Source organism: Micromonospora sp. NPDC049891, from assembly GCF_040660295.1.
Classification (GTDB): domain Bacteria; phylum Actinomycetota; class Actinomycetes; order Mycobacteriales; family Micromonosporaceae; genus Micromonospora.
Genome location: NZ_JBFAML010000010.1, coordinates 1 through 56,517, shown reverse-complemented (window position 1 = coordinate 56,517; position 56,517 = coordinate 1). Strand labels below are relative to the sequence as shown.

53 protein-coding genes and 1 pseudogene (1 of these 54 only partly in view) are annotated in these 56,517 nt (G+C 71.3%); 36 read left to right on the top strand and 18 right to left on the bottom strand.

What is annotated here, in order from left to right:
• Nucleotides 1–1,525, top strand: partial view of an excinuclease ABC subunit UvrC gene (gene uvrC / locus AB0I71_RS15100; RefSeq protein ID WP_357584815.1) — the 3' portion only. The gene continues 554 nt to the left of window position 1, outside the view; only the last 1,525 of its 2,079 coding nucleotides appear in the window; the start codon falls outside the window, past its left edge; its stop codon occupies nucleotides 1,523–1,525.
• 199 nt (nucleotides 1,526–1,724) lie between these two features.
• Here uvrC and recQ read toward each other — a convergent pair whose 3' ends face one another.
• Both recQ and AB0I71_RS15090 read right to left on the bottom strand, forming a co-directional pair.
• Nucleotides 1,725–3,605: a DNA helicase RecQ gene (gene recQ / locus AB0I71_RS15095; protein WP_357584813.1), complete on the bottom strand. Its 1,881-nt coding sequence runs from the start codon at nucleotides 3,603–3,605 to the stop codon at nucleotides 1,725–1,727.
• A gap of 107 nt (nucleotides 3,606–3,712) precedes the next feature.
• Nucleotides 3,713–4,369, bottom strand: coding sequence for a hypothetical protein (locus tag AB0I71_RS15090; protein WP_357584811.1), 657 nt, complete (start codon nucleotides 4,367–4,369; stop codon nucleotides 3,713–3,715).
• Between the two features lie 267 nt (nucleotides 4,370–4,636).
• On the opposite strand from AB0I71_RS15090, the gene rapZ reads away from it, so the two are divergent.
• From rapZ to AB0I71_RS15050, 8 genes are all read left to right on the top strand, one after another.
• On the top strand, nucleotides 4,637–5,485 hold the full coding sequence (gene rapZ, locus AB0I71_RS15085; RefSeq protein ID WP_099851059.1) for an RNase adapter RapZ: 849 nt from the start codon (nucleotides 4,637–4,639) through the stop codon (nucleotides 5,483–5,485).
• Nucleotides 5,482–6,453: a uridine diphosphate-N-acetylglucosamine-binding protein YvcK gene (yvcK, locus tag AB0I71_RS15080; protein ID WP_357584809.1), complete on the top strand. Its 972-nt coding sequence runs from the start codon at nucleotides 5,482–5,484 to the stop codon at nucleotides 6,451–6,453. The genes rapZ and yvcK overlap by 4 nt, the downstream gene beginning before the upstream one ends.
• 54 nt (nucleotides 6,454–6,507) lie before the next feature.
• A complete protein-coding gene (whiA, locus tag AB0I71_RS15075; protein WP_093401454.1) occupies nucleotides 6,508–7,488 on the top strand; it encodes a DNA-binding protein WhiA in 981 nt (326 codons plus the stop codon).
• Nucleotides 7,489–7,736: 248 nt separating this feature from the next.
• Entirely contained in the window at nucleotides 7,737–8,741 is a 1,005-nt protein-coding gene (gene gap / locus AB0I71_RS15070; protein WP_281563824.1) for a type I glyceraldehyde-3-phosphate dehydrogenase, read from the top strand.
• Nucleotides 8,738–9,961, top strand: coding sequence for a phosphoglycerate kinase (locus tag AB0I71_RS15065; RefSeq protein ID WP_357584805.1), 1,224 nt, complete (start codon nucleotides 8,738–8,740; stop codon nucleotides 9,959–9,961). The genes gap and AB0I71_RS15065 overlap by 4 nt, the downstream gene beginning before the upstream one ends.
• A complete protein-coding gene (gene tpiA, locus AB0I71_RS15060; RefSeq protein WP_357584803.1) occupies nucleotides 9,961–10,752 on the top strand; it encodes a triose-phosphate isomerase in 792 nt (263 codons plus the stop codon). Before AB0I71_RS15065 ends, tpiA begins: the two co-directional genes overlap by 1 nt.
• A gap of 95 nt (nucleotides 10,753–10,847) precedes the next feature.
• A complete protein-coding gene (gene secG, locus AB0I71_RS15055) occupies nucleotides 10,848–11,108 on the top strand; it encodes a preprotein translocase subunit SecG (RefSeq protein WP_357584801.1) in 261 nt (86 codons plus the stop codon).
• A 138-nt stretch (nucleotides 11,109–11,246) separates the two neighbouring features.
• Nucleotides 11,247–11,594 (top strand): RNA polymerase-binding protein RbpA, encoded by a 348-nt coding sequence (locus AB0I71_RS15050; protein WP_357584799.1) that lies wholly within the window; start codon nucleotides 11,247–11,249, stop codon nucleotides 11,592–11,594.
• A 67-nt stretch (nucleotides 11,595–11,661) separates the two neighbouring features.
• On the opposite strand, the gene pgl is transcribed toward AB0I71_RS15050, so the two are convergent.
• From pgl to tkt, 6 genes and pseudogenes are all read right to left on the bottom strand, one after another.
• Entirely contained in the window at nucleotides 11,662–12,426 is a 765-nt protein-coding gene (gene pgl, locus AB0I71_RS15045) for a 6-phosphogluconolactonase (protein WP_357584796.1), read from the bottom strand.
• A 59-nt stretch (nucleotides 12,427–12,485) separates the two neighbouring features.
• Nucleotides 12,486–13,502 (bottom strand): glucose-6-phosphate dehydrogenase assembly protein OpcA, encoded by a 1,017-nt coding sequence (locus AB0I71_RS15040; protein WP_357584794.1) that lies wholly within the window; start codon nucleotides 13,500–13,502, stop codon nucleotides 12,486–12,488.
• Between the two features lie 55 nt (nucleotides 13,503–13,557).
• A complete protein-coding gene (gene zwf, locus AB0I71_RS15035; RefSeq protein ID WP_357584792.1) occupies nucleotides 13,558–15,072 on the bottom strand; it encodes a glucose-6-phosphate dehydrogenase in 1,515 nt (504 codons plus the stop codon).
• Nucleotides 15,069–15,337: pseudogene (locus tag AB0I71_RS15030) on the bottom strand (hypothetical protein); the annotation flags it as partial. The pseudogene AB0I71_RS15030 and the gene zwf, both read right to left, overlap by 4 nt.
• A 51-nt stretch (nucleotides 15,338–15,388) precedes the next feature.
• Nucleotides 15,389–16,570, bottom strand: a complete 1,182-nt coding sequence (tal, locus tag AB0I71_RS15025) for a transaldolase (protein ID WP_357584790.1) — start codon at nucleotides 16,568–16,570, stop codon at nucleotides 15,389–15,391.
• Between the two features lie 17 nt (nucleotides 16,571–16,587).
• A complete protein-coding gene (gene tkt / locus AB0I71_RS15020) occupies nucleotides 16,588–18,726 on the bottom strand; it encodes a transketolase (protein ID WP_357584787.1) in 2,139 nt (712 codons plus the stop codon).
• 287 nt (nucleotides 18,727–19,013) lie between these two features.
• Between tkt and AB0I71_RS15015 the strand changes: the two genes are divergently transcribed.
• From AB0I71_RS15015 to AB0I71_RS15005, 3 genes are all read left to right on the top strand, one after another.
• Nucleotides 19,014–19,970 carry a heme o synthase gene (locus AB0I71_RS15015; RefSeq protein WP_357584785.1) on the top strand — a complete coding sequence of 319 codons (957 nt, stop codon included), beginning with the start codon at nucleotides 19,014–19,016 and terminating at the stop codon, nucleotides 19,968–19,970.
• A 207-nt stretch (nucleotides 19,971–20,177) separates the two neighbouring features.
• A complete protein-coding gene (locus tag AB0I71_RS15010) occupies nucleotides 20,178–20,513 on the top strand; it encodes a hypothetical protein (protein WP_357584783.1) in 336 nt (111 codons plus the stop codon).
• Nucleotides 20,514–20,519: 6 nt separating this feature from the next.
• A complete protein-coding gene (locus tag AB0I71_RS15005) occupies nucleotides 20,520–21,443 on the top strand; it encodes a hypothetical protein (RefSeq protein ID WP_357584781.1) in 924 nt (307 codons plus the stop codon).
• Nucleotides 21,444–21,557: 114 nt separating this feature from the next.
• On the opposite strand, the gene AB0I71_RS15000 is transcribed toward AB0I71_RS15005, so the two are convergent.
• Nucleotides 21,558–22,517, bottom strand: coding sequence for a COX15/CtaA family protein (locus tag AB0I71_RS15000; RefSeq protein ID WP_357584779.1), 960 nt, complete (start codon nucleotides 22,515–22,517; stop codon nucleotides 21,558–21,560).
• A 178-nt stretch (nucleotides 22,518–22,695) separates the two neighbouring features.
• Here AB0I71_RS15000 and AB0I71_RS14995 point away from each other — a divergent pair, with 178 nt between their 5' ends.
• The 10 genes from AB0I71_RS14995 to AB0I71_RS14950 all read left to right on the top strand — a co-directional run bounded on the left by AB0I71_RS14995 (nucleotide 22,696) and on the right by AB0I71_RS14950 (nucleotide 31,398).
• Nucleotides 22,696–23,433 carry an HTH domain-containing protein gene (locus tag AB0I71_RS14995; RefSeq protein ID WP_357585247.1) on the top strand — a complete coding sequence of 246 codons (738 nt, stop codon included), beginning with the start codon at nucleotides 22,696–22,698 and terminating at the stop codon, nucleotides 23,431–23,433.
• Nucleotides 23,430–24,860, top strand: coding sequence for a Fe-S cluster assembly protein SufB (gene sufB / locus AB0I71_RS14990; protein WP_357584777.1), 1,431 nt, complete (start codon nucleotides 23,430–23,432; stop codon nucleotides 24,858–24,860). The genes AB0I71_RS14995 and sufB overlap by 4 nt, the downstream gene beginning before the upstream one ends.
• A 128-nt stretch (nucleotides 24,861–24,988) precedes the next feature.
• On the top strand, nucleotides 24,989–26,131 hold the full coding sequence (sufD, locus tag AB0I71_RS14985; RefSeq protein ID WP_357584775.1) for a Fe-S cluster assembly protein SufD: 1,143 nt from the start codon (nucleotides 24,989–24,991) through the stop codon (nucleotides 26,129–26,131).
• Nucleotides 26,131–26,457: a non-heme iron oxygenase ferredoxin subunit gene (locus tag AB0I71_RS14980; protein ID WP_210938462.1), complete on the top strand. Its 327-nt coding sequence runs from the start codon at nucleotides 26,131–26,133 to the stop codon at nucleotides 26,455–26,457. Before sufD ends, AB0I71_RS14980 begins: the two co-directional genes overlap by 1 nt.
• A complete protein-coding gene (sufC, locus tag AB0I71_RS14975; RefSeq protein ID WP_093401436.1) occupies nucleotides 26,457–27,230 on the top strand; it encodes a Fe-S cluster assembly ATPase SufC in 774 nt (257 codons plus the stop codon). Before AB0I71_RS14980 ends, sufC begins: the two co-directional genes overlap by 1 nt.
• Before the next feature lie 27 nt (nucleotides 27,231–27,257).
• Nucleotides 27,258–28,562 carry a cysteine desulfurase gene (locus tag AB0I71_RS14970; protein ID WP_357584772.1) on the top strand — a complete coding sequence of 435 codons (1,305 nt, stop codon included), beginning with the start codon at nucleotides 27,258–27,260 and terminating at the stop codon, nucleotides 28,560–28,562.
• The gene (sufU, locus tag AB0I71_RS14965) at nucleotides 28,562–29,038 is read left to right on the top strand and encodes a Fe-S cluster assembly sulfur transfer protein SufU (protein WP_357584770.1); all 477 of its coding nucleotides are present in this window, start codon (nucleotides 28,562–28,564) and stop codon (nucleotides 29,036–29,038) included. Before AB0I71_RS14970 ends, sufU begins: the two co-directional genes overlap by 1 nt.
• Nucleotides 29,035–29,472, top strand: a complete 438-nt coding sequence (locus tag AB0I71_RS14960; protein WP_357584768.1) for a metal-sulfur cluster assembly factor — start codon at nucleotides 29,035–29,037, stop codon at nucleotides 29,470–29,472. Before sufU ends, AB0I71_RS14960 begins: the two co-directional genes overlap by 4 nt.
• Before the next feature lie 516 nt (nucleotides 29,473–29,988).
• Nucleotides 29,989–30,705, top strand: coding sequence for a LysE family transporter (locus AB0I71_RS14955; protein ID WP_357584766.1), 717 nt, complete (start codon nucleotides 29,989–29,991; stop codon nucleotides 30,703–30,705).
• Nucleotides 30,706–30,735: 30 nt separating this feature from the next.
• The gene (locus AB0I71_RS14950; RefSeq protein WP_357584764.1) at nucleotides 30,736–31,398 is read left to right on the top strand and encodes an acVLRF1 family peptidyl-tRNA hydrolase; all 663 of its coding nucleotides are present in this window, start codon (nucleotides 30,736–30,738) and stop codon (nucleotides 31,396–31,398) included.
• 83 nt (nucleotides 31,399–31,481) lie between these two features.
• On the opposite strand, the gene AB0I71_RS14945 is transcribed toward AB0I71_RS14950, so the two are convergent.
• On the bottom strand, nucleotides 31,482–32,390 hold the full coding sequence (locus AB0I71_RS14945; RefSeq protein ID WP_357584762.1) for a neutral zinc metallopeptidase: 909 nt from the start codon (nucleotides 32,388–32,390) through the stop codon (nucleotides 31,482–31,484).
• Nucleotides 32,391–32,622: 232 nt separating this feature from the next.
• On the opposite strand from AB0I71_RS14945, the gene AB0I71_RS14940 reads away from it, so the two are divergent.
• From AB0I71_RS14940 to AB0I71_RS14925, 4 genes are all read left to right on the top strand, one after another.
• Nucleotides 32,623–34,227 carry an ABC-F family ATP-binding cassette domain-containing protein gene (locus tag AB0I71_RS14940; protein ID WP_357584760.1) on the top strand — a complete coding sequence of 535 codons (1,605 nt, stop codon included), beginning with the start codon at nucleotides 32,623–32,625 and terminating at the stop codon, nucleotides 34,225–34,227.
• A 146-nt stretch (nucleotides 34,228–34,373) separates the two neighbouring features.
• Complete coding sequence (locus AB0I71_RS14935; RefSeq protein ID WP_007072022.1) at nucleotides 34,374–34,601, top strand: helix-turn-helix domain-containing protein; 228 nt, start codon at nucleotides 34,374–34,376, stop codon at nucleotides 34,599–34,601.
• Between the two features lie 58 nt (nucleotides 34,602–34,659).
• Nucleotides 34,660–35,427, top strand: coding sequence for an enoyl-CoA hydratase/isomerase family protein (locus AB0I71_RS14930; protein WP_357584758.1), 768 nt, complete (start codon nucleotides 34,660–34,662; stop codon nucleotides 35,425–35,427).
• Between the two features lie 110 nt (nucleotides 35,428–35,537).
• Nucleotides 35,538–37,514, top strand: a complete 1,977-nt coding sequence (locus AB0I71_RS14925; RefSeq protein WP_357585245.1) for an ABC transporter ATP-binding protein — start codon at nucleotides 35,538–35,540, stop codon at nucleotides 37,512–37,514.
• A gap of 36 nt (nucleotides 37,515–37,550) precedes the next feature.
• Here the strand turns inward: AB0I71_RS14925 and mug are convergent, their stop codons facing one another.
• From mug to AB0I71_RS14895, 6 genes are all read right to left on the bottom strand, one after another.
• Complete coding sequence (gene mug / locus AB0I71_RS14920) at nucleotides 37,551–38,072, bottom strand: G/U mismatch-specific DNA glycosylase (RefSeq protein ID WP_357585243.1); 522 nt, start codon at nucleotides 38,070–38,072, stop codon at nucleotides 37,551–37,553.
• Between the two features lie 119 nt (nucleotides 38,073–38,191).
• The gene (locus AB0I71_RS14915) at nucleotides 38,192–38,953 is read right to left on the bottom strand and encodes an SDR family oxidoreductase (RefSeq protein ID WP_357584756.1); all 762 of its coding nucleotides are present in this window, start codon (nucleotides 38,951–38,953) and stop codon (nucleotides 38,192–38,194) included.
• Nucleotides 38,954–39,016: 63 nt separating this feature from the next.
• Complete coding sequence (locus AB0I71_RS14910) at nucleotides 39,017–39,430, bottom strand: hypothetical protein (protein ID WP_357585241.1); 414 nt, start codon at nucleotides 39,428–39,430, stop codon at nucleotides 39,017–39,019.
• A gap of 83 nt (nucleotides 39,431–39,513) precedes the next feature.
• Complete coding sequence (locus tag AB0I71_RS14905) at nucleotides 39,514–40,332, bottom strand: DUF692 domain-containing protein (protein WP_357584754.1); 819 nt, start codon at nucleotides 40,330–40,332, stop codon at nucleotides 39,514–39,516.
• Nucleotides 40,329–41,261: a TIGR04222 domain-containing membrane protein gene (locus AB0I71_RS14900; protein ID WP_357584752.1), complete on the bottom strand. Its 933-nt coding sequence runs from the start codon at nucleotides 41,259–41,261 to the stop codon at nucleotides 40,329–40,331. Before AB0I71_RS14900 ends, AB0I71_RS14905 begins: the two co-directional genes overlap by 4 nt.
• A gap of 103 nt (nucleotides 41,262–41,364) precedes the next feature.
• A complete protein-coding gene (locus AB0I71_RS14895; protein ID WP_357584750.1) occupies nucleotides 41,365–41,937 on the bottom strand; it encodes a helix-turn-helix domain-containing protein in 573 nt (190 codons plus the stop codon).
• Nucleotides 41,938–42,094: 157 nt separating this feature from the next.
• Here AB0I71_RS14895 and AB0I71_RS14890 point away from each other — a divergent pair, with 157 nt between their 5' ends.
• Together AB0I71_RS14890 and AB0I71_RS14885 are read left to right on the top strand one after the other, a co-directional pair.
• On the top strand, nucleotides 42,095–42,739 hold the full coding sequence (locus AB0I71_RS14890) for an HAD family hydrolase (RefSeq protein ID WP_357584748.1): 645 nt from the start codon (nucleotides 42,095–42,097) through the stop codon (nucleotides 42,737–42,739).
• 217 nt (nucleotides 42,740–42,956) lie between these two features.
• Nucleotides 42,957–43,889, top strand: a complete 933-nt coding sequence (locus tag AB0I71_RS14885) for an RIO1 family regulatory kinase/ATPase (protein ID WP_357584746.1) — start codon at nucleotides 42,957–42,959, stop codon at nucleotides 43,887–43,889.
• Between the two features lie 130 nt (nucleotides 43,890–44,019).
• On the opposite strand, the gene AB0I71_RS14880 is transcribed toward AB0I71_RS14885, so the two are convergent.
• On the bottom strand, nucleotides 44,020–44,268 hold the full coding sequence (locus tag AB0I71_RS14880; protein WP_357584744.1) for a DUF2630 family protein: 249 nt from the start codon (nucleotides 44,266–44,268) through the stop codon (nucleotides 44,020–44,022).
• Between the two features lie 500 nt (nucleotides 44,269–44,768).
• Between AB0I71_RS14880 and AB0I71_RS14875 the strand changes: the two genes are divergently transcribed.
• From AB0I71_RS14875 to AB0I71_RS14845, 7 genes are all read left to right on the top strand, one after another.
• On the top strand, nucleotides 44,769–46,136 hold the full coding sequence (locus AB0I71_RS14875) for a cytochrome P450 (protein WP_357584742.1): 1,368 nt from the start codon (nucleotides 44,769–44,771) through the stop codon (nucleotides 46,134–46,136).
• Nucleotides 46,137–46,177: 41 nt separating this feature from the next.
• Nucleotides 46,178–47,035 (top strand): terpene synthase family protein, encoded by an 858-nt coding sequence (locus tag AB0I71_RS14870; RefSeq protein ID WP_357585239.1) that lies wholly within the window; start codon nucleotides 46,178–46,180, stop codon nucleotides 47,033–47,035.
• Nucleotides 47,032–48,672 carry a prenyltransferase/squalene oxidase repeat-containing protein gene (locus tag AB0I71_RS14865; RefSeq protein ID WP_357584740.1) on the top strand — a complete coding sequence of 547 codons (1,641 nt, stop codon included), beginning with the start codon at nucleotides 47,032–47,034 and terminating at the stop codon, nucleotides 48,670–48,672. The genes AB0I71_RS14870 and AB0I71_RS14865 overlap by 4 nt, the downstream gene beginning before the upstream one ends.
• A gap of 93 nt (nucleotides 48,673–48,765) precedes the next feature.
• Complete coding sequence (locus AB0I71_RS14860) at nucleotides 48,766–51,369, top strand: nitrate- and nitrite sensing domain-containing protein (protein ID WP_357584738.1); 2,604 nt, start codon at nucleotides 48,766–48,768, stop codon at nucleotides 51,367–51,369.
• An 87-nt stretch (nucleotides 51,370–51,456) separates the two neighbouring features.
• Nucleotides 51,457–51,879, top strand: coding sequence for a roadblock/LC7 domain-containing protein (locus tag AB0I71_RS14855; protein WP_341716732.1), 423 nt, complete (start codon nucleotides 51,457–51,459; stop codon nucleotides 51,877–51,879).
• Between the two features lie 5 nt (nucleotides 51,880–51,884).
• The gene (locus AB0I71_RS14850) at nucleotides 51,885–52,271 is read left to right on the top strand and encodes a DUF742 domain-containing protein (protein WP_357584735.1); all 387 of its coding nucleotides are present in this window, start codon (nucleotides 51,885–51,887) and stop codon (nucleotides 52,269–52,271) included.
• On the top strand, nucleotides 52,252–52,851 hold the full coding sequence (locus AB0I71_RS14845; RefSeq protein WP_357584733.1) for an ATP/GTP-binding protein: 600 nt from the start codon (nucleotides 52,252–52,254) through the stop codon (nucleotides 52,849–52,851). Before AB0I71_RS14850 ends, AB0I71_RS14845 begins: the two co-directional genes overlap by 20 nt.
• Before the next feature lie 64 nt (nucleotides 52,852–52,915).
• Here the strand turns inward: AB0I71_RS14845 and AB0I71_RS14840 are convergent, their stop codons facing one another.
• On the bottom strand, nucleotides 52,916–55,771 hold the full coding sequence (locus AB0I71_RS14840; protein WP_357584731.1) for an aconitate hydratase: 2,856 nt from the start codon (nucleotides 55,769–55,771) through the stop codon (nucleotides 52,916–52,918).
• 157 nt (nucleotides 55,772–55,928) lie between these two features.
• Between AB0I71_RS14840 and AB0I71_RS14835 the strand changes: the two genes are divergently transcribed.
• On the top strand, nucleotides 55,929–56,288 hold the full coding sequence (locus AB0I71_RS14835) for a VOC family protein (protein ID WP_357584729.1): 360 nt from the start codon (nucleotides 55,929–55,931) through the stop codon (nucleotides 56,286–56,288).
• Nucleotides 56,289–56,517 lie beyond the last annotated feature (229 nt).

Here is a 56,517-nt window from a genome sequence, read left to right as displayed (position 1 = left end):
CAGCGTCTCCGCCGAGCGGCACCGCGAGATCGTCGACGACTTCTGCGACTTCATGGCCGGGCGCACCGACACCATGGTCCGCAAACTCGAACGCGAGATGGCCGAGGCCAGCGAGCAGTTGGAGTTCGAGCGGGCGGCCCGGCTGCGCGACGACGTCGCCGCGCTGCGCCGGGCGATGGAGAAGCAGACCGTGGTGCTCGGTGACGGCACCGACGCCGACGTGGTGGCCTTCGCCGACGACCCGCTCGAAGCCGCCGTGCAGGTCTTCCACGTCCGGGGCGGGCGGGTACGCGGCCAGCGGGGCTGGGTGGTGGAGAAGACCGAGGAGCTGACCACCGGTGACCTGGTGCACCACTTCTGCACCCAGGTCTACGGCGGCGAACACGGCGAGGCCGACGTGCCGCGTGAGCTGCTGGTGCCCGAGTTGCCCGCCGACGCCGACGCGCTTGCCGACTGGCTCTCCACCCACCGGGGCGGCCGGGTGACGCTGCGGGTGCCGCAGCGCGGCGACAAGCGGTCCCTGATGGAGACGGTGGAACGCAACGCGAAGGACGCCCTGGCCCGGCACAAGCTCAAGCGGGCCGGTGACCTCACCACCCGCAGCAAGGCCCTCGACGAGATCACCGAGGCGCTCGGTCTGCGGACGGCACCGCTGCGCATCGAGTGTTTCGACATCTCGCAGATCCAGGGCACCGACGTGGTGGCGAGCATGGTCGTCTTCGAGGACGGGCTGCCCCGCAAGAGCGAGTACCGCCGGTTCATCATCCGGGGTGCCACCGACGACCTCTCGGCGATGTCCGAGGTGCTGCGCCGCCGCTTCGCCCGCTACCTCGACGCCCGCGCCGAGACCGGTGAGGCCGGTGTCGAATCCGCCGACGACCTCGCCGTCGCCCCGGCCGCCGACCTCGCCGCCGTTGACGTTGCCGCCGGTGAGTCGTCTGCGGTCGCCGCCGACCTCGGCGGCGCGCCGGTCGACGTCAACGGTGGTGACGCAAGCGTCGTCGAGGGCAGCGACGAGCCGCGGATCGGGGCGCTTGTCGACCCGACCACGGGCCGGCCGCGCAGGTTCGCGTACCCACCGCAGCTGGTGGTGGTCGACGGCGGGGCGCCGCAGGTCGCCGCCGCCGCGCAGGCCCTCGCCGAGCTGGGCATCGACGACGTGGCGCTGTGCGGGCTGGCCAAGCGGCTGGAGGAGGTCTGGCTGCCCGACGACGACTTCCCGGTCATCCTGCCGCGCGCTTCCGAGGGGCTCTACCTGCTGCAACGGGTACGCGACGAGGCACACCGCTTCGCCATCACCTTCCACCGGCAGCGCCGCTCCAAGCGGATGACCACCTCGGCGTTGGACAACGTCCCCGGCCTGGGCGAGGTACGTCGCAAGGCACTGCTACGTCACTTCGGCTCGTTGAAACGCCTGGCGGCCGCCACCGTGGAGGAGATCACCGAGGTGCCCGGCGTCGGTCGGCGCACCGCCGAGGCGATCCTGGCCGCACTCGGTGCGGGCGGCGACCAGCAGCAGTCGTGAATCCGAACTGGCCGCTGCTGGCTGGTCTGGGTTGTCGCTCCTGTCGAGCTGATGGCACGAACGGATCGCCGGCGGCGATAGCGTGGACGGTTCAGCTCGACCGCATCCCACCCTGCACCCGTGACCTGCGAAAGCGTCGCCTCAACCGGTGATCGTGGCGCGCGTCGCGGCGACGACCGGCCGGCGCATCGAGCGGAACTCAGGCGGCCTCGGTGAGCACCCCGAGGAGCTGTTCGCCGTACTTGGCCAGCTTGTTCTCGCCGACGCCACTGATCCGGGACAGCTCGGCCAGCGAGGACGGCGCGTCGGCCGCGATCTGCCGCAGCGTGGCGTCGTGGAAGATGACGTACGCGGGTACGCCCTGCTCCTTCGCGGTGGCCGCCCGCCAGGCCCGCAGCCGCTCGAACGTGCCGGCCGCTTCCGCCGGCAGCTCGGCGACCACGGTGGCCGCGCCACGGGGCTTGGCCACCCGCGCCGGCCGCGCCACCTCCCGGCGCAGCATCACGGTGCGCCGCCGGCCGAGCACCTCGGCGCTGGCGTCGGTGAGTGCCAGCGTGCCGTAGTCGCCCTCCACGGCCAGCAGTCCTTCGGCGAGCAGCTGCCGGACCACGCCGCGCCACTCCGCCTCGCTCAGATCGCCGCCGATACCGAACACGGTGAGCGAGTCGTGCCCGTGTTGGGTGATCTTGTCGGTGGTGCGACCCAGCAGGATGTCGATGCAGTGCCCGGCGCCGAATCGCTGGTTGCGCTCACGGTCCAGCCGGAAGACGGTGGAGAGCAGCTTCTGCGCGGGCACCGTGCCGTCCCAGGACTCGGGCGGCTCCAGGCAGGTGTCGCAGTTGCCGCAGCCGCCGGTGGCCGGTTCGCCGAAGTACTCCAGCACTTGCGCCCGGCGGCAGCGGACCGTCTCGCAGAGCGCCAGCATCGCGTCGAGGTGGGCGGCGAGGTTGCGCCGGTGCGCCAGGTCGCCCTCGGAGGTGTCGATCATCTTTCGCTGCTGGACGACGTCCTGAAGCCCGTACGCCAGCCAGGCGGTCGACGGCAACCCGTCGCGGCCGGCGCGACCGGTCTCCTGGTAGTAGCCCTCGACCGACTTCGGCAGGTCGAGATGGGCGACGAACCGAACATCGGGCTTGTCGATGCCCATCCCGAAGGCGATCGTCGCCACCATCACCACGCCGTCGGCCCGCAGGAAGCGCTGCTGGTTGGCGGCGCGGGTGCCCGCGTCCAGACCGGCGTGGTAGGGCAGCGCGTCGATGCCGTTGGCGACCAGGAAGTCGGCGGTCTTCTCCACCGAGGCCCGCGACAGGCAGTAGACGATGCCGGAATCGCCGGGGTGCTCGTCGCGCAGCAGGGCGAGCAGCTGCTTGCGTGGCTCCCGCTTCGGCACGATCCGGTACTGGATGTTGGGTCGGTCGAAGCTGGCCACGAAGTGCCGCGCCTCGGTGAGGCTGAGGCGGGTGGCGATCTCGGTCCGGGTGGCGCTTGTCGCGGTGGCGGTCAGCGCGATGCGGGGTACGCCCGGCCAGCGTTCGTGCAGCATCGACAGGTTCAGGTAGTCCGGCCGGAAGTCGTGGCCCCACTGCGACACGCAGTGCGCCTCGTCGATGGCGAACAGGCTGATCCGCCCCCGGTCCAGCAGGCTCAGCGTGGCCCGGCTGGCCAGCGCCTCCGGCGCGAGGTAGAGCAGGTCGATCTCGCCGGCCACGAACTCCGCCTCGACCAGCCGGCGGGTGTCCAGGTCGAGGGTGGAGTTGAGGAACCCGGCCCGCACCCCGACCGCGGTGAGCGCGTCGACCTGGTCCTGCATCAACGCGATCAAGGGCGAGATCACCACGGCGACGCCGTCCCGGACCAGCGCGGGAATCTGGTAGCACAACGACTTGCCGCCACCGGTGGGCATCAGCACCAGCGCGTCGCCGCCGGCCACCACGTGGTCGATGACCTCCCGCTGAAAGCCCCGGAACGAGTCGTACCCGAAGACCCGCCGCAGCACCTCCAGCGTCGCTGTCACCTTCTCGGCGGTGGGCGCGTCGGAGGCGGCCAGGTCGGTGACGCTCACGTCGGCGGGGGAGACCATCCGGGAATTCTACGAGCGGCTGATCCCGGCGCTCGATCCGTGGCAGTTCCGGTGCTGTCGGGTCGGCGTGTCGACCACCTGCGCTGCCACAGTTCGTAGCGTGGGTGTCAGCGGGTGGGTGGGGGGACGGGGACCCGTTTGGCCCAGCGGACGTCGCCGTCGGGGCCGACGTGGCAGAAGGCCACGACCAGGCGTGCGGGGTCGGTCAACGGCAGGTCACCGGGCGCCAGCCGGAACACGGCGATCAGGCTGCCGTCGGCGGTCGCGCGGGTGCCCACCGCGCCGACGTTGCCCGGCGTGGTGATGGTGCCCTCGGGCTCTTCGCGGGTGGCGGTGTCGGCGAGCCAGGCGTACCGCTCGGCCAGCACGTCGTACGCTCCGGCCCAGTTGGAACCGGTGCCGCCGTCGGCGTCCCAGCCGGCGTAGGGCTGCACCACCCGGGCGGGTTCCACCCGGCCGTCGAGCAGGATGACCTGGTAGTAGCCCTTCCGGGGCGGCCCGGACCAGCGCAGCCGCAACACCACCGACTGCCTGTCGGGGTCACCTACCACGTTGTCCACCGGCTCGGGCCGACCGAACGCGACGACCGCGTCCGCCACCCCGTCCGGCTCCGGCAGCACGGCCTCGACGGTCACCGCCACCTGGTCACCGCCGCGAGCCCACTCGCGTTCGCGGTCGACGTAGCGGTCCACCGTGGCCAGCACCGCGACCGTGACCGACACCAGGGCAACCACCCAGCGCAGCCGCGCCCCGTGCCTGCCCATGGCCGGAGGATAGCCGCGCCGCGCGTCGCGTGCCGTCAGTCAGCCGACACGACCGGTGCGCGCTTCCGGTGGCCCTGCGGCGCGGCGGCGGTGCGTCCCGCGGAGCTTGACACCGGCGAGCTAGAGTCGCTGCTTGACCATGCCCGGCCGGATCGGCCGGGGCCAGCGCGGTTGGAGGTTTGACGGGTGGGCGAGGCGCACACGACGGGTCACCGTGCGGGCGTACCCGGTGAGCAGACCGGGCCGACCGCCGAGACGGACACCACACTGGTCGTGGTCACCGGCCTGTCCGGTGGTGGCCGCAGCACCGTGGCCCGGGCGCTGGAGAACGTCGGCTTCTACGTCGTCGACAACCTGCCGCAGGCGCTGCTGCTGGACATGGCCGAGCTGGCGGTCAAGGCGGGTGGGGCGGCCCGGCGTACCGCGATGGTGCTGGACGTGCGCTCCCGGGCCTTCTCCACCGATCTGGCCGAGGCGATCCGGGAGCTGAAGGAGCGGGGCTACGCGCCCCGGGTGGTCTTCGTCGACGCCGACGACGAGGTGCTGATCCGTCGGTTCGAGAGCGTGCGGCGCTCGCACCCGTTGCAGGGCGACGGCCGGCTCGCCGACGGCATCGCCGTCGAGCGGGGTCTGCTGGAGGAGGCCCGCGACCAGGCCGACGTGATCATCGACACCAGTCACCTCAACGTGAACCAGCTGCGCCGCCGGGTCGAGGAGCTGTTCGGTGGGGAGGACGCCCGCCGGTTGCGGCTGACGGTGATCTCCTTCGGCTTCAAGTACGGCCTGCCGCCGGACGCCGACTTCGTGATGGACGCCAGGTTCCTGCCCAACCCGTACTGGGTGCCCGAACTGCGGGAGCACACCGGGCGCGAGGAGGCGGTCAGCGCGTACGTGCTGGGCCAGGAGGGCGCCGACGCCTTCGTCGACGCGTACGCGGATCTGGTGAACGCCACAACGGCCGGCTTCGAGCGGGAGGGTAAGCGGTACCTGACCGTGGCGGTCGGTTGCACCGGTGGCAAGCACCGCAGCGTGGCCATCGCCGAGGAACTGGCGGCCCGGCTGCGCCGCTCCGGGCTGGCCGCCAACGCCCAGCACCGCGACCTGGGGCGGGAATGACGATCCGGGTGGTGGCGTTCGGCGGCGGGCACGGCCTGTCCGCCTCGCTGCGCGCGCTGCGCCGCTGCGCTCCCGAACTGGACCTGGACATCACGGCGGTGGTGACCGTCGGCGACGACGGCGGTTCCAGCGGCCGGCTGCGCGCCGAGCGGGGCGGGTTGCCCCCCGGCGACCTGCGGCAGGCACTTGTGGCGTTGGCCGGCGACCATCCCGCCACCCGACGCAGCGCGGGGCTGTTCCAGCACCGGTTCGCCGAGGTCGCCGCCGCTGGCCGGGGAGACGGGCTGGCCGGGCACGCGGTGGGCAATCTGCTGCTCTGCGGCCTGATGGAGCTGCTCGGTGATCCGGTGGCGGCGCTGGAGCACGCCGGGGCGATGCTCGGCGCGGTCGGCCGGGTACTACCGATGTCGCGTCAACCGGTCGACATCGAGGCCCGGGTACGCGGCGCCGACCCGGGCCGCCCCGACGAGGTGTGCACCGTACGCGGACAGCATCAGGTCGCGGTCACCACGGGACGGGTGGAGTCGCTGCGGCTCACCCCGCAGGCGCCGGCGGCGTGCGCGGAGGCGGTCGCCGCGATCGGCACCGCCGACTGGCTGATCTTCGGACCGGGCAGCTGGTACACGAGCGTGCTGCCGCACCTGCTGGTGCCGCAGCTGGCCGCGGCGATCCTGGCCAGCCCGGCTCGGCGACTGGTCACCCTCAACCTCGCCGCCGAGAAGGAGACGCTCGGGCTCTCCGTCGCCGACCACCTGGCGGCGCTGCGCTGGTACCTGCCGGAGCTGACCGTCGACTTCGTGCTCGCCGACGCCAAGGCGGTCGGTGACCCCGAACCGGTCCACGGTGCGGCAGAATCCCTGGGAGCCCGACTGGTCCTCGCCCCCGTCGCGGTCGACGACGGCACTCCCCGTCATGATCCGGCTGCTCTGGGCGCCGCCCTGGTGCCTGTACTGGGCGCCGATCGTTAGACACGTACGTAATCTCCGGCGACACGCCGGAACCGGTCCGTGAGGGGACGCACAATGGCGATGACGGCTGCGGTCAAGGACGAGCTGAGTCGGGTCGACGTGCCCAAGCCCTGCTGCCGGCGGGCGGAGATGGCGGCGCTGCTGCGGTTCGCCGGTGGGCTGCACATCGTCTCCGGGCGGGTGGTGGTGGAGGCCGAACTCGACACCGGCGCGGTGGCCCGGCGGCTGCGGCGCGAGATCGCCGAGGTCTACGGCTATCCGAGCGAGATCCATGTGCTCGCCTCCGGTGGGCTGCGCAAGGGCAGCCACTTCATCGTCCGTGTCGTCAAGGACGGTGAGGCCCTGGCCCGGCAGACCGGGCTGCTCGACGTGCGTGGCCGGCCGGTGCGGGGGCTGCCCCCGCACGTCGTGGCCGCCAGCGTCTGCTGCGCGGTCTCGGCCTGGCGGGGCGCGTTCATGGCACACGGCTCGTTGACCGAGCCGGGGCGATCCAGCGCACTGGAGATCACCTGCCCCGGGCCGGAGTCGGCGTTGGCGCTTGTCGGCGCGGCCCGGCGGCTCGGCATCACCGCCAAGAACCGTGAGGTGCGCGGCGTCGACCGGGTGGTGGTCAAGGACGGCGACGCGATCGCCGCGCTGCTCACCCGCATCGGCGCCCACTCCAGTGTGTTGGCCTGGGAGGAGCGCCGGGTCCGGCGCGAGGTTCGGGCGACGGCCAACCGGCTGGCGAACTTCGACGACGCCAACCTGCGGCGTTCGGCCCGGGCGGCGGTCGCCGCGGCGGCCCGGGTGACCAGGGCGTTGGAGATCCTCGCCGACGACGCCCCGGAGCACCTGACCTCGGCCGGCCGGCTGCGGCTGGAGCACCGGCAGGCCTCCCTGGAGGAGTTGGGCGCGTTGGCCGACCCGCCGCTGACCAAGGACGCCATCGCCGGGCGGATCCGTCGGCTGCTGGCGCTGGCCGACAAGCGGGCCCGGGACCTGGGCATCCCGGATACCGAAGCGGCCGTCACGCCCGACATGCTCGTGGTCTGATAGGACGGTGGGGCGACCACCCGGCGCAGCGTGGCTCGGCGCGCTCGGATATGGTCGCTGCGTACGGCAAGGGGGCCGGCACCGGTGCTCCCCGCCGTATCCACCGCCTCGACGGCGGTCAGGTCCCTCGGACCGCGGCGAGGTGGCCGGGATGAACCGTCAACGGCCGGCTCCAACGGTCGGCGCACACCACTTCGCCGGCCGAGGGTCTCCACGCCGGCGGACCAGAACGCGAGGAGATGGGACCTGTGACCATCCGGGTTGGCATCAACGGCTTCGGCCGGATCGGCCGTAACTTCTTCCGGGCAGTGCTGGCGTCCGGCGCTGACGTCGAGGTCGTGGCCGTCAACGACCTGACCGACAACGCGACGCTCGCCCACCTGCTCAAGTACGACAGCATCCTGGGTCGCCTCCCGCAGGAGGTCAAGGCCACCGCCGACGAGATCACCGTCGGGGGCAAGTCCATCAAGGCGTACGCCGAGAAGGACCCGGCGGCGCTGCCGTGGGGCGACGTCGGCGCGGACGTGGTCATCGAGTCGACCGGCTTCTTCACCGACGCCACCAAGGCCAAGGCGCACATCGACGGCGGGGCCAAGAAGGTCATCATCTCCGCTCCGGCGAAGAACGAGGACGTCACGGTCGTGATGGGCGTCAACGACGGCCAGTACGACCCGGCCAGCCACAACATCATCTCGAACGCCTCCTGCACCACCAACTGCCTGGCGCCGATGGCGAAGGTCCTGCACGACACGTTCGGCATCCAGCAGGGTCTGATGACCACCATCCACGCGTACACCCAGGACCAGAACCTCCAGGACGCGCCGCACAAGGACCTGCGCCGGGCCCGGGCCGCCGCGCTGAACATCGTGCCGACCTCGACCGGTGCCGCGAAGGCCATCGGCCTGGTGCTGCCGGACCTCAAGGGCAAGCTCGACGGGTACGCGCTGCGGGTGCCGATCCCGACCGGCTCCGCCACCGACCTCACCGTCACCGTCGGTCGGGAGACCTCGGTGGACGAGGTCAACGCCGCGCTGAAGGCCGCCGCCGAGGGCCCGCTGCGGGGCATCCTGACCTACAACGAGGACCCGATCGTCTCCGCCGACATCGTCACCGACCCGGCGTCGTGCATCTTCGACGCGCCGCTGACCAAGGTCATCGGCAACCAGGTGAAGGTCGTCGGCTGGTACGACAACGAGTGGGGCTACTCCAACCGCCTGGTCGACCTGGTGAAGCTGGTTGGTTCGTCGCTGTGAGCATCCGTAACCTCGACGACCTGCTCGCCGAGGGGGTCTCGGGTCGGCGCGTGCTGGTGCGCGCCGACCTGAACGTCCCACTCGACAAGCAGACCGGCGACATCACCGACGACGGTCGCATCCGGGCGGTGCTGCCGACCCTGGGTGCGCTGACCGAGGCCGGTGCCAAGGTCGTCGTCTGCTCCCACCTGGGCCGGCCGAAGGGCGCGCCGGACCCGCAGTTCAGCCTCGCCCCGGTCGCCGGCCGGCTCGGTGAGCTGCTCGGCACGGCGGTGCACACCGCCACCGACACGGTCGGTGAGTCCGCCCAGGCGACGGTGGCGGCGCTCGCCGACGGTGAGGTGGCGCTGCTGGAGAATCTCCGCTTCAACAAGGGGGAGACCAGCAAGGACGACGCCGAGCGGGGCGCCTTCGCCGATCAGCTCGCCGCCCTCGGTGACGTGTACGTCGACGACGCGTTCGGCGCGGTGCACCGCAAGCACGCAAGCGTCCACGACGTGCCCGCCCGGCTGCCGCACTTCGCCGGCCGGCTGGTGCTGCGCGAGGTGGAGGTGCTGTCGAAGCTCACCGGCGACCCCGAGCGGCCGTACGTGGTGGTGCTCGGCGGGTCGAAGGTCTCCGACAAGCTCGCGGTGATCGAGGCGCTGCTGCCGAAGGTCGACCGGCTGCTCATCGGTGGTGGCATGTGCTTCACCTTCCTCAAGGCCCAGGGCCACGAGGTCGGCTCCTCCCTGCTGGAGGCGGAGATGGTGGAGACCTGCCGCAACCTGCTGGAGCGCTCCGAGGGCAAGATCATGCTCCCGGTCGACGTGGTGGCCGCGGACGCCTTCGCCCCGGACGCCGCGCACGACGTGGTGCCGGTCGACGGCATCCCCAGCCACCGGGTCGGGCTCGACATCGGGCCGAAGACCGTCGCCGGCTTCGCCGCCGCGCTGAAGGAGTCCGCGTGCGGTGAGGCGACGAACGCGAGGACGATCTTCTGGAACGGCCCGATGGGCGTGTTCGAGATGCCCGCGTTCGCGCACGGCACCCGCGGGGTGGCCGAGGCGATTGCCGGCTCGGACGCGTTCAGCGTGGTCGGTGGCGGTGACTCCGCCGCCGCGGTGCGGGCCCTGGGGCTGGACGAGAAGGCCTTCGGGCACATCTCCACCGGCGGTGGCGCGTCCCTGGAGTACCTGGAGGGCAAGACCCTCCCCGGCATCGCGGCTCTGGAGAACTGATGGCGAGCGCTCCCCGCCGGCCGCTGATGGCCGGCAACTGGAAGATGAACCTCAACCACCTCGAGGCGAACCTGCTGGTGCAGAAGCTGGCGGCCAGCCTCACCGAGAAGCAGTTGACCGAGGTGGAGACGGTGGTGCTGCCGCCGTTCACCGACCTGCGCACGGTGCAGACCGTGGTCGAGGGCGACAAGCTGCTCATCGGCTACGGCGCGCAGGACCTGTCACCGCACGCCTCCGGCGCGTACACCGGGGAGATCTCCGGCGCGATGCTGGCCAAGCTCGGCTGCACGTACGTGGCGGTCGGGCACTCCGAGCGGCGGCAGTACCACCGCGAGGACGACGCGCTGGTGGGTGCCAAGGTGCAGGCGGCGCTGACCCACGGGCTCACCCCGATCCTCTGCGTGGGGGAGGGGCTCGACGTCCGGGAGCAGGGCAGCCACGTGGCGCACTGCACCGACCAGCTCGACGCTGCCCTCAAGGGGCTCAGCCCGGAGCAGATCCAGCGGGTGGTGGTCGCGTACGAGCCGGTCTGGGCGATCGGCACCGGCAAGACGGCCACCCCGGAGGACGCCCAGGAGGTGTGTGGCGCACTGCGGGCCCGGCTGGCCGAGACCGTGGACCAGGCCACCGCCGATGCTGTCCGGATCCTCTACGGCGGCTCGGTCAAGTCGTCGAACGTCGCCTCGATCATGGCGCAGCCGGACGTGGACGGCGCCCTGGTGGGCGGCGCCAGCCTGGACGCCGAGGAGTTCGCGAAGATCTGCCGGTTCCCGGAGCACATCACCGGCTGATCGCTCGCTATCCTTGACTCCGCCCGTCCACCGGTCGGTGCCGCCGTGCCCGATCTGCCCGGGCGAGGATCGTAACGAGAGGACTGACCCCCGCCATGCCGCTCTGGTTCGCCTACACGTTGATCGTGTTGCTGGTCATCACGAGCTTCCTGCTCGTTCTGCTCATCCTGCTGCACCGCGGCAAGGGCGGTGGAATGTCCAGCATGTTCGGCGGTGGCGTCAGCTCCAGCCTGGCCGGCTCGTCGGTGGCCGAGAAAAACCTGGACCGCTACACCGTTCTGGTGGCCATCGTCTGGTTCGCCTGCATCATCGGGCTCGGCCTCTGGCTCCGGCTTGAGGTGGGTACGGGCGTCTGATCCGTCCCCCGAGGCGTACAATCTGCGCGCGGTCCGTCACCCGACGGGCCGCGCGCAGTCCGTTTCACCCGCTGCACCGCGTCGCCCGCCGTCCACCCCTGTCGACGGCGGTCCCCTCCGACGACAGGAGTCAGCGCCGTGCCGAACGGCCACGTCATCCGGGGCGCCCGCGTCGGGTCCGCGCCCCCACGTCCCCCCGAACGCCACCAGCCGGTCCCGTGCCGGTCGGTCAGCTACTGGTGCCGCAACGGGCACCGCACCGACATTAGGATCGTCGCCGACGTGGCGGCCCCGAGCGTCTGGGACTGCCCCCGCTGCGGGCTGCCCGCCGGTCAGGACGCCCAGGATCCGCCGGGCCGGACCCGGGCCGAGCCGTACAAGACCCACCTGGCGTACGTGAAGGAACGACGTACCGACGCCGAGGGGGAGGCGATCCTCGCCGAGGCGCTCGCCGCGCTGCGTCAGCGTCGCGGCGGCCGGTCGTAGGTCCGGGACACGCCGACCTCGGTCGGCTGTCGTCGGCCGTGCCGCAGACCGTCGCCGCCCGCCGCCGTCAGCGCAGGCTGCGGAAGCGGGCCGGCAGGTCGGCCGCCGCGGCGCGGTCCAGCAGCCAGAGGGTACGCCCGGTGCCCTGTACCCCGGCCGCCGGCACCTGCACGGGGCCGGCGCCGGCCAGCGCCATGCCTACCGCGTGGGCCTTGTCGCCGCCACCGGCCACCAGCCACACCTCCTCGGCGGTGTTGATCGCCGGAAGGGTGAGGGTGATACGGACCGGTGGCGGCTTCGGGCTGCCCCGCACCGCGCTCACCGGTCGGCTCTCGTAGTGCACCGGGTGTTCCGGGAAGACCGAGGCGACGTGCCCGTCCTCACCGACGCCGAGCATCAGCACGTCGAAGTGGGGCAGCACGGCGGTGCCGGGCCGGGCCGCCCGGGCGAGTTCGGCCGCGTACCGGGCGGCGGCCTCCTCCGGGTCGGCACCGCCGTCCGAGGCCGGCATGGCGTGGATCCGGGCCGGATCCACCGGCAGCGCGTCGAGCAGCGCGGCGCGGGCCTGGGTCTCGTTGCGTTCCGGGTCGCCGGCGGGCAGGAACCGTTCGTCGCCCCACCAGAAGTCGACCCGGGACCAGTCGACCGCGTCCCGGGCGGGCAGGGCACCCACCGCACGGTAGACCGCCGCAGCGATCCGACCGCCGGTGAGCACCACCGACGCCTGGCCGCGTTCGGCCTGTGCGTCGAGCAGCCGCACCACCAGTCGGGCCGCGACCGCCTGCGCCAGCAGGTCGGCGTCGGCGTGGACGGCGACACTCGCCTCACTCATGGTGTCCTTCCGGGACCGCGTGGCGGTCGGTGTTCGTGCGTACTGAGGGGTGGAGGGGGTCAGGAGTCGCTGTTCGTCGTGGAATGCGCGGTGACGCCGGCCTCGGCCCGCTGGGCGGTGGCCGGGTCCTTCCAGACGTGCACCCGCTGGCTGGGCCGCCGGTCCAGGTTGGTCAGCCCGGCGAAGGCGCCCAACGCCTCGGCGTACACCTGGTCGGTGCCGAGCCGGCGCAGTTCCTCGGCGAGTTCGTCGCCGAGCGGCCGGCGCACCAGCGGCAGGATCCGGTCCTCCTGACCGGTACGCCGGAAGGTGGCCACGCTGTCCTCACGGGTGAGCGTCAACTCGTCGCCGTTCGCGCAGCGCAACTGGACCTCCCTCATCCGGGGAAACTCGCGGGTCCGGTCCCAGCGCGGCTTGATGCCGAGCCGGCTCCGCAGCCAGCCGCGCATCAGCGCGGCCGTCGGGTCGGTCGGCGGTGCGACCACCGCCGCCTCGGTCAGCTGCGCGTCCGTGGTGTCGAAGGCACCAGCCACCAACGTGCGCCACGGCGTGATCCTGGTCCAGGCGAGGTCGGTGTCGCCGGAGACGTAGTCGCGGGCCCGCTGCCGCAGCGCCGCGATCGGGTCGGCGGCCTGCGCGGAGTCGGTGATGCGCCGGTCGGCGACCACACCGAGGAAATCGGTGGCGATCTCCTCCGGCGGCTCACCGTGCCACCAGGTGACCACCGGTACGTCGGGCACCAGCAGCGGCATCACCACGGACTCGGCGTGCAGCGCCAGCCGCCCGTACATCCGCATCACCACGGCCTCGCAGGGGCCCAGCCGGCCGCCGACCACGATTTCGGCGTCCAGCCGGCTGCGGTCCCGGTCCACGTCGGAGCGGACCACCACCAGCAGCCGGCACGGGTGCGCGGCGGCCGCGATGGTGGCCGCCGCCTCCGCCTCGCGAACCCGCTTCTCGTCCACCACCACGATCAGGGTCAGCGCCATGCCGCTGGCCACCCCGCCAGCGCTGCGCCGTTCCGCGGCGAGCGCCTTGACCACCTCGTTGCCGGTGGTGTCCCACAGTCCGATCACCGCAGCCTCCTTCGCTCGCCTCGCGCCGCGCTGCTGAGTCCGATGGTTCGCTCGCTCACGCCCGCCGCCAGGCCCGGCCCTCGCGGGCCAGCATCTCGTCGGCGGCCCGGGGACCCCACTCGCCGGACCGGTAGGGCTCGGGCTTCGTGCCCTCCCAGGCGTGCTCCAGCGGGTCCACCACGGCCCAGCTCTGCTCGACCTCGGCGGCGTCCGGGAAGAGTGTCCGGTCGCCGATCAGCACGTCCAGCACCAACCGTTCGTACGCCTCGGGGCTGGACTCGGTGAACGCCTCGCCGTACTGGAAGTCCATCGCGATGTCGCGGACCTCCATGGTGGTGCCGGGCACCTTCGATCCGAACTTGAGCACGACGCCCTCATCCGGCTGGACCCGGATCACCAACTGGTTGTTGCCGAGCATCTCCATGTCGGCGGCGGTGAACGGCAGGTGCGGTGCCTGCTTGAACATCACCGCGACCTCGGTGACCCGACGCGGCAGCCGCTTGCCGGCCCGGATGTAGAACGGCACCTCCGCCCACCGGCGGTTCTGGATGCCGAGCCGCACTGCCACGTACGTCTCGGTGGTCGACGTCGACGGGACGCCGTCCTCTTCCAGGTAACCTCTGGCCCGCTGCCCGCCGACCCAGCCGGGCAGGTACTGACCGCGTACCGTGCCCTCGCTGACCTCCTTCGGCAGCGTGATGGCCTTGAGTACCTTGAGTTTCTCGGCCCGGATCTCGTCGGCGTCGAAGCTGGTCGGCTCCTCCATCGCCACCAGGGCGAGCAGCTGCAGCAGGTGATTCTGCAACACGTCGCGAGCGGTGCCGACCGAGTCGTAGAAGCCGGCCCGGCTGCCGATCCCGACGTCCTCGGCCATGGTGATCTGCACCGAGTCGACGTACTGCGAGTTCCACAGCGGCTCGAAGAGGCTGTTGGCGAAGCGCAGGGCGAGGATGTTCTGGACCGTCTCCTTGCCCAGGTAGTGGTCGATGCGGAAGACGTCCTGACGGGTGAAGACGTCGTCGACCAGGTCGTTGAGCGCCTTGGCCGAGGGCAGGTCGTTGCCGAACGGCTTCTCCACCACCACCCGGCGCCAGCCGCCGCACTTCTCGTTGTCGGCCATGCCGGTGCGGGCCAGTTGCTTGAGCACCACCGGGAACGCCGCCGGTGGGATGGAGAAGTAGAAGGCCGCGTTGCCGTGGATGCCATGGCTGTCGCGCAGACCCTCCAGGCAGCGCGCCAGATTGTCGAAGGCGGTGTCGTCGTCGAACGACCCACCGACGAACTTGATGTTGTGTTCGAGTCGCGACCACACCTCCTCCCGCCACGGTGTCCGGGAGTGTGCCTTGGCCGCCTCGCGGGCCAGCGAAGCGAAATCGCCGTCGCCCCAGTCCCGCCGGGCGAACCCGACGACCACGAAGCCGGGCGGCAGCAGCCCCCGGTTGGCCAGGTCGTAGACCGCGGGTAGCAGTTTCTTCTGGGCCAGGTCACCGGTCACCCCGAAGATCACCAGAGCGCACGGCTCCGGGATCCGGGGCAGTCGCCGGTCCTGCGGGTCGCGCAGCGGGTTCACGCTGCCTCCTCGCTCCGCTCGTCCACGTCGTCCATCGTCATGCCCGTAGCGACCCACCGCGCCGGGCGGCCGGGCCGGGCCGCTGACCGCTCGGTCGGATGCCGGCGCGGCAGCGGACGTTCCCGACCGGCCAGAGGGCGCCGGTCACCGCCGGCGACTCCCCACAGGAGTACGGCTTTCCGGGCACCGGTAGATCAACGTCGACCGTACCGGTTGTCTGAAGAAAGCTACTCACCTGCGAACCACTCACGTACCACCGCCGACCCACGCCGCCACCCGGTCCAGGTGGCGGCGTGGGTGTTGCCGGACGGCACCGTCACGCATTTCCTCCGGCACGCACGGCGGCGTCGGCGTTGTCCCGGGCGGCGTCGCTGGGGTTGCTGCTGCCCTGACCGGCGGCGGCCAGCGACTTGCGGACGCCGTCGAGCAGTTCCTGCCAGCTGGCCTCGAACTTCTCCACGCCCTCCCGCTCCAACGTGGCGATCACGTCGGACAGGTCCACGCCCACCGACTCCAGAGCGGCGAAGACCCCACGGGCGTCGTCGTACGCGCCGGTGACGGTGTCCGGGTGGGTCTCACCGTGCTCGGCGTACGCGTGGATGACCGACTCCGGCATGGTGTTGACTGTGCCGGGCGCGATCAGCTCCTCGACGTAGATGACGTCCCGGTAGTCCGGGTTCTTGGTCGAGGTGGAGGCCCACAGCGGACGCTGCGGGTGAGCACCGGCGTCGGCCAGCGCCCGCCACCGGTCGGTGGAGAAGACCTCGCTGTAGCGCTCGTACGCCAACCGGGCGTTGGCCACCGCCGCCTTGCCGCGCAGCGCCTTCGCCTCGGCGGAGCCGATCTTCTCCAGCCGGGCGTCGACCTCGCTGTCGACCCGGGAGACGAAGAACGAGGCCACCGAGCCGATCGTGCTCAGGTCGTGGCCGTTCGCCTTCGCCTGCTCCAGCCCGGCCAGGAACGCCTCCATCACCTGCGAGTAGCGGTCCAGGCCGAAGATGAGCGTGACGTTGACGCTGATCCCATCGGCCAGGGCCGCGGTGATCGCCGGCAGGCCGGCCTCGGTCGCCGGAATCTTGATGAACAGGTTCGGCCGGTCGACCAGCCACCACAGCGCCCGCGCCTCGGCCACCGTGCGCTGCGAGTCGTGGGCCAGCCGCGGGTCCACCTCGATGGAGACCCGGCCGTCCACACCCGCGCTGCCGTCGTAGGACGGACGCATCACGTCGCAGGCCCACCGCACGTCGTAGGTGGTGAGCATGCGGACGGCCTCTTCCACGTCGACACCTCGGGAGGCCAGGTCCCGCAGCTGCCCGTCGTACTCGTCGGCGTCGCTCAACGCCTTGGCGAAGATCGTCGGGTTGGTGGTCACCCCGGCCACGTGCTTCTCCCGGCGCAGCTGGTCCAGCCCGCCGGAGGACAGTCGTACCCGGGAAAGGTCATCGAGCCAGACCGCCACTCCCGCGGCGGTCAGCTCGCCCAGCCTGTCGGTCGTCATGTGCGCCAACGCCTCCCTCAGTTGCCGGTCGTGAAACCGGTGATGTCGCCGATCCGGCTCTGCGCCGCGTGTGCGGCGGCGACGATCCGGTCCGGGGTGAAGCCGAACTGCTCGAAGAGCACCGAGTGCGGGGCACTCGCGCCGTAGTGCTCGATGCTGACGCTCTCGCCGCAGTCGCCGACGATGCCGCGCCAGGACATCGCGATGCCCGCCTCCACGCTCACCCGGGCCTTTACCCCGCGTGGCAGGACCGACTCCCGGTACGCCTCGTCCTGCTCGAAGAACCATTCCTGGCAGGGCATCGACACGACCCGGGTGGGGGTGCCGTCGGCCTCCAGCCGCTCCCGGGCGGTGAGGCAGAGTTGCACCTCGGAGCCGGTACCAATGATGATCACCTCGGGCTTGCCGTTGGACGCCTCGGCCAGCACGTAGCCGCCCTTGGCGACCCCCTCGGCGCCGGCCAGCTGCGAGCGGTCCAGCGTCGGCAGCGCCTGCCGGCTCAACGCCAACGCGGTCGGCCGGTCGGTGTGCTCCAGCGCCTGCCGCCAGGCCCAGGCGGTCTCGTTGGCGTCGGCCGGCCGGACCACGTCCAGGCCGGGAATGGCCCGCAGCGCGGTCAGGTGCTCCACCGGCTGGTGGGTCGGGCCGTCCTCGCCGAGACCGATGGAGTCGTGCGTCCAGACGTAGACCACCGGCAGCTTCATCAACGCGGCCAACCGGACGGAGGGCCGCATGTAGTCGCTGAACACCAGGAAGGTGCCGCCGTACGGGCGGGTGCCGCCGTGCAGGGCGATGCCGTTGAGGATCGCGCCCATGGCGTGCTCGCGAATGCCGAAGTGCAGCGTCCGGCCGTACTCGTGGCCCGGGAACTCCTTGGTGGCGTACTGGCTGGGGACGAAGGAGGGCTCACCCTTCATCGTGGTGTTGTTGCTCTCGGCCAGGTCGGCGGAGCCGCCCCACAGCTCGGGCAGCACCGGCGCGAGCGCGGCCAGCACCTTGCCGGAGGCGGCCCGGGTGGCGACACCCTTGGCGTCGGCGGGGAACTCCGGCAGGGCCTCGGCCCAGCCCTCGGGCAGCGTCCGGTTGGCCAGCCGGTCGTAGAGCGCGCGGCGCTCCGGGTTGGCCTCCGACCACGAGTCGAAGGTGGTCGTCCACTCCTGCTGCGCGGCCTCGCCGCGACGCAGCGCCGACCGGGTGTGGCCGAGCACCTCCTCGGTCACCTCGAACGAGCCGGCCGGGTCGAAGCCGAGGATCTCCTTGGTGGCGGCCACCTCGTCGGCGCCCAGCGCCGAGCCGTGGATCTTGCCGGTGTTCTGCTTGTTCGGTGCCGGCCAGCCGATGATGGTGCGCAGTGCGATGAACGACGGGCGGGCGGTTTCCGCCTTGGCGGCCAGCAGCGCCTGGTACAGCTCCTCGACGTTCTCGTGGTAGTCGCCCTGCTCGGCGTCGCCGCGCCGCCAGTCGACAGTCTGCACGTGCCAGCCGTACGCGGCGTAGCGGGCCGCGACGTCCTCGCTCATCGCGATGCGGGTGTCGTCCTCGATCGAGATCTCGTTGTCGTCGTAGATGAGGCAGAGGTTCCCCAGCTGCTGGTGCCCGGCCAGGGCGCTGGCCTCGTGGCTGATGCCCTCCTCGATGTCGCCGTCGGAGGCGATGCACCAGATGTGGTGGTCGAAGGCGGACTCACCGGCCTCGGCCTCCGGGTCGAACAGGCCGCGTTCGCGCCGCGCCGCCATGGCCATGCCGACGGCGTTGCCCAGGCCCTGGCCGAGCGGGCCGGTGGTGGTCTCCACACCGGGGGTGTGCCCGTGCTCGGGGTGCCCCGGGGTCAGCGAACCCCACTGCCGCAGCGACCTGAGGTCGTCCAGGCTGAGCGGGTAGCCGGCGAGGAAGAGCTGGATGTACAGCGTCAGGCTGGAGTGGCCGGCGGAGAGCACGAAGCGGTCCCGGCCGGGCCAGTTCGGGTCGGCGGGGTTGTGCCGCATGACCCGGTTGAACAGCAGGTACGCCGCGGGGGCGAGGCTCATCGCGGTGCCCGGGTGGCCGTTGCCGGATTTCTCCACGGCGTCCATGGCCAGTACGCGGACGGTGTCCACGGCACGGCGGTCGAGGTCGGACCAGTCAAGTGCGGGGTGCGCGGGTCGGTTGGCAGCCACGGTGGTTTGTGCTCCTCGGCGAGATGGGCGGAACCCTCAGTGGTGACCCTATCGAGCGCGGCTAAACGTGCGCCCGAGGATCTCAGCATGCTGGTCTGTACGTTTCGGGTCCGCTTCACGGTTCAGCCCGCCGTCGGGCCGCCTACCAGCCGTCGGTGTGACGACTGGCACCGTTGCCGGGTCGCCCGGGCAGCCAAAACGACAACGCGTAGTGTGTGGTCGGTGTGTGGACCCGAGTCGGTCCCGCCGCCGTGACCTCCCCTCCCGACGCCGGAAGGTGGCAATCCGTGAGCATGATCACCGAGCGCCCCGTCAGCAACCCTGCCGGGCAGACGCCGGTGCGTACGGCCGGGGAGACCCCAGCCCGCCCCCGCGACCTGCGGGCGGTGGTGGCGGCGTACGTGACGCTGACCAAGCCGCGGATCGTGGAGTTGCTGCTGGTCACCACGGTGCCGGCGATGATGCTCGCGCACGGCGGGCTGCCGTCGCTGTGGCTGGTCGCGGTGGTGCTGGTCGGCGGCTCGCTCGCGGCGGGCGCGGCCAGCGTGCTCAACTGCTACATCGACCGGGACATCGACCAGTTGATGCGGCGGACGAAGCGGCGGCCGCTGCCGGCGCACACCGTGACGCCCCGCAACGCGCTGATCTTCGGTCTGGTGCTGGCGGCGGTCTCGGTCGCGTTGATGGCGGTCTTCACAAATCTGCTCGCCGCCGGGCTCACGCTGGCCGCGATCGTCTACTACGACGTCGTCTACACGCTGTGGCTCAAGCGCACGACGACGGCGAACACCTTCTGGGGTGGCGCCTGTGGTGCCGCGCCGGTGCTGATCGGCTGGGCGGCGGTCACCGGCTCGCTGTCGCCGGTGGCGTGGGCGCTGTTCGGGGTGGTCTTCTTCTGGCAGATGCCGCACTTCTACCCGCTGGCGATGAAGTACAAGGACGACTATGCCCGCGCCGGCATCCCGATGCTTCCGGTGGTCGCCTCGGTCCGCCGGGTCAACGCCGAGATCGTGCTGTTCGCCTGGCTGACCGTGCTCACCTCGCTCGCCGTCTGGGCGCTGGGCCTGAGCCCGGTCTACGGCGTACCGACCCTGGTGGTCGGTGCGATCTTCCTCGTCGAGGCGCACAAGCTCGCCGGGCGGGCCAGCCGGGGCGAGCCGGTCAAGCCGATGCGGCTGTTCCACTGGTCGACGACGTACCTGACCATCGTCTTCGCCGCCGCTGCCCTCGACGCACTGATCTGATCGCCTTTCCTCGGTGCGGAAAGCCCGTCGCGGCGGTGGTTCCGGTCCGCCCGCTTCATGGCGGTATGCCACTTCGATTGACCCCATTTGGGGCGGATAAATACGGGCGAAACGTCTTTGGTCTTACTTAAACCTGCGGGTAATGGGTATCACAAAAGCTTCACGGTTCTCGCCCGTCCGAGTGGATGTCTGCTTAGGCTTCACGTTATGGCAGATGGTTCCGATACGACGCTGACGGCTGATCAGACCGCCTCCGGGCAGGCCCCCAACGGGCTGGTCGCGGGCATCAAGTCGTTCGCCGCCGAGCACGGCGGGGCGAAGGCGGTCATCGAGTACGTCGGCAAGCGCGGTGCCCGCATCGTCCTGGTGGGCTCCGACGGTGCCTGGGGCGACCAGTTCGCCGAGGACACGGTGACCGCCCGCGAGGCCTGCGCGCAGGCCGGGGTCGCCGTGGAGAACGCCTGGGAACGGGAACTGATGGACCAGATGCGCCCGAGCAACGACCTCTGGCGCTCGATGGCCCGCCGCACGATGGCCCGTTGAGATAAATTGACCGATCACCACCAGTCGACCCGGGGGAAACCCCGGGTCGCTCTCGTCACCTGCACCGACCTGGCCGAGCTCGACGACGACGATCGTCTGGTCGTGGCCCCGCTGGCCGCGCGCGGGGTCGTCGCCGAGCCTGTGGTCTGGGACGACCCGGCCGTCGACTGGGCCCGCTACGACCTGGCCGTGCTCCGCTCACCCTGGGACTACATGTCCCGCCGGGACGAGTTCGTCGCCTGGGCCGCACGGGTGCCGCGACTGGTCAATCCGGCGGACGTGGTGCGCTGGAACACCGACAAGCGGTACCTCGACGAGTTGTCCGCAGCCGGTGTGCCCACCGTCCCCACCTGTTGGGTGCTGCCCGGTGAGTCGTGGCAGCAGCCCGCCGACCACGGCGAGTACGTCATCAAGCCGGCGGTGAGCGCCGGCAGCCAGGACACCGGCCGGTACGACCTGGCCGACCCGGGGCACCGGGACCTCGCGGTGGCCCACGTACGTCGGCTCGGCGTCGCCGGTCGGGTGGCCATGGTCCAGCCGTACCTGAGCGCTGTCGACACCGCCGGGGAGACCGCGCTGCTCTTCCTCGCCGGCCCGGCCGGGCTGGCCTTCAGTCACGCCATCCGCAAGGGCCCGATGCTGAGCGGGCCGGACGAGGGTGTCGACGGGCTGTACAAGGTCGAGGAGATCACCGCCCGCACGGCGGAGCCGGCGCAGCTCGCCGTCGCGGCACGGACTCTCGCGGCGGTGCCGGGCGGTGCTGACCGCCTGCTCTACGCCCGGGTCGACCTGATTCCCGGCCCCGACGGCAACCCGGTGCTCGTGGAACTGGAGCTGACCGAGCCCTCGCTGTTCCTCGGCCACTCCGACGGCGCACCCGACCGCCTAGCCGACGCCATCACCCTCCACCTACCGAACCCCACCCACTGACCCACCCCGCCCCCTGACCCCCCACGCCCCGACCCCGGCCGGGTCGCGCTGATCAGGAAGTTGTTGTCGTCCTCGCCGGCGTGGTGTGGCAACTACTTCATGATCAACGCGAGTTCAGGCGGGAACGGGGGTTGGGTGGCCGGCCTCGGTGGGCAGGGGGGTGGGCTGGGTGGGGGTGTCGGTCGGGTGGCGCTCGTTTGTCGACCAGAGCACGGCCAGGGTGGCGAGCCACACCAGGCAGGAGCCGAGCATGTGCAGGCCGACCAGCAGTGCCGGCAGGTTCGTGAAGTACTGCACGAAGCCGATCACCCCCTGACCCAGCTCGACCAGGAGCAGGGTCAGCGCGGCCCGCACGGCCCGGGCCGGCGCGCCTACCGCGCGCAACGCCAGCCACAGGCCCACGGTCAGGCCGACGAGCAGGAAGACCAGGTCGGCGTGGACCTGGGAGATCGTCTGCGGATCCAGGCCGTTGCGGACGGCGTCGGCGTCACCGGCGTGCGGGCCGCTGCCGGTCACCGCCACCCCGACGACGATGACCGCCGCGCTGACCACCACGGTGAGCCAGGTGAGGGACCGCAGCGCCGGCGGCACCACGGGCACCTTGCGGCCGTCCGGCTCGCTCACCCGGCGCCACAGGGCGTACGCGACGAGCAGCAGCAGCATCGACACCACGAAGTGGATGCCCACGATCGAGGGGTGCAGCTGGGTGCGGACGGTGATCCCGCCGATCACGGCCTGCGCCACGATGCCGAGGACGACGGCCAGCGCCAGTGGTACCGCACCGCGCCGGCGGGGCCGGTACGCGAGCGCGGCCAGCAGGGTGGCGCCCGCGATCAGCACCAGCACGAAGGTGAGCAGACGGTTGCCGAACTCGATGGCCCCGTGCATGCCCATCTCGGCGGTGGCGGTGTACGACTCGTCGGTGCACCGGGGCCAGGTGGGACAGCCCAACCCGGAGGCGGTCAACCGCACCGCCCCGCCGGTGACGACGATCGCGGCGTTCGCGACGATGTTGGCGAACGCCAGACGACGCAGCAGGGCGATGGAGACCAGGGATCGGGCGGGTCGCTTCACGAGGCGAATCCTACGCAACGTAGTTGTCGCCGATCGGGTGACTCCGCCCGTGCCGTGGTTCGGATCACCGGGGTCACGTTTGCGGGCCCTGGTTGAATTACGTAACGTGGGCGTTGTGAAAAAGGCGGCGGGGCTCACCGGGCACCAGTCGACGGCCGGTACGGCCGCCGGCGGGTCGTTGCCCGGCACCCTGGGCACGCCCGCCCCGCAGGTCCCGGCCGGCACGCCGGCGGGCGAGCCGTCGACCCGGGACCGGGTCACCCTGCTGCTGCTGGAACGCCGTGCTGCCACCGCCGCCCAGTTGGGCGACGCGCTCGGGCTCAGCCCGGCGGCGATCCGCCGGCACCTGGACGCGATGCTCGCCGACGGCGACGTCGTGGCCCGCGAACAGACCGTACGCGGTCACCGCGGGCGGGGCCGCCCGGCCAAGGTGTTCCTGCTCACCGACGCCGCCCGCAGCCGGTGTGGCACCCACCACTACGACAACATGGCCACCGCGGCGTTGCGCTGGATCGCCCGCACCGGCGGTTCGCACGCGGTGGAGCGGTTCGCCGCCGAGCAGGTGGCCGCCCTGGAGACGCGCTGTCAGGCCGCCCTGGCCGACGCCGGCGACGATCCGATGGCCCGTGCCGAGGCACTCGCCGCGGCGCTGACCGCGGAGGGATACGCTGCCAGTGCCTCCACGATCGCCTCCGGCGGCCAGCTCTGCCAGCACCACTGCCCGGTGGCGCACGTGGCCGCCGAGTTCCCCCAGCTGTGCGAGGCCGAGACCACGGTGATCTCCCGCCTGGTCGGTACCCACGTGCAGCGCCTGGCCACCATCGCGCACGGCGACGGGGTGTGCACCACGCACATTCCCGGTCCGCCGCACGCCCAGTCCGGTAAGACCGTCACCACTGTGAGGACAGATAGATGACCGAGCAGATCGTCCAGCCCCTGACCCAGGAGGAGCAGCTCGCCGCCCTGGGCAACTACGAGTACGGCTGGGCCGACCCGGACGTCGCCGGGGCGGTTGCCCAGCGTGGCCTCAGCGAGGCGGTGGTGCGGGACATCTCGGCCAAGAAGAACGAGCCGGCCTGGATGCTCGACCTGCGGCTGAAGGGTCTGCGGCTGTTCGGGCGCAAGCCGATGCCGGCCTGGGGTGCCGACCTCACCGGGATCGACTTCGACAACATCAAGTACTTCGTGCGCTCCACCGAAAAGCAGGCCGCCAGCTGGGAGGACCTGCCCGAGGACATCAAGAACACCTACGACAAGCTGGGCATCCCGGAGGCGGAGAAGCAGCGCCTCGTCGCCGGTGTCGCCGCCCAGTACGAGTCCGAGGTGGTCTACCACAAGATCCGTGAGGACCTGGAGGAGCAGGGTGTCGTCTTCCTCGACACCGACACCGCCCTCAAGGAGCACGAGGACCTGTTCAAGGAGTACTTCGGCACGGTGATTCCGGTCGGCGACAACAAGTTCGCCGCCCTGAACACCTCCGTGTGGTCCGGCGGCTCGTTCATCTACGTGCCGAAGGGCGTGCACGTGGAGATCCCGCTGCAGGCGTACTTCCGGATCAACACCGAGAACATGGGCCAGTTCGAGCGGACGCTGATCATCGTCGACGAGGGTGCGTACGTGCACTACGTCGAGGGCTGCACCGCGCCGATCTACTCCTCGGACTCGCTGCACAGCGCCGTGGTGGAGATCATCGTCAAGAAGAACGCCAGGTGCCGTTACACGACCATCCAGAACTGGTCGAACAACGTCTACAACCTGGTCACCAAGCGCGCCGTGTGCCACGAGGGCGCCACCATGGAGTGGATCGACGGCAACATCGGCTCGAAGGTCACCATGAAGTACCCGGCGGTCTACATGACCGGCGAGCACGCCAAGGGTGAGGTGCTCTCGGTGGCCATGGCCGGCGAGGGCCAGCACCAGGACGCCGGCGCCAAGATGGTGCACGCGGCACCGCACACCAGCAGCACCATCGTGTCGAAGTCGATCGCCCGGGGCGGTGGCCGGACCTCGTACCGGGGACTGGTACAGGTGCTGGAGGGCTCGCACAGCAGCGCCAGCACGGTCAAGTGCGACGCTCTGCTTGTCGACACCATCTCCCGCTCCGACACCTACCCCTACGTCGACATCCGCGAGGACGACGTGTCGATGGGGCACGAGGCGACCGTCTCCAAGGTCAGCGATGACCAGCTCTTCTACCTGATGAGCCGGGGCCTGAGCGAGGACGAGGCGATGGCGATGATCGTGCGCGGCTTCATCGAGCCGATCGCCAAGGAACTGCCCATGGAGTACGCCCTGGAGCTCAACCGCCTGATCGAGCTGCAGATGGAGGGCGCGGTCGGCTGACCCTGGCCGGGCAGCCCGACCGGTCGGGCCGGGCCACGCGAAAGCTCGACCCGTAGGGGCCGGGAACGCTGAGTCCGGCCCGCCCTTCGGTTATTGACACCGTCGTCGTAGAACAGATCAAGGACGAGATGACTACCCAGGCTTCCGCGCCGCCCAGCACCAAGTCGCAGGCGCTGCGTTCGTACGATGTCGCCGACTTCCCGGCCCTGACCGGCCTGGAGGAGGAGTGGCGTTTCACCCCGCTCAAGCGGCTGCGTGGGCTGGTCGGTGACGACCCGACCGCCACCGGCACGATTCGGCACGAGTACGCCGACCTGCCCGAGGGCGTGTCCGTGGAGCGGATCGGCCACGACGACCCGCGGGTCGGCAGCGTGCTCACCCCGTTCGACCGGGTCAGCGCGTTGGCCTACAGCGGGGCCGGGCAGGCGCTGCTGGTGCGGGTGGCACAGGACGCCGTGATCAGCGGCCCGGCCATCCTCCGGGCGGTCGGTGGAGGCGTCGAGGGTCTGGCCTTCGGGCACACCGTCGTCGAGGTGGGTCGGTTCGCCGAGGCGATCCTGGTGCTGGAGCACGTCGGCTCGGCCACCCTGGCGGACAACGTCGAGGTGTCGGTGGGCGACGGGGCGAAGCTCACCCTGGTCACCGTGGCCGACTGGGCCGACGACGCGGTGCAGGCGCAGCATCTGAAGGTACGGCTGGGCCGCGACGCGCGGGTGCTGCACGTCCAGGTCACCCTCGGTGGCGACCTGGTCCGCCAGCACACCACCGTCGAGTACACCGACCGCGGCGGCGAGGCCGAGCTGTACGGCGTCTACTTCGCCGACTCCGGCCAGCACCAGGAGCACCGCCAGCTGGTCGACCACACCGTGCCGGACTGCCGCAGCTACGTCGGCTACCGGGGCGCGTTGCAGGGGGAGAGCGCCCGCACCGTCTGGGTCGGCGACGTGTTGATCCGGGCCGAGGCGACCGGCACCGACACGTACGAGATCAACCGGAACCTGCTGCTCACCGACGGCGCCAGGGCCGACTCCGTGCCGAACCTGGAGATCGAGACCGGCGAGATCGCCGGTGCCGGCCACGCCAGCGCCACCGGTCGCTTCGACGACGAGCAGTTGTTCTACCTGATGGCCCGGGGCATCCCGGAGGCCGAGGCACGCCGGCTGGTGGTGCGTGGCTTCTTCGCCGAGCTGCTGAACAAGATCCCGGTGGAGCCCCTGCGTGAGCGCCTGGGGGACGCTATCGAGGCTCGGTTGACGAAGGCGGGCGCCTGATGATCCGCATCTGTGCCATCGAGGACGTGCCGAAGGGCACCGCGATCAGCGCCGACGTCGACGGCACCCAGATCGCGCTCGTACACGGCGAGGATGACCAGTTCTACGCCGTGTTCGACGAGTGCTCGCACGCGGCCGTGGCGCTCTCCGAGGGAGAGGTCGAAGGCTGCACGCTTGAGTGCTGGCTGCACGGCTCCCGTTTCGACCTGCGTACCGGCGAGCCCACCGGGCTGCCCGCCACCGAACCCGTACCCGTCTACCCCGTCGAAGTCCGCGACGGTGACATCTACGTCAGTCTGACGCCGAGCAATGGAGTGACCCGATAATGAGCACCCTGGAGATCCGCGACCTGCAGGTGTCGGTGAAGCTGCCCGAGGGTGAGCTCAAGCCGATCCTGCACGGTGTCGACCTGACCGTGAAGTCGGGGGAGACCCACGCGATCATGGGCCCGAACGGCTCCGGCAAGTCGACCCTGGCGTACTCGGTCGCCGGCCACCCGAAGTACGAGATCACCGGCGGCTCGGTGACCCTGGACGGCGAGGACGTCCTGGAGATGTCCGTCGACGAGCGGGCCCGCGCCGGCCTCTTCCTCGCCATGCAGTACCCGGTCGAGGTGCCCGGCGTCTCGGTGGCGAACTTCCTGCGTACCGCCAAGACCGCCATCGACGGTGAGGCGCCGAAGCTGCGCACCTGGGGTGGCGAGCTGCGCGGTGCCATGGAGCGGCTGCACATGGACCCGGCCTTCGCCCAGCGCAACGTCAACGAGGGCTTCTCCGGCGGTGAGAAGAAGCGCCACGAGATCGTGCAGCTGGAGCTGCTCAAGCCGAAGATGGCCATCCTCGACGAGACCGACTCGGGCCTCGACGTGGACGCGCTGCGCGTGGTGAGCGAGGGCGTGAACCGGGTGCGCGACACCGGTGACACCGGCCTGCTGCTGATCACCCACTACACCCGGATCCTGCGCTACATCAAGCCCGACTTCGTGCACGTCTTCGTCGCCGGTCGGATCGTCGAGCAGGGCGGCCCGGAACTGGCCGACAAGCTCGAGGAGTCCGGCTACGAGCGGTACGCGGCCGGGGCTGGTCCGGCGCGGGTCTGATCTGCGAAGGAAGGGCCGGTCACGACGATGACCACCATTGCGATCCCACCGGGGATGCCGCAGTACGACGACGTGCCCCGCTACGACGTGGCGGCGGTACGCGCCGACTTCCCGATCCTCGATCGGGAGATCAACGGGCATCCGCTTGTCTACCTGGACAGCGCCAACACCTCGCACAAGCCGCGCCAGGTGCTCGACGTGCTGGCCGAGCACTACGCGCGGCACAACGCGAACGTGTCCCGCTCGGTGCACACGCTCGGCACCGAGGCGACCGAGGCGTACGAGGGGGCCCGGGGGAAGGTCGCCGCGTTCATCAACGCGCCGAGCGTCGACGAGGTGGTCTTCACCAAGAACTCCACCGAGGCGATCAACATCGTGGCGTACGCGTTCTCCAACGCCTCGCTGCGTTCCGACGCCGACCCTCGGTTCCGGCTGGGGCCGGGTGACGAGATCGTCATCTCGGAGATGGAGCACCACTCGAACATCGTCCCGTGGCAGCTGCTGGCGGAGCGTACCGGTGCGACGCTGCGCTGGTTCCCGGTCACCGACAACGGCCGGCTGGACGAGTCGGGCCTGACCGACCTGGTCAACGAGCGGACGAAGATCGTCTCGTTGGTGCACATGTCCAACATCCTCGGCACCGTCAACGCCACCGCCCGGATCACCGCCCGGGTCCGCGAGGTGGGGGCGCTGCTGTTGCTGGACTGCTCGCAGTCGGTGCCGCACATGCCGATCGACGTGGTCGACCTGGACGCTGACTTCATCGTCTTCACCGGGCACAAGATGTGCGCCCCGACCGGCATCGGCGTGCTCTGGGGCCGGGCCGGGCTGCTGGCGGCGATGCCACCGGTGTTCGGCGGCGGCTCGATGATCGAGACGGTGACGATGGGCGGCTCCACGTACGCCGCGCCGCCGGCCCGTTTCGAGGCCGGCACCCCGCCGATCGCCGAGGCGGTCGCTCTCGGTGCGGCGGTGGACTACCTCACCGGCATCGGCATGCCGGCGATCCAGTGGCACGAGAAGCAGTTGACCGCGTACGCGCTGGACGCCCTGGGCACCGTGCCCGGCCTGCGGATCTTCGGCCCGGAGGTGCCGGTCGGCCGGGGCGGCACCATCTCGTTCGCGCTCGGCGACGTGCACCCGCACGACGTGGGGCAGGTGCTCGACTCCCTCGGTGTGCAGGTGCGGGTGGGTCATCACTGCGCCCGTCCGGTCTGCACCAGGTTCGGGGTTCCGGCCACCACTCGGGCCTCGTTCTACCTCTACACCACCAACGAGGAGATCGACGCGCTGGTGGCGGGCCTGGAGCAGGTGCGGAAGGTGTTCGGCTGATGCAGCTCGACCAGCTCTACCAGGAGATCATCCTGGACCACTACAAGCACCCGCACGGTCGCGGGCTGCGTGACGCCGAGGACCCGGCCGACCGGGTCGGCGAAGCGCACCACGTCAACCCGACCTGCGGGGACGAGATCACCGTCCGGGTGGCCACCGACGGTCAGCTGCTGCACGACGTGTCGTACGACGGCATGGGCTGTTCGATCAGCCAGGCGTCCGCGAGCGTGCTGCACGAGCTGCTGACCGGCCGGGGTGCCACGGAGGCGTTCGAGGTGCACGAGGCGTTTCTGGCGCTGATGTCCGGTCGTGGTCAGGTCACGCCGGATGAGGACGTGCTCGGTGACGGGGTGGCATTCGAGGGCGTCGCCCGCTACCCCGCCCGGGTCAAGTGCGCGCTGTTGCCGTGGATGGCGTTCAAGGACGCCGCGGCACGCGCCGGTGTGGGCGCGAGCCCGACGGAGGTGAAGGCATGAGTGAGAACACCGCGACCGAGGCGACCGCGGCGGCCGGCGAAGGCACGGCGGCCGCACCGGTGGCTGACGGCAGCGCCGCGCCGGCTGGCAGCGCCGCGCCGACCGGCGGCAAGGCCGCCGTCGCCGACATCGAAGAGGCGATGAAGGACGTCGTCGACCCGGAGCTGGGCATCAACGTGGTCGATCTCGGCCTGGTGTACGGGGTACACGTCGACGACCAGAACGTGGCCACCCTGGACATGACGTTGACCTCGGCGGCCTGCCCGCTCACCGACGTGATCGAGGACCAAACCCGCCAGGCGCTGACCACCGGCCCCGGCGGTGGTCTGGTCGACGACATCCGGATCAACTGGGTCTGGCTGCCCCCGTGGGGACCGGACAAGATCACCGACGAGGGTCGCGACCAGCTCCGCTCCCTCGGGTTCAACGTCTGACAGCTCCCCCGGGCAGGCATCCCGGAGTGCTACCTCGGGCGCGGCATCCACCGGATGCCGCGCCCGACGTCTCTCTGCGCAGGCGTCGACGGCGCCGGCCGCCGTGACATTGGCCAACCTCCCGGCAGCGGCCAGCGTGTCCCGGCACGGGGTGCTGGTGGTCGTGGCGCTGTCGAGCTGAGGGCGTGGGCGCATCGCAACCGGACCCGGTGACGGCCCTGCTGGGTGTGAAATGGCGGCGCAGCCTGAGGGCGTGGACGGTTCAGCTCGACAGCGTTGTTGAGGCAGCGGCGCCGGACGACCGGCATCCGGCCGTCGTCGCGGTACCGAGCCTGTCCGGCTTGGATCGAGAGGTGTGCCGGCCGGGCCGGAAAATCCGTGGCGCCGGTGCGGCGGGTCGCCGCAGGATGGCGCGGTGAGCGAGGCGTACCCGATGAAGCTGAGTCCTGTCGCCGTGGCCACCGCCGCGCGCCGACAGCGGCTGGCACCGGGCCGCGTCTCGGCACGGCGTCTGTCGTGACCGGCGCGTTCCTCGCCGGTCTGGTCGCCGGCTACGGCGTGGCCGTCCCGGTCGGCGCGATCGCCGTGCTCATCCTCGGGCTCACCGCGCGGACCTCGTTCCGGGTCGGTTCGGCCGCCGCGCTCGGGGTGGCCACCGCCGACGGGCTGTACGCCGGTGTCGCGGCGCTCGGTGGCGCGGTGGTCGCGGGCTGGCTCGCGCCGGTCGCCGGGCCGCTGCGACTGGTCGGCGCGACGGTGCTGCTCGCTCTCGCCGCCCACGGCGGGTGGCGCGCCCTGCGGGTGCGCGGCCCACGCCGCTCCCCGGACCACGTACCGACCTCTGTGACGCACTCGTCGGCGGGCGGCCCGGGCCGGTCAGGGGCGGCCGAGGCCACCACGGGGTCCGGTCCACAACTGGCGCGCCGTGGGTTGGACACGCCAGCCCGGGCCTTCGTCGGGATCCTCGCGCTGACCCTGCTCAACCCGGCCACCATCGTCTACTTCACGGCCCTGGTGCTCGGCCGGGCGGAGCTGGGTGGCTCCGGCACCGCCGTCGCGGTGGTCTTCACCCTCGGCGTGTTCCTCGCCTCGGCCAGTTGGCAGCTGCTCATCGCCGGCGGCGGCTCGCTGATCGGGCGGGTGCTCACCAGCGACCGTGGCCGGCTGGTCACCGCCCTGCTGTCCAGCGCGATCATCACCGTGCTCGCCGTCGGCATGCTCCTCGGTGGCTGACCCGACCTGGCCGTGCCGTACGGTCGGGTGATGAGCAGCCGACCCGCCGCCGGGGGCGGCCGGTGGGTGGAGATCGATCCAGATCGCGCCGCCCGCTGGGTCGCCGGCTTCGCCGACCGGCACGGCCCGCCCACCGCCAGCGCGCAGGCGTACGGTCTGCTGCTGTCCGCTCCCGACGGTGCGACCGCCGAACTGCACGCCCCTCCAGGCGCGCCGGTCGTTCCGGACCTGGATGCCTTCGTCAGGGAGGTCGTCGCGCCGCGCCGGATCGGGCTGTTGCTGGCCCGCAAAGGTGCGGTGGCGATGGGAGTGGCCGAGGGTACGCAGCTGAGCGTGCACAAGGTGGACACCCGCTACGTGCAGGGACGTACCGCCGCCGGTGGTTGGTCGCAGCAGCGTTTCGCCCGCCGCCGGGACAACCAGACGAAGGCGGCGCTGGCCGATGCGGCGGATCTTGCCGTACGCCTGCTGCTGCCGGAGGTCGACCGGCTCGACGCGCTGGTCGCCGGCGGCGACCGACGGGCGGTGGACACCGTGCTGGCCGACCGTCGGCTCGCTCCGCTCGCCGCGCGGCGCGCCGACCGGTTGCTCGACGTCCCGGAACCCCGGTACGCGGTACTTGTCGCCGCTCTCGCCGCCGCCCGGTCGGTCCGCATTCTGGTCCGCGAGCCGCAGCCGGAAGCCCGCCGCTAGGACACCGCACGGTGCCGGGCTGGTTTGTCGCACGGACGCGGGCCCGGTCACGAGTGACCGGGCCCGCTCTGGGTGTCGAGTCGTCAGACCGCGCCGCTGAACGTGTCGCAGGAGGCCGGGTCGCCGCTCTCGTAGCCCCGGTTGAACCACCGCTTGCGGTCGGCGGACGAGCCGTGGGTGAACTCCTCCGGGTTCACCGGCCGGTCGGCGCGCTTGGAAATGGCGTCGTCGCCGATCGCCTCCGCGGTGTCGATGGCCTCGGCGATGTCCTGTTCGGTGATGCTGGTGAAGATCTTCTGGCCGCTCTCGTCGGCGGTGCCGGTGGCGTTCTTGGCCCAGGCGCCCGCGTAGCAGTCGGCCTGCAGCTCCAGGCGTACCGACAGGTCGTTGGCGTTGCCCGGGTCGCGCTGCTGCTGGCGGCGGACCTGCTCGTTGGTGCCGAGCAGGTTCTGCACGTGGTGGCCGTACTCGTGGGCCAGCACGTACGGCTGGGCGAACTCACCCTCGGCGCCCAGTTGCGTGGCGAGCACCTCGTAGAAGGAGAGGTCGATGTAGACGAGCGAGTCGGCCGGGCAGTAGAACGGGCCGACGCCGGAGTCGGCCTGGCCGCAGGCGGTGTTGACGGCCTGGCTGAAGAAGACGGTGCGGGTCGGGCGGTACTGCTCGCCGAGCGACTCCGGCAGGGCGGTGCGCCAGTACGCCTGGATCGAGTTGACGTAGAGGGTGTTGCGGCAGTCCAGCTGCTCCAGGGCGTTCTCGGCGGAGCATCGCTGCTCCAACGCGGCGTTGTCGCCCTGCTCCTCGCCGCCGGTCATGGCGTTCAGGCCGAAGCCGCCACCGACGAGGGCCACCAGCACGGCGATGACGATGCCGACGATGCCGCCGCGCCCGCCGCCGATCGGGATGGGGATGCCCATCCCGCCGCCTCCGCCGCTGCCTCGCCGGTCCTCCACCTGGCTGGTGTCGATCCGTGCGTTCTCGTTCAGCTCCATGGGTGACCCCGATCAGTCAGTGGCTCGTGGGCCGGAACCGGTCCGGTCGGCGATCCGGTACCCGACGATCTTGGTCGGTAATCCGCGTGGGGTGCCGGCCGACGCCGAGTACACTTGGTGCCGTGCTGCGCTGCGAAGGCTGAACGCCCCGCGCCGACGGGTCACCACGATCCGCCGGCGCTTTCGTGTGCCCTGAGTCAGCCCTTCGGATCCCGAAAGCGAGTACCCCGAAATGATCTCTGCCACCGGCCTGGAACTGCGCGCCGGAGCCCGGATCCTGCTGTCCGACACCACGCTGCGGGTGCAGCCCGGTGACCGGATCGGCCTGGTCGGGCGCAACGGCGCCGGCAAGACCACCACCCTCAAGGTGCTCGCCGGTGAGGGCCAGCCGTACGCCGGGCAGGTCGACAGGCGTAGCGCCGTCGGCTACCTCCCGCAGGACCCGCGTACCGGTGACCTGGACGTCACCGGACGCGACCGGGTGCTCTCCGCCCGGGGCCTGGACGCGCTGATGGCCGGAATGAAGGAACTGGAGGCGCAGCTCGCCGAGGATGGCGACGAACGCCTGGTGCGCCGCTACGGCGCACTGGAGGACCAGTTCGCCGCGCTCGGTGGGTACGCGGCGGAGGCCGAGGCGGCCCGCATCTGCGCCAACCTGGGGCTGCCCGACCGGGCCCTGGCCCAGACCATCGGCACCCTCTCCGGCGGTCAGCGTCGCCGCATCGAGCTGGCCCGGATCCTGTTCCGGGACGCGGGCGAGAACGGTGGCGGGATCCTGCTGCTGGACGAGCCCACGAACCACCTGGACGCCGACTCGATCACCTGGTTGCGGGGTTTCCTCGCCAACCACAAGGGCGGGTTGATCGTGATCTCCCACGATGGGGATCTGCTGGAGTCGGTGGTCAACAAGGTGTGGTTCCTGGACGCCACCCGCAGCGTGGTCGACGTCTACAACCTGGGCTGGAAGGCGTACCTGGAGGCGCGGGAGACCGATGAGCGTCGCCGCCGCCGGGAGCGGGCCAACGCCGAGAAGAAGGCCGGCGCACTGATGGCCCAGGCCGACAAGATGCGGGCCAAGGCCACCAAGACGGTCGCCGCGCAGAACATGGCCCGTCGCGCCGAACGGTTGATGTCCGGCCTGGAGGAGGTCCGCGTCGCCGACAAGGTGGCAAAGGTGCGTTTCCCCGCGCCCGCGCCGTGCGGCAAGACCCCGCTGACCGCGACCGGCCTGTCCAAGTCGTACGGCTCGTTGGAGATCTTCACCGACGTGAACGTGGCGGTGGACCGAGGTTCCCGGGTGGCCATCCTCGGGCTCAACGGTGCCGGCAAGACCACCCTGCTGCGGATGCTCGGCGGCCTGCTGGAGCCGGACACCGGCGAGGTGCGCCCCGGTCACGGTCTGCGACTGGGTTACTACGCTCAGGAGCACGAGACGCTTGATGTGGAGCGGACCGTGCTGGAGAACATGCGGGCCGCGGCGGTCGAGCAGACCGACACCGAGCTGCGGAAGATCCTGGGCGCCTTCCTGTTCTCCGGCGAGGACGTCGACAAGCCCGCCGGGGTCCTCTCCGGCGGGGAGAAGACCCGGTTGGCCCTGTCCACGCTCGTCTGCTCCGGTGCCAACGTGCTGCTGCTCGACGAGCCGACCAACAACCTGGACCCGGTCAGCCGGGAGCAGGTGCTCGACGCCATCGCCCGCTACCCGGGTGCGATCGTGCTGGTCACGCACGATCCGGGCGCGGTCCTCGCGCTCAAGCCGGACCGGGCGATCCTGCTGCCCGACGGCGACGAGGACGCCTGGAGTGACGACCTGCTGGAACTGGTCGAGCTGGCCTGAGCCGCCGGCGGCGTCACCTATCGGGAAGCTGACATTGCATAGCGTGTCGGTTGGCGAATAGTTGATATCTGGCGCATGATCGTTCGAGACGGTCTAATAGGTGGGACCGTATCCGAACCGCACAGTCTGGGACGTGAGGACACAGCATGGCAGCCACTGGCACAGCCACCAGCACTGAGAAGGGTCGCCGGATCGTCGGAGCCGAGCGTCAGACGCTCGCGAAGGACCTCGTCAAGCGGTACACCGGGGGCGAGAGCATCCGGGCGCTCGCGGCCTCGACCGGGCGATCGTACGGGTTCATCCACCGCGTGCTCACCGAGTCCGGGGTGCAGCTGCGGCAGCGCGGCGGCGCCCGGCGTCGCAAGAAGGCGTGACCCGCCCGTCAGCGTCGTCCAGCAGCACCGCCACCACCACCGCGACCCGGGCCGCCCGGTGACCGCCGAGGCGACCGGGGTCCGGCTGGAATGCGACGGGCCGGTCGCCACGGTCACCCTGTGCCGGCCCGACGTGCTCAACGCGCAGACCCCGGCGATGTGGCGCGCGATGAGCGACTTCTCCCGGGAGCTTCCCGGTGACGTGCGCGTGGTCGTGGTACGCGGCGAGGGCCGAGCCTTCTCCGCCGGCCTCGACCTGTCGGTGGCCGGTGCCTCCGGGCCCGGCTCCTTCGCCGAGCTGACCACCCTGCCCGAGCAGGAGTGCGCCGACAAGATCGCCGAGTACCAGGGCGGGTTCACCTGGCTGCACCGTCCGGACGTCATCTCGATCGCCGCCGTCCAGGGGCACGCCATCGGGGCCGGCTTTCAACTCGCGCTCGCCTGCGACCTGCGGGTGCTGGCCGAGGACGCGAAGTTCTCGATGGCCGAGGTGACCTTGGGGCTGGTCCCTGACCTGGCCGGCACCAAGCGCCTGGTCGAGTTGGTCGGTTACGCCCGCGCGCTGGAGATCTGCGCGACCGGCCGGCGGATGGACGCCGCCGAGGCCGACCGGATCGGACTGGCCACCCTCGTGGTTCCCGGCGCGGAGTTGGACGACGCGGTGCGTGACCTGACCGCTGGGCTGCTCGCCCACAACCGGGACGCCGTCGTCGAGATCAAGGCACTGCTCGCCGGAGCTGTCGGTCGCACCCACGCCGAGCAGCAGCGCGCCGAGCGGGAGGCGCAGACGCGACGGCTGCGGGACCTCGCCGGCCGGGGAGAATAGTAAGGACCGCTCGGGAAGATCCGGGTTACGTGCGTGGTTGTCGTAGGCATCGGGAGAATTGACCCGACGGCGTACGACGTCCTGATCCGGAGGTGAGCGTGTCCAACCCGATGGCCGCTGGCGGCATGGGCGGTTGGAGCATGCTCCGGTCGATGCGCAGCCAGGACGACATCTCCGCGCACCGGCTGAAGCGCGGTGTCGCCCGCCGGATCGTGGCCTTCGCCCACCCTTACCGACGCGACATCGTCGTCTTCCTGCTGACCGTGATCGTCGCCGCGGTGATCGGGGTGGCGACACCGCTGCTGGCCGGCGACGTGATCGACGCGATCACCCGGGGCGGTTCCGAGGCCGGGGCGTTGGTGATCCGGCTGGCCATGTTCATCGCCGCGCTCGCGGTCGCCGACGCTCTCCTGTCGCTGGCCCAACGGTGGTATTCGGCCCGCATCGGCGAGGGCATCATCCTCGACCTGCGTACCCGCGTCTACGACCACGTGCAGCGGATGCCGTTGCAGTTCTTCACCCGTACCCAGACCGGTGCGCTTGTCAGTCGGCTCAACAACGACGTGATGGGCGCCCAGCGGGCTTTCACCTCGACGCTGTCGGGCGTGGTCAGCAATGTGATCCAGCTGGTCCTCACCGCCGCGGTGATGCTCACCCTGTCCTGGCAGATCACGGCGCTCTCCCTGGTGCTGCTGCCGGTCTTCATCATCCCGGCGCGCCGGGTGGGCCGGCGGCTGGCCGAGATCACCCGCGAGTCGTACGACCTCGACGCCAAGATGAACGCGACGATGACCGAGCGGTTCGGGGTCGCCGGCGCGCTGCTGGTGAAGCTCTTCGGCCGACCGGACGCGGAGGCGGCCCGTTTCGCCGCCCGGGCCGAACGGGTCCGCGACATCGGCATCACCTCCGCGATGTATTCGCGGACCTTCTTCGTGGCCATGCTGCTGGTGGCCTCGCTGGCCCAGGCCCTGACCTACGGCCTCGGTGGCTGGCTCGCGGTCAGCGGCCAGGTCAGCGCCGGCACCGTGGTGACCCTCGCGCTGCTGCTCACCCGCCTCTACGGCCCGCTGACCGCGCTGAGCAACGTCCGGGTGGACGTGATGAGCGCGCTTGTCTCGTTCGACCGCGTCTTCGAGGTACTCGACCTGCAACCGGGCATCAAGGAACGGCCCGACGCGGTGCGGGTTCCCCAGGGGGCGGGCAGCGTCGAGTTCCGTGACGTCCGGTTCCGCTACCCGAGCGCCGCGGAGATCTCCCTCGCGTCGCTGGAGGAGGTCGCCGCGCTGGACCGTACGGTCAACGAACCGGTGCTCAAGGGCGTCTCCTTCAGCGTGGAGCCGGGGCAGATGGTGGCGCTGGTCGGGCCGTCAGGTGCCGGCAAGTCCACGCTGTCCATGCTGATCTCCCGCATCTACGACGTCACCGACGGGCAGGTGCTGGTCGGCGGCGTCGACGTCCGCGACGCCCGGCTCGACTCGCTGCGCGACGAGATCGGCGTGGTCACCCAGGATTCGCACCTGTTCCACGAGACCATCGCGGAGAACCTGCGCTACGCCAAGCCGGAGGCCACCGACGACGAGCTGTGGGCGGCCCTGGCGGGGGCACAGGTCGCCGATCTGGTCAGGTCGCTGCCCGACGGGCTCGACACCACCGTCGGCGAGCGCGGCTACCGCTTCTCCGGCGGCGAGAAGCAGCGCATCGCCATCGCCAGGTTGCTGCTCAAGGCGCCGTCGATCGTGATCCTCGACGAGGCGACCGCCCACCTGGATTCGGAGAGCGAGGCGGCGGTGCAACGGGCGCTGTCGGTGGCGCTGACCGGGCGTACCGCCCTGGTGATCGCCCACCGGCTCTCCACCGTCCGGGACGCCGACCAGATCCTGGTCCTCGACGACGGTCGCATCGTGGAGCGGGGCCGGCACGACGAGCTGGTCGCTGTCGGCGGTCTCTACGCCGAGCTGTACCGCACCCAGTTCGCGGTGGCCGACTCGCCCACTCCGTACGCCGACGCCACCGGTCCGGAGCCGGTGGTCATCCCGTCCCGGGAGTACATCGCCGACGAGGCCATGCCTCCCGCCGCCGCCAACTGAGGGCTGCTGGTCCAGACCGACAGCCGGCCCGCCGGTTCACCCGAGGGTCGCCGAGTGGAGTTCGGCGAAGGCGGCACCGAGGGTCTGCGGGGTGTAGTGGGCGTTCAGGCCGCTGGGGTTGGGCAGCACCCACAGCCGGGCGTCGGCCAACTGCTCCGGTTGTGGCCCGAAACCCGCCTTCGGTCGCGCGAAGCCGACCCGGTACGCGGTGACCCCGACCACCGCGACCCAGCGTGGCCGGTACCGGGCCACCTTGTCGGTGAGCTGTCGCGCGCCGTCGACCAGTTCAGCGGCGGTCAGCTCGTCGGCGCGGGCGCTGGCCCGGGCCACCATGTTCGTTATGCCGAGCCCGAGTGCCGGCAGGTGGTCCTGCTCGCTGGGGTGCAGCAGCCGTGGGGTGAACCCGCCCCGGTGCAGGGCGGGCCAGAACCGGTTGCCGGGGCGGGCGAAGTGCCACCCGGTCGCCGCCGACCAGAGCCCGGGGTTGATTCCGACGAAGAGCACGTCGAGCCCGACGGCGACGACGTCCGGGATGGTCTTGTCGGCCGCTGCGGCCAGCTCCTCCCGGCTCGGGCGCGGGTACTGTCGTCGCCGCGGTTCCTCGCCGCCCGGTCGAGACGGGTTCGCCGACCTGCCGGAGGTGGCTCGCCGGTCGAGGCGGGGCGGCTGTCCGGCGGTCACAGGCCGCGCAGTGCGCCGCCGTCGACCGGGACGGTGACGCCGGTGAGGTAGCTGGCTGCGGGGGAGAGCACGAAGGCGGCGACCCGACCGAACTCGGCTGGTTCACCGATGCGGCGCAGCGGGATGCCGGCCTCCGCCTCGGCGCGGGCCTGTGCGGGGTCGCCGGTGGCGGCGAAGAGTTCCCGGTTGCGGTCGGTCAGGATTCGTCCCGGCAACAGGCCGACCACCCGCACGCCACGCGGGCCGTACTCGTCGGCGACATCCTTGGCCACGCCGGCAAGACCTGGTCGTAGGCCGTTGGAGATGCCCAACCCGGGTACCGGCCCGCGGGCCGAGGTGGAGAGCACCAGCGCGATGGCACCGCCTTCGGGCAGCGCGGCGGCGACCGTTCGTACCGTGCGGACGCTGCCGAGGAAGACTGTCTCGAAGGACTGCCGCCACTGTTCGTCGTCGACCGACGCGGCGCTGCCGGCGGGCGGTCCGCCGACGGAGACCAGGGCACCGTCGATGCGGCCGAAGTGACGCTGCGCGGTCGTCAGCAGCCGTTCGGGTGTCGCCGGGTCCGCCAGGTCGGCGGTGACGCCGACGGCCCGGTCGGGTCCGCCGAGGCCGGCCACGGCGGCCTCCACCGCGTCGGTATGCCGGGCGGAGAGCACCACCCGGGCGCCGTCGGCCACCAGGCACTGCGCGGTGGCGTAACCAAGTCCACGGGAGGCGCCGGTGAGCACGTACACCCGATCGGTAAGTCCGAGATCCATGGCGACGATCCTGCCCCAGCCCGCCCGGCGGGAAACAGCCCCGGTGTGGTGCCGGAGCGCGGTTCAGGGACGAGCTGGGCGCAGCAGGCGTACCCGCCCGGCGACCTGGACGGCGATGGCGCCGCCGGCTCGTCCGAGGGCGGGGGAGCGGCGGCGGCGCGGTGCGCGGTGCCCGTCGTAGCGGAACTCCGCCTCCCGGACGGCCAGTTCCTCCGCGCCCAGCGGCGGCAGGGCGGCGCGGGTGCGCAGCGCGCGGGCCAGATCCCAGCCGTCGCGGAACCCGCCGCCGCCGGGTCGGCCGGCCGCCCATTCGCTGAACGCCGTGGGCCAGGCGGGGCCGAGCCCGGCGGCGAGCAGCGGCCAGTGCCGGGCGACCTCGCCGGCCCGCTTGCGCAGCAGCGCGGCGCGGGCGGCGGCCAGCGGGCCGGGTGCGAAGCCGGGCGGCGGCGGACCGTCGGCGACCAGGGCCGCGACCAGCTCCGCCTGCCGCGCGGCGAGCGATCCGACTGGCGTCGCGGCCGGCGGTTCGGTCGGGCCGGCAGGCCCAGCCCCGGCCGGCGTCACGTCACCACCGGGAAGCCGCAGGCGACGGCGACGGCGTCCAGTTCGGTACGAAGCTCGGCCGCCGCCGGGTAGTGCCCGTCGCGCTCCAGCAGCGCCGCCGGTGGGCGGTGCCGGGCGCACAGCTCGGTGAGCAGCTCCAACACCTCCCGCCCGATCGGGTCGGTGTGCGTGTCGTGGTAGAAGCCGCCGCGCTCGGCGCCGCCCGCGACGTGCAGGTAAGCCACCCGTTCCAGGGGCAGCCGGTCCAGCAGCGCGACCGGGTCGGTGCCCCGGTTGCGGGCGTTGGCGTACACGTTGGCGACGTCGAGCAGCAGCAGCGCTCCGGTGCGTTCCAGGATCTCGTTGAGGAACGCCGCCTCGTCGAGTTCGTCGTCCGGCCAGTCGAACAGGGCGGCGATCGGCTCAAGCGCGATCGGCACCGGCAGGTCCGCCTGGGCGCGGGCGATGTTGGCGCAGACCGCGTCGACCGCCTCGTGGGTGCGCGGTAGCGGCAGCAGGTGGCCCGCCTCCAGACCACCGGCCCGGACGAAGGCGATGTGCTCGCTGACCAGGGGAGCCGCCAGTAGCTGTGCGACCGCCGCCAGGTGGGCGACCCGGGCCGGGTCGACCGGTTCCGCGCCGCCGAGGGAGAGCCGCACGCCGTGGGGTACGACTGTGACGCCGCGTTCGCGTAGCTCGACCAGGTCGTCCGGTGGCGGCCCGGCGGTCGGCACCGACTCGGCGATCACCTCGACGAAGCGAAGGCCGGGCAGTTCGGCGACGAATCCGGCGATCTCCGGGCGCCAGCCGATGCCCACGCCGTGCGGGGCGGTCATCCGCCGCAGCCTCCGCCGCCGCAGCCTCCGCCACCACCACCACCACCGCAGCTGCTGCCACCACCGCAGCCGCTGGCGCCTGCGGTGCTGCCACCGCCACATCCTCCGGTGGAACTCGCGCCGCCAGCCGCGACGTGGCGTTGGATCTGCGCCTGCTGGGCGAAGGCCGGATCGAGTGCCCAGAGCGACGCGGTGCCGTAGAGGGCCACCGCCATGCCCGCTCCCGCCGCTCCATAGGTGGCGTACGCCGGGTTCGAGGCGGGTGCGAGGTGCCGGTTGCGCTGGCGCAGTGTCCGGAGCGCGGCCTCGGCTGCCCGGGTACGCCGGGGCACCCGGACGAGCAGCACGGTGGTCAGTGCGCCGAGGGCGAGGACGGTGAGCACCAGGTACCAGACCGGGCGGTCGTTGGCGAGCCCGGCGACGATCCGCACGACACCGAGCACCAACAGCGCGACCAGCAGCAGCGGACCGTGGCGCAGGGCGGCTCGCCGGTCCGGACCGAGCGCGAGACCGCGCTTGTCGAGCCCGTCGCGCAGCTCGGTGAGGGCGCGCTCGACCCACTCGGTGCGCCGCACGTCCCGGGCCGGGGTGCGCTGCGTCGCGGCGTAGTGGATGGCCCGGTCGAGGGGGGTGGCGGCGGACGGCAGCGGACCGTCGGCGGTCAGCCGGCGTTCCGGGTCGACGCCGATCGCGCCCTGGCTGCGCAGGGCGCCCAGCGAGGTCCAGACGGCGAAGTCCGCACCGCCGTTGAGGTAGGCGACCTGCTGCGGGTTCAGTTGGTCGGCGGGCGGGGCGGAACTGCCGCCCAGCAGTGTCCGACGGCGGATCAGCACGACGGCGACGGTGAGCACCGTGGCCACCAGGTAGAGCGTGATGAAGGTGGGACCGGGAACACCCCAGGTGTCGTAGTCGACCGCGAAACCCGTCATGGCCTGCTCCTGTCACGCGAGGGAACGCGGCTTCATTGTGGAGCGGCGATGCCAGCATCCGGCTGCCCGGACGGTCGAGTTATCTTCTCGTTACCTGACGAGGTCAGCGTCGGCGTACCGCTTCCTCGACCAGATCGAGCACCGCGCCCAGGTCCCCGGCCGGCCGGCCCATGGCCAGGTGCAGCACCAACCCGTCGTAGGCGAGTTCGAGGAAGCGGGCCAGTACGTCGATGGGGACGTCTTCGCGGAGCACGCCGGCCTCCCGTTGACGGGCCAGTCGGTCCCGGGTCGCCTCGGCGATGGCGGCCGACCGCTGGGCCCAGCGGGTGGCGAAGGCCGGGTCGGTACGCAGCCGCCGGGACACCTCCAGCTGGCTGCCGAGCCATCCGGTGGTGTCCGGGGAGACCGCCCGGGCGAGCAGGTCACGCATCACCTGGACGAGTCCGTTGCGGGCGACCGTCTCCACCATCGTCGCGGCGTCGTCCTCGGCGACGGCGAGGAAGAGGGAGTCCTTGTCCCGGAAGTGGTGGAAGATCGCTCCGCGGGAAAGGCCTGTGGCTTCCTCCAGGCGACGCACGGTCGCGCCCTCGTAGCCGTGCCGGGCGAAGCAGCCTCGCGCGGCGGCGAGGATCTCCTGTCGGCGGGCGTCGAGCTGGTCCTGGCTTACTCTGGGCACGTGTCGATCGTGTCAGCTCCCCCCTGCTGACGCAAACCGTACGTACGGCTTGGTTCAGTGCGGTCGGGGCCGCGCGCGTGACGGCTGTCCCCGCCCGACACCACCGCGTAACCTTCCGCCCTGTCGGCGAGGTACCCGATTCCCGTAAGGTGCCCGAGTGCCGCTGCTCCTGCTGGACCTGGACAACACCCTGCTCGACCGGGCCGGGCCGTTCCGCACCTGGGCAGAGCGCTTCCTCGACGGCATCGGAGCGCCACCGCACGATATCGAGTGGCTGCTGTCCATTGACGCTGACGGATTGACTGATCGCTGGGACGTGGCGGACGCGATCCGGGATCGCTACCGGTTGCGGATCCCCTCCATCGACCTGGTGGAGGAACTGCACGACGGGGTCGTCGAGTTCACCCGGCTGGACCCGCTGGTGGCGTGCGCCCTGCGGATCGCCGACGACGCCGGCTGGATGCCCGTCGTGGTGAGCAACGGCGCGGTTCGGCAGCAGGACGCCAAGATCCGCCGTACCGGGTTGGACCGCTACATCGCTGACTGGGTGATCTCCGAGGAGGCCGGGGTCAGCAAACCCAACCCTCGCATCTTCGCGCTCGCCGCGCAGCGGGCCAGGATGCCACTGCGCGGCGCCTGGGTGGTCGGGGACGGCCCGGAGGCGGACATCGGCGGCGCCACCGCCGTCGGTCTGCCCAGCATCTGGCTGCACCGGGGCCGTCCCTGGACCGACGCCCGGTTCGCGCCCACGGCGACGGTGGACACCGTGATCGCCGCCATCGCCGAAATCATGGGCGCCTGAGTCGCTGGGACTCGTTTCATCGGGCTCGCCCGGCGCAGCCGGGCCCGGCCCGAGGGCACGCGCCCTAATTCGGTTGACCGGGGCGGAACTGCCGACGAGCATGGTCCGCGCATCGTGCACCCCGGGCGCGCCCGGTCGAGGAGAGGGGGTTGGTCATGGCTGTCTTCGCCTGTCACTTCCTGCCTCCCCACACCTCGACAAAGGGATCACCAGCACGATGCGCGATCACGACTTTCCGGCGCCCGAGCGCCGTACCCGCGGCCGACGCCGCTTCGACGACGACGAACCGCAGTTCCTGAAGCGCGGCCGCCCGACCGGCCCCGCTCCTGCCGACACCGACGAGCCCGACCCGGAGACCGACGAGACGTGGTCCTCCTGGGACGGGGCGGTACACGGCCCATCGCCCCACCCGGAGTGGCTGGTCACCGAGCTGGCCGCGAAGGACACCGAACTCGGTGTGCTCAAGACCGGCAAGGAGGCCGACGTCCACCTGGTGCGCCGGGGTCTCCCCGGCACCGACCGGTCCTGCCTCCTGGCGGCGAAACGCTACCGGGACCCCCGGCACCGGCTCTTCCACCGCGACGCCGGGTACCTCGAAGGGCGCCGGGTGCGCCGCTCACGGGAGATGCGGGCGATGACCGGTCGGACGGCGTTCGGCCGGCAGATGATCGCCGGACAGTGGGCGGCGGCGGAGTTCGCCGCCCTGAGCCGGCTCTGGGAGATCGGTAACCGCTACGGCACGATCACCGTGCCGTACCCGGTGCAGCTGCGGGGCACCGAGCTGATGCTGGAGTTCCTCGGCGATGCCGACGAGGGAACGGCTGCGCCCCGGCTGGCCGAGCTGCGCCCCGCCCCGGCCGAGCTGCGTGAGCTGTGGGGGCAGTTGGTCGACGCACTTGTCGTCCTGGCCCGGGCCGGGTACGCGCACGGTGACCTGTCGCCGTACAACCTGCTGGTGCACGCGGGGCGACTGGCGTTGATCGACCTGCCGCAGGTGGTAGACGTGGTGGTGAACCCGCAGGGGCGGGAGTTCCTGGCCCGCGATGTTCGGATCGTCGCCCACTGGTTCGCCGCCCGGGGCCTGCCGGCGGACCTCGCGGACCCGACCGTGCTGACCGAACTGCTGTGCCGCGAGGCCGGCCTGGCCTGATCCGACGGGCTCCGGGTGGCGGCGACCGCCACCCGGAGCCCGTGCGCGGCTACCGGATCCTGCTCGACCTGACCGCGCGGCACCTGCCCAACCGGTATCCGACGGACCGCGAGGTGAGGCTGGGCGGGACCTACTGCAGATACCGCTCGACCTCGGACACGGGGCGGGCACCCTGGGCCTCGGGATCGCCATGGGCCTGCCGGGCGGCGCGGCGGCGGCGCAGCAGGTCCCAGCACTGGTCGAGGGATTCCTCCAGCTCACGCAGGCGGGTGCGGGCCTCGTCGTCGGTGCCCGTCTCGTGGGCCTGCGCCTGTGCGCGCAGCCGGTGCTCCTCGTCGACCAGGTCGGAGATCCGGCTCAGGATGGTGTTGTCGTCCATGTCTCTGAGCCTGGCACAGCGAGACCGACCGCGGCCCGCATTCCCGTCGGCGAATCCCACGGATGGGCGCTCCCGGTCGGGCGACCCGTCGGGCGCTCGCGGCCGTGCCGCTCGGCCTGCCGAGGTCGGTGGACCCGGCCGGCATGACGTAGATCACGCGACCGGCGGCGGGTGGGGTAGGGGCGCGGGCGAACATCGACGCCGTGGCCGCCACCTGCGGATCGTTGTTTCCGCCTGCGTGGGCGCTGGGCAGGCAGATCGTGTTTCGGGGTCGCTCCTCCGGCGCGGTGTCACCGTCGCCGAGGGCATCGAACCCGGTCGGCGCCGGGGCATCGGACGAGCCAGGTCTGTAGTGGACAGCGGGAATGTCGACCATGAAGATTTCTCGCCACGCGACTAGTGAGAATCGCTGGTGCAATGTCATGCTCATTGCAACCGTGGCAACTCGAAGAGTAATGCCCCGCACCCCTGGGGCCTTTCAGGTGGGAGCCGACCACGTCATGTCAGTCCAGAGCAGACAAGCGGGATCCGTACCCCTGCGACATGTGTTGCCGAACCTGCTGCGCGACCCCGCGCGTGCCCTGGTCGACTTCGGTGAGCGCTCCGGCGGCGAGGTCGTCCGGCTCAACCTCGGCTCGTTCCGTCCCTACCTGATCACCCACCCCGATCACCTCCAGCGCGTGCTGCGCGAGAAGTCCGACAACTACGTCCGGGCCGGCGACGGTCTACAGTGGCGTCCGCTCAAGCGGCTGTTCGGCGAAGGCATCCTGAGCGACGGTGAACACTGGACGAACAGTCGGCAGATTCTCCAGCCGCTGTTCACCGCCCGCCGCATCGACGGGCTGATCGACCGCCTCGCCGTGGCCATCGAGGACGCCATCGACGAGTTGGCGGAGCCGGCCCGTACCGGGCAACCGGTGGACATGGGCACCGCGCAGGCCCAGATCGTCTGCTCGGCCATCATGCGGGTCTTCTTCGCCGACCGGATCTCGGTACCGGACGCGATGCGGATCATGGAGGCGCAGGACGCCATCGCCACCTCCGTGATGCCCAGGATCATCGTGCCGTGGGCCCCACTTGCCGCACCCATGCCCGGCGACCGGGCATTCCGTCGCGCCGTGCGGCTCATCGACGATCTGCTGCTGCCGACCATCCGGGCGGCCCGCGACAGCGCGGAGAGCGACTCGGACGACATCATCGCGACCCTGTGGCGGGGACGGACCGAGGACGGCGGCCGGCTCGACGAACGCCAGGTACGCAACGACACGGTGGCCATGGTCGCCACCACCACCGAGACCACGATCAGCGTCCTCACCTGGCTCTGGCCGCACATCGAGCGGGACCCGACCGTCGCCACCCGACTCTACGAGGAGATCGACCGGGTGGTCGGCGACCAGCCGGTGCGCCGCGAACACCTGCGCGAACTGCGCTACACCCGCCAGGTGCTCGACGAACTGCTGCGGCTCTACCCGATCGGCTGGCTCTTCCCGCGAATGGCGGTCGAGGAGGACGTCGTGGGCGGGGTCCGGATACCGGCCGGCTCCACCCTCGTGGTCAGCCCGCTGATCACCCACCGGATGTCGCAGTTCTGGGACCGACCCGAGGTCTTCGACCCCGACCGGTTCAGCCCCGACCTGGTCCGCTCGCGACCCAAGTACGCGCACTTCCCGTTCGGCGGCGGACCGCACCAGTGCCTCGGAATGCACCTGTTCTACCTGGAAGCGACGCTGATCGTGGCCACCCTGCTGAGCCGGTTCCGGTTCCGGCTGCGACGCGCCGCCATCCCCGGCATCAAGGTGGCGGCGGCCCTGCGTCCGCTCGAACGCGTCGAGGTGACCCTGCGACCGGCGCAGAGCGTCGCGGCGTGAGCCCGCTGCCCGGATCGTCGTCGGCCACCGGCGACGATCAGATGAGCATGGCTGCCGAGCAGGGCCGTATCTGCGCCCTTGCCGCGAAGGGCCAACGTGACCTGGCGAAGGTCGCCGCCGCGTACCCCGAGCTGTTTCCCGTCCGGCCGTTCGACGCTGCGCTGTTCGGCAACGTGGCCATGGCCATCGCCTTCGGCGCCCCCTGGTGTGATCTCGACCAGCTACGCGTCACCAACCGGATGGTGCTGTGGGGTTTCGCCGTCGACTGGCTTGTCGACCACGAGGCCCGCTCCCGCGACGAAATCGACAAGCTGACGGCCCGATGCCTGGCGGTGGCCGACGGAGCCCGCCCCGAGGAGGGCGACCACCTCGGGGCCTTCCTCGCCGAGCTACGCGACGAGCTCGCCACGGCGCCGGCCTTCGCCACGCACCAGGATCGCTGGCGCGAGGAGATACGCACCGTCCTCACCGCGATGGCCCGGGAGTGGGACTGGAAACAGACCCCCGACCAGTTGCCCGACTTCGAGGACTACCTGGCCAACTCCGCCAACCTCGCCTGCACGGTGGTGAACGTCGGGCACTGGATCCACGTCGGCGACCCGGGGACGCTCAAACAGTTGGACCCGCTGCTCGCGGCCAGCGACCAGGTGCAGCGGATCCTGCGGCTGGTAAACGACCTCGGCACCTACGAGCGGGATCTGCGCTGGGGAGACCTCAACGCGTTGATGCTGGTACCCCGGGCCGACGTCGAACGGCGGATCGCCGACCTGGTGGCGCAGACCCGCCGGATGCTCGCACCGCTGCGCGAGAGCTGCCCGGTGGCCGCCGACTACCTGGCCCGGCAGATCGGCTTCAGCAGCGGCTTCTACCGCTCCACCGACTTCTGGGGTACGCCGTGACGGCCCCGACGGTCACCACCTCGGGCGCGTCGACGTCGGCCGTCGTCGACGCGGCGGCCGACCTGGTCGCGCAGCTCGAACGGGAACCACACGGACAGGTGAGCACCTCGGTGTACGAGACCGGCCGGCTCGTCGCCGACGCGCCGTGGCTCACCGGGCACGGACGGCGGCTGGCGTACCTGCTGGGGCAGCAGGGTGCCGACGGCGCCTGGGGTGGGGCCGGTGGCTACGCCCTGGTGCCGACGGCGAGCGCGGTGGAGGCGTTGCTGGCCGAACTGGTTCGGGCCGATCCGGCCGAGCCTGCCGGACTCACCCGGGCGGACCTGGCCGTGGCCGGCATTCGCGGGCTGATCGCCCTGGCCCGGCGACTCGACGCCGATGCGTCCATGCCGGACACCCCGGCGGCGGACCTGATCGTGCCGGCCCTGGCGGCCAGGATCGACGCCCACCTGGCCCGGCTGCACGACGGGAACGACCCGGCGGTGACCGGGGCGCCCCGCGCGCTGCCCAGGGTGGACCGACGGCGGCTCGACGCGGTCGGCGCGCTGCTCGGCACCGACCGGCCGGTGCCGGACAAGTTGTGGCACGCCTACGAGGTGCTGGGCCCGGCGGCCGCCGGCCGCACCGAGGTCGGACCGGTGGCCGGGGCGGTGGGCGCCTCACCGGCGGCCACGGCGGCCTGGCTGGGGCACCGTCCCTCGGTGGAGCAGGCCGCCCGGACGTATCTCGACGACGTGGTGGCCCGGCACGGTGGCCCGGTGCCCTGCTGCACCCCGATCACCGTCTTCGAGCGGTCCTGGACCCTGGCCACGCTGACCCGGGTGGGGCTGCCGGTCCGGCCGTCGCCGGGGCTGGTGGCCGAGTTGGCGGCCGCACTCGGGTCGCCCGGCGCGGCGACCGGCCCCGGGCTGCCCGCCGACGCCGACACCACCTCGGCGACGCTGTACGCCCTCGCCCGGCTGGGTCGTCCGGTGGATCCGGTCAGCCTGGTCCACTATGACCTGGGCAGCCACTTCTGCACCTGGCGAGGGGAAGACGGGCACTCGGTCACCACGAACGCGCACGTGCTGGAGGCGCTGGGCTGGCACGCCCGGCACACCCGGGACGGCGCCGGCCGGTACCGGGCCCGGGTGGCGGCGCTCGCGGGTTGGCTGTCCGACCAGCAACAGCCGGACGGGCACTGGGCGGACCGGTGGCACGCCTCGCCGTACTACGCCACCTGTTGCGTGGTGCTGGCCCTGGCCGGATACGCACCGCCCGGTACGGCAACCGACAGCCTCGACCGGGCAGTGGACTGGGTGTTGGCGACGCAGCGCGCCGACGGCGGCTGGGGACGCTGGTCGAGCACGGCCGAGGAGACCGCCTACGCGGTGCACATCCTGCTGGCCACGGGCCAGCGAAGCCGACCCGGGGTGCCAGTGGTCGTGCGCCGGGCACTGGCGCACCTGCCCGTCGACGCGACCGAATATCCTCCACTGTGGCACGACAAGGATCTCTACGCGCCGCTGGTCATCGTACGGTCGGCGGTGCTGGCGGCGCGGCGGCTGGCGCTCGGGGCCGCCGGACCGCCTTCGGACGGTGTACCTGCGGCGGGTGACCCGGGCCGACCAGGGCATGATCACGAGCGCTTGAGTTGATGCGGTGACGCTGTTAGGTTGCGCCGGGGTCGGTGTGCTGTGTGACGCACTCCTGACTGACCGATCAACTAGCTCAGGGCCAGGGACGGTGTAATGGGTTCCCGCAGTACGAATCTGCGTACCAAGGTAGTGGCCCTGTTGGCCTCGCTGGTGGCGCTCTGGGGCTTCACCGCCTGGGTCACCGTCCGGGATGGTGTCAACCTGCTCGGCGTGCAGGCGCTCGACGTGCAGGTGTTCGATCCCACCGAGCCGCTGCTGCTGCAGTTGCAGCTGGAACGGCGCACCTCGCTGGTCTATCTCGGACGCCCGGACGAGGCGCAGTTGGCGGAGCTGACGCGGCTGCGCGAGCGTACCGACCAGTTGGCCGCCGAGTTCGCCGAGTCGACCGACAACTGGCAGGTCGGTCTGCTCGGCAGTGACGCGCTGCACGACCGGATCGCTGAGTTGAAGCAGCAACTGGCTGCGCTGCCCGAGACGCGTACCGCCGTCGACGGGCGCAACATCGGCCGCAGCGACGCCGGTGGGGCGTTCACCGAGCTGATCGAGTCGATCTACGAGGTCTACGACGAACTCGGCAATCTCGACGACGACCAGGTCGCCGAGGACACCGCACAGCTGATCCGGCTCAACCGGGCCCGGGAACTGCTCTCCCAGGAGGACGCCCTGCTGGCCGGCGTGCTCGCCGCGGGCCGGATCACCCCGGTCGAGCGGGCCGAGTTCACCCGGGTCGTCGGTGCCCGACAGTTCGTCGCCGAACAGGCGATCGTCCGGCTGCCCGACGCCGACCAGCGCCGCTACGAGCAGATGGTCACCGGGGCGAACTTCCGGCGGCTCACCGATCTGGAAAACCAGATCATGACCGGCAACGGCACCTCCCGGGTGCCGTTCTCGACCTCGGAGTGGGCCGACACCACCGGCCCGGCGTTGATCGAGATCGGTGACGTGGTGCTGGCCGGCGGTGACGACATCGTCAAGAACGCCACGCCTGTCGCGATCGGGGTCATCGTGCGGCTGGTGCTCGCCGCCGGTCTCGGTCTGCTCGCGGTCATCGCCTCGGTGGTCGTCTCGATCACCACCGCACGGGCCCTGGTGCAGCAGCTGCAACGACTGCGCGACGCCGCGTTCCAACTCGCCAACGAACGGCTGCCGAGCGTGGTGGAGCGGCTCGGGCGCGGTGAGCAGGTGGACATCGCCAAGGAGGCGCCGCCGCTGCGCTTCGGCGACGACGAGATCGGCCAGGTGGGTCGGGCCTTCAACGTGGTGCAGGAGACCGCCGTCCGCACCGCTGTCGAACAGGCCGAGCTGCGCCGGGCCGTACGCGAGGTGTTCCTGAGCCTGGCCCGGCGTACCCAGGCCCTGGTGCACCGCCAGCTCACCCTGCTCGACTCGATGGAGCGGCGCGAGCAGGACGCCGAGGAGCTGGAAGACCTGTTCCGCGTCGACCACCTGGCCACCCGGATGCGCCGCAACGCGGAGAACCTGATCGTGCTCTCCGGCTCCACGCCCGGCCGGGCCTGGCGTCGCAGCGTCCCGATGGTGGACGTGGTCCGCGGCGCGGTCGGTGAGGTCGAGGACTACACCCGCGTCACAGTGCTTCCGATCGGCGGTGTTTCACTGGCCGGACGGGCCGTCGGTGACGTCATCCACCTGCTCGCCGAACTGATCGAGAACGGACTGTCGTTCTCCCCGCCGCACACGAGCGTCGAGGTGCGCGGACAACTTGTCGCCAACGGATTCGCCATCGAGATCGAGGACCGCGGTCTGGGCATGACCGAGGACGACCTCGCCGCCGCCAACCACCGCATCGTGGACCGTTCCGAGCTGAACCTCGCCGACGCGTCCCGGCTGGGCCTCTACGTGGTGAGCCGGTTGACCGACCGGCACGGCGTGCGGGTCCGGCTCAAGGAGTCCGCGTACGGCGGAACGACGGCCGTGGTGTTGATCCCGAGCAATCTGATCATCGTGGACGAGGCCGCGTCGAGCGTGACTGGAGGAAACCGGGCGGGCGCCCCGGCGCTGGCCGCCGGACCCGCCCCGACCGGACCGGCCGAGCGGGCTGCCGCACCGGTGGCCCTCGCCGCACCGACGGCTCCCACCGGACGGCCGACGGCCGAGCCCGACGCCGAGTCGCATGCCGCCGGTGCCGGTGGCGCGACCGGAACCGGCGGGCGGGCCCCGGCGGAGGTCCAGCTCGCTGCCGGTGACGGTGCCGACGGATCCGGGCTGCCGACCAGGTCGCGGCGCCGTCCAGGGCACTCCGCCGCCCTGGACGGACCGACCATCCCGATCGAACTGCCGGTCACCTCCGCGTCCGGCGACGGCATGCCGTGGCCGCCGCACCGGCCGGCGGAGCCGGGCCCCGGGACCGGTCCGGTCGCGGGCCAGCCGGCCGAGCCGCCGGTGAACCCGGCCGATCCGGGCGGCCCCACGGCTGCCGAGATCGAGCTGGACCGCACCGAGTCGGGCCTACCGGTCCGGGTACGCCAGGCGAGCCTGGCGCCGGCGCTGCGGGCCGAGCCCGAGGCGACGGAGGAGGGCGACGACGTGATCCGCGAGCCGGAACAGGTTCGGCGCATGATGAGTTCGTACCAGACCGGCACCCGGCGGGGACGCACCGACGCCGCACGGCTGCTCGGTACTGGCGGTCGGCCCGGGCACGACGATGAGTCCGATGACGCCGATCAACAGGCGACCTGACCGGGGTGCGTTGCCCGGCAAGCCGGGTGAGAACGGTCAGGCCCAAGTGAGCACGGCGATGAGCCGGGGGAGAAGAGGGACGACGAAGTGGCGCAGAAGACGGCTTCGAGTGCCGACCTGACGTGGTTGCTGGATGATCTGGTTGGCCGGGTCAAGCAGGCCGAGCACGCGGTCGCGCTGTCCGCCGACGGTCTGCTGATGGCCTCCTCGCAGGGGCTCAGCCGCGACGACGGTGAGCACCTGGCGGCGATGGCGGCCGGCATCCAGAGCCTGGCCCGTGGCGCCGGCAAGCGGTTCGGCGGCGGGCAGGTGCAGCAGACGATCATCGAGATGCAGTCGTCGTTCCTGTTCGTCACAGCCGCCGGCCGCAACGCCTGCCTGGCGGTGCTGGCCAGTGAGGACGCCGACGTCGGTCTGATCGCGTACGAGATGGCCATGCTGGTCACCCGGGTCGGCAAGTACGTCGCGTCGCCGTCACGGTCAGCCGAGCAGACCAACGGGGAGAAGTAACCCATATGACGGTGCAGGGAGATTCCGCCGACCACCAGTGGGTGGACGACCATGCTGGTCCGGTGGTTCGTCCGTACGCGGTGACCGGCGGCCGGGCCCGTCCGGTCACCGGCACGTTCGATCTGATCTCCCTGGTGACGGCCACCCGTAAGGACGTCTCTCCGGAGATCGGACTGGGCCCGGAGCACCTGGCGATCGTCGGCCTGTGCCAGCGGATGCAGTCCGTCGCCGAGATCGCGGCACACCTGGACCTGCCGGTAGGCACCGTACGGGTCCTGCTCGGCGATCTGGTGGCGCGCAACCTGGTACAGATCCGCGAGCCGCACACCACCGTCGGACTACCCGACCACAGCATCTTCGAGGCGGTTATCAATGGACTACGGGCACTCTGAGCGGCCGTCGGGTGCGGCCGCGCTGCCCACAGCGATCAAGATTCTGATCGCCGGCGGCTTCGGGGTGGGTAAGACCACGATGGTCGGTGCGGTAAGTGAGACGCGCCCGCTGCGGACCGAGGAGGTGCTCACCGAATCGGGCGTGGGCATCGACGACCTGGCCGGCGTGGAGACGAAGCGGACCACCACCGTCGCGATGGACTTCGGTCGCATCACCATCAGCGACGACCTGGTGCTGTACCTGTTCGGCACCCCGGGTCAGGACCGGTTCTGGTTCGTCTGGGACGAGCTGGCACTCGGCGCGATCGGCGCGGTGGTGCTGGCCGACACCCGTCGGCTGGCCGACTGCTTCCCCTCCATCGACTACTTCGAGGGTCGGGGGACACCGTTCCTCGTCGCGGTCAACTGCTTCGAAGGAGCCCGGCAGTACCGGCTCGACGAGGTGCAGGCGGCGCTGAACCTCGACCCGGAGGTGCCGGTGCTGCTCTGCGACGCCCGGCAGCGGGAGTCGGCCAAGGAGGTGCTCATCACGCTTGTGGAGCACGCCATGAAGATCCGGGACGCGCGTCGCGCCGAGTGACGGGGCGCCACCACACGACTGAGGGCTCCCACCCGCCGGGGTGGGAGCCCTCACGCCATTCCGGTCAGTTGGCGATCATGCGGCGCAGCACGTACTGCAGGATGCCGCCGTGCCGGTAGTAGTCCGCCTCGCCCGGGGTGTCGATCCGCACCACCGCGTCGAACTCCACGCCGCCGTCGGTGGTGACCTTCACCGTGCGCGGAGTGTCGCCGTCGTTGAGGGCGGTCACCCCGGTGATGGTGAACGTCTCGGTGCCGGTCAGCCCCAGCGAGTCGGCGTTCTCTCCGGTGGGGAACTGCAGCGGCAGCACGCCCATCCCGATCAGGTTGGAGCGGTGGATCCGCTCGTACGACTCGGCGATGACCGCCTGCACACCGAGCAGCATGGTGCCCTTGGCCGCCCAGTCCCGCGACGAGCCGGAGCCGTACTCCTTGCCGGCCAGGATGACAAGCGGCACGCCCGCCTCCTGGTAGGCCATGGAGGCGTCGTAGATCGAGCTCTGCTCCCCGGTCAGGTGGTTGACGGTGAAGCCGCCCTCCACCCCTGGGACCAGCTGGTTACGCAGCCGGATGTTGGCGAAGGTGCCCCGGATCATCACCTCGTGGTTGCCCCGGCGGGAGCCGTACGAGTTGAACTCGTGGCGGGGCACGCCGTGCTCGGCGAGGTACGTGCCGGCGGGGGAGTCGGCCTTGATGGAACCGGCCGGCGAGATGTGGTCGGTGGTCACCGAGTCGCCGAGCTTGGCCAGCACCCGGGCACCGGCGATGTCGGTCACCGGCTCCGGCTGCTGCTGCATGCCCTCGAAGTACGGGGGCTTGCGGACGTAGGTGGAGTCGCCGTCCCAGGCGAAGGTGTCCCCGGTCGGGGTCGGCAGGGACTGCCAGCGCTCGTCACCGGCGAAGACGTCGGCGTAGGCGGAGCTGAAGCCGGTGGCGCCGATCGCGGAGGCGATCACGTCCTGGATCTCGGCGGTGTTCGGCCAGATGTCGCGCAGGAAGACCGGGTTGCCCTCGCTGTCCTCACCGAGCGGCTCGTTGGCCAGGTCGATGTCCATCGTGCCGGCGAGGGCGTACGCCACCACCAGCGGCGGGGACGCCAGGTAGTTCATCTTCACGTCCGGGTTGATCCGGCCTTCGAAGTTGCGGTTGCCGGAGAGCACCGAGACGACCGCGAGGTCGGCCTCGTTCACCGCGGCGGAGATCTCCTCCGGCAGCGGGCCGGAGTTGCCGATGCAGGTGGTGCAGCCGTAGCCGACCAGGTGGAAGCCGAGCTTCTCCAGGTACGGCGTGAGACCGGCCCGCTCGTAGTAGTCCATGACGACCTTGGAGCCGGGCGCGAGGGTGGTCTTCACCCACGGCTTGCGGTTCAGGCCCTTGTCCACGGCGTTGCGGGCGAGCAGCGCAGCACCGATCATCACCTGCGGGTTCGAGGTGTTGGTGCAGGAGGTGATCGCGGCGATCACCACGGCACCGTGGTCCAGCTCGAACTCGGTGCCGTCGTCGCCGGTGACCCGGATCGGGTTGCTGGCCCGTCCGCCGGAGCCGACGGCGGCGTTGACCAGGTCGCGGGGCGCGTCAGCCGGGTCGTTGACACCGTTGGCGGGGGCGTCGCTGGCCGGGAACGACTCGGCGCTGGCCTCGTCGGCGTGGCCGGTCACACCGTACGGCTGCTCCTGCTGCGGCACGCCCGGCTTGCGGCCCGGGTCACCACCGGTCTCGTCGGCGGCCACGTAGTCGGTGAGCGCGGAGCGGAACAGGGTCTTGGCGTTGCCGAGCGGCACCCGGTCCTGCGGGCGCTTCGGTCCGGCGAGTGAGGGCTCGATCGTGCCGAGGTCGAGTTCCAGGTGCTCGGAGTAGACCGGCTCGTGGGCCGGGTCGTGCCAGAGGCCCTGCTCCCTGGCGTACGCCTCGACCAGGGCGACCTGCTGCGGGTCGCGGCCGGTCAGCTCCAGGTAGCGGACGGTCTCGGCGTCGATCGGGAAGATCGCGACGGTGGAGCCGTACTCCGGGGACATGTTGCCGATGGTGGCCCGGTTGGCCAGCGGCACCGCGCTCACACCGGGGCCGTAGAACTCGACGAACTTGCCGACCACGCCGTGCTTGCGCAGCATCTCGGTGATGGTGAGGACCAGGTCGGTGGCGGTGGTGCCGGCCGGCATCTCGCCGGAGAGCTTGAAGCCGACGACCCGCGGGATCAGCATGCTGACCGGCTGGCCCAGCATGGCGGCCTCGGCCTCGATGCCGCCGACGCCCCAGCCCAGCACGCCCAGGCCGTTGACCATCGTGGTGTGCGAGTCGGTGCCGACGACCGTGTCCGGGTACGCCTGGCCGCCGCGCTCCATCACCGTACGGGCCAGGTACTCGATGTTGACCTGGTGCACGATGCCGGTGCCCGGCGGGACCACCTTGAACTCGTTGAAGGCGCTCTGGCCCCAGCGCAGGAACTGGTAGCGCTCCTTGTTGCGCGCGTACTCCAGCTCCACATTGCGCTCGAAGGCGTCCTCGCGGCCGAACAGGTCGGCGATGACGGAGTGGTCGATGACCAGCTCGGCGGGGGCGAGGGGGTTCACCTTGGTCGGGTCGCCGCCGAGTTCGCGGACGGCCTCACGCATGGTGGCCAGGTCGACCACGCAGGGTACGCCGGTGAAGTCCTGCATCAGCACCCGTGCCGGGGTGAACTGGATCTCGACGTTCGGGTCCGCGGTCGGGTCCCACGCACCGAGCTGGCGGATGTGTTCGGCGGTGATGTTCGCGCCGTCCTCGGTCCGCAGCAGGTTCTCCAGCAGGATCTTCAGGCTGTAGGGGAGCCGTTCGTGGCCCTCCACCTGGCTGATCCTGAAAATCTCGTAGCTCGCGTCTCCGACGCGTAGCTGGGTCTTCGCACCGAAGGTGTCGAGGCTCGCCACGTCGTACTCCTTCACACCAGCGACCGTGAGTAGTCCTGAGCAGTCTTTCGCACCGGTCGGAGTGCCGCCGTGGTTAGGCAACACTTACCGCCGATTCTCGCCGTCAACAAAACCGTACGTCCGTCTTGCTATTCACGCAACCCGGTGTCATCGTGTGGACGGGAGGTGACACATGATCCACCACGTACAGCTCGCCTGCCCCCGGGGCTCGGAGGACCTGTCGCGGGCCTTCTACGTCGACATCCTCGGCCTCACCGAGCTGGCCAAGCCGCCAACCCTCGCGGCCCGCGGTGGTTGCTGGTTCCGTGGGTACGGTGCCGAACTGCACCTGGGCGTGGAAGACGACTTCCGCCCGGCGCGCAAGGCGCACCCCGCTCTGCTGCGGCCCGACCTCGACACCCTCGCCGCCCGGCTGGGCGCCGCGGGTTATCCGGTCACCTGGGGTGACGACGAACTGCCCGGGCTGCGCCGCTTCCACACCCACGACGCCCACGGCAACCGCCTGGAGTTCCTCACCCCGACCACCCACTGACCCTCACCACCCACCACCCCGAGCACCGTCGTGTCTGAGCGCCGGGGCGTGGCCAGGCAGCAACATCGGGGATGTTGCTGCCTGGCCCATGGCGTGACACAGCAACATCCCCGATGTTGTCGCATCCCCGGGGCGGGGGTGGGGTGGGGACGACGAAGGGCCGGCCCCGGTGGGGCCGGCCCGTGGGGGGGGTGGTTGGTCAGGAGGTGGCGCTGTAGGCGCGGGTGGC

What these genes read in the sequence shown, in the direction of transcription:
- recQ (WP_357584813.1), bottom strand. Translation starts at nt 3,605, where the DNA reads ATGGTCTCCCCCGCCGACGTGAGCGTCACCGACCTGGCCGCCTCCGAC.
- AB0I71_RS15090 (WP_357584811.1), bottom strand. Translation starts at nt 4,369, where the DNA reads ATGGGCAGGCACGGGGCGCGGCTGCGCTGGGTGGTTGCCCTGGTGTCG.
- yvcK (WP_357584809.1), top strand. Translation starts at nt 5,482, where the DNA reads ATGACGATCCGGGTGGTGGCGTTCGGCGGCGGGCACGGCCTGTCCGCC.
- whiA (WP_093401454.1), top strand. Translation starts at nt 6,508, where the DNA reads ATGGCGATGACGGCTGCGGTCAAGGACGAGCTGAGTCGGGTCGACGTG.
- tpiA (WP_357584803.1), top strand. Translation starts at nt 9,961, where the DNA reads ATGGCGAGCGCTCCCCGCCGGCCGCTGATGGCCGGCAACTGGAAGATG.
- secG (WP_357584801.1), top strand. Translation starts at nt 10,848, where the DNA reads ATGCCGCTCTGGTTCGCCTACACGTTGATCGTGTTGCTGGTCATCACG.
- pgl (WP_357584796.1), bottom strand. Translation starts at nt 12,426, where the DNA reads ATGAGTGAGGCGAGTGTCGCCGTCCACGCCGACGCCGACCTGCTGGCG.
- tal (WP_357584790.1), bottom strand. Translation starts at nt 16,570, where the DNA reads ATGACGACCGACAGGCTGGGCGAGCTGACCGCCGCGGGAGTGGCGGTC.
- AB0I71_RS15010 (WP_357584783.1), top strand. Translation starts at nt 20,178, where the DNA reads ATGGCAGATGGTTCCGATACGACGCTGACGGCTGATCAGACCGCCTCC.
- sufB (WP_357584777.1), top strand. Translation starts at nt 23,430, where the DNA reads ATGACCGAGCAGATCGTCCAGCCCCTGACCCAGGAGGAGCAGCTCGCC.
- sufD (WP_357584775.1), top strand. Translation starts at nt 24,989, where the DNA reads ATGACTACCCAGGCTTCCGCGCCGCCCAGCACCAAGTCGCAGGCGCTG.
- AB0I71_RS14980 (WP_210938462.1), top strand. Translation starts at nt 26,131, where the DNA reads ATGATCCGCATCTGTGCCATCGAGGACGTGCCGAAGGGCACCGCGATC.
- sufC (WP_093401436.1), top strand. Translation starts at nt 26,457, where the DNA reads ATGAGCACCCTGGAGATCCGCGACCTGCAGGTGTCGGTGAAGCTGCCC.
- AB0I71_RS14970 (WP_357584772.1), top strand. Translation starts at nt 27,258, where the DNA reads ATGACCACCATTGCGATCCCACCGGGGATGCCGCAGTACGACGACGTG.
- sufU (WP_357584770.1), top strand. Translation starts at nt 28,562, where the DNA reads ATGCAGCTCGACCAGCTCTACCAGGAGATCATCCTGGACCACTACAAG.
- AB0I71_RS14960 (WP_357584768.1), top strand. Translation starts at nt 29,035, where the DNA reads ATGAGTGAGAACACCGCGACCGAGGCGACCGCGGCGGCCGGCGAAGGC.
- AB0I71_RS14950 (WP_357584764.1), top strand. Translation starts at nt 30,736, where the DNA reads ATGAGCAGCCGACCCGCCGCCGGGGGCGGCCGGTGGGTGGAGATCGAT.
- AB0I71_RS14945 (WP_357584762.1), bottom strand. Translation starts at nt 32,390, where the DNA reads ATGGAGCTGAACGAGAACGCACGGATCGACACCAGCCAGGTGGAGGAC.
- AB0I71_RS14940 (WP_357584760.1), top strand. Translation starts at nt 32,623, where the DNA reads ATGATCTCTGCCACCGGCCTGGAACTGCGCGCCGGAGCCCGGATCCTG.
- AB0I71_RS14935 (WP_007072022.1), top strand. Translation starts at nt 34,374, where the DNA reads ATGGCAGCCACTGGCACAGCCACCAGCACTGAGAAGGGTCGCCGGATC.
- AB0I71_RS14925 (WP_357585245.1), top strand. Translation starts at nt 35,538, where the DNA reads ATGGCCGCTGGCGGCATGGGCGGTTGGAGCATGCTCCGGTCGATGCGC.
- AB0I71_RS14915 (WP_357584756.1), bottom strand. Translation starts at nt 38,953, where the DNA reads ATGGATCTCGGACTTACCGATCGGGTGTACGTGCTCACCGGCGCCTCC.
- AB0I71_RS14905 (WP_357584754.1), bottom strand. Translation starts at nt 40,332, where the DNA reads ATGACCGCCCCGCACGGCGTGGGCATCGGCTGGCGCCCGGAGATCGCC.
- AB0I71_RS14900 (WP_357584752.1), bottom strand. Translation starts at nt 41,261, where the DNA reads ATGACGGGTTTCGCGGTCGACTACGACACCTGGGGTGTTCCCGGTCCC.
- AB0I71_RS14885 (WP_357584746.1), top strand. Translation starts at nt 42,957, where the DNA reads ATGCGCGATCACGACTTTCCGGCGCCCGAGCGCCGTACCCGCGGCCGA.
- AB0I71_RS14880 (WP_357584744.1), bottom strand. Translation starts at nt 44,268, where the DNA reads ATGGACGACAACACCATCCTGAGCCGGATCTCCGACCTGGTCGACGAG.
- AB0I71_RS14875 (WP_357584742.1), top strand. Translation starts at nt 44,769, where the DNA reads ATGTCAGTCCAGAGCAGACAAGCGGGATCCGTACCCCTGCGACATGTG.
- AB0I71_RS14870 (WP_357585239.1), top strand. Translation starts at nt 46,178, where the DNA reads ATGAGCATGGCTGCCGAGCAGGGCCGTATCTGCGCCCTTGCCGCGAAG.
- AB0I71_RS14860 (WP_357584738.1), top strand. Translation starts at nt 48,766, where the DNA reads ATGGGTTCCCGCAGTACGAATCTGCGTACCAAGGTAGTGGCCCTGTTG.
- AB0I71_RS14850 (WP_357584735.1), top strand. Translation starts at nt 51,885, where the DNA reads ATGACGGTGCAGGGAGATTCCGCCGACCACCAGTGGGTGGACGACCAT.
- AB0I71_RS14845 (WP_357584733.1), top strand. Translation starts at nt 52,252, where the DNA reads ATGGACTACGGGCACTCTGAGCGGCCGTCGGGTGCGGCCGCGCTGCCC.
- AB0I71_RS14835 (WP_357584729.1), top strand. Translation starts at nt 55,929, where the DNA reads ATGATCCACCACGTACAGCTCGCCTGCCCCCGGGGCTCGGAGGACCTG.